The 55,412-nt window shown below is 66.8% G+C and carries 54 protein-coding genes (2 of these 54 cut by a window edge); 27 read left to right on the top strand and 27 right to left on the bottom strand.

Translation table 11 applies throughout. The annotated features are described in order from the left end of the window. Positions 1-654: the 5' portion of an NAD(P)/FAD-dependent oxidoreductase gene (locus NGK62_RS20405; RefSeq protein ID WP_251880037.1), read on the bottom strand. It extends 579 nt beyond the left edge of the window; the window shows 654 of its 1,233 coding nt (coding positions 1-654); its start codon is at positions 652-654; its stop codon lies beyond the left edge, outside the window. 108 nt (positions 655-762) lie between these two features. On the opposite strand from NGK62_RS20405, the gene NGK62_RS20400 reads away from it, so the two are divergent. From NGK62_RS20400 to NGK62_RS20375, 6 genes are all read left to right on the top strand, one after another. Then, on the top strand, positions 763-1,362 hold the full coding sequence (locus NGK62_RS20400; RefSeq protein WP_251880035.1) for a GNAT family N-acetyltransferase: 600 nt from the start codon (positions 763-765) through the stop codon (positions 1,360-1,362). A 69-nt stretch (positions 1,363-1,431) separates the two neighbouring features. Further along, positions 1,432-1,902, top strand: a complete 471-nt coding sequence (locus NGK62_RS20395) for a hypothetical protein (protein WP_059375963.1) — start codon at positions 1,432-1,434, stop codon at positions 1,900-1,902. A 320-nt stretch (positions 1,903-2,222) separates the two neighbouring features. After that, on the top strand, positions 2,223-2,942 hold the full coding sequence (locus NGK62_RS20390) for a response regulator transcription factor (protein WP_251880033.1): 720 nt from the start codon (positions 2,223-2,225) through the stop codon (positions 2,940-2,942). Between the two features lie 4 nt (positions 2,943-2,946). Then, complete coding sequence (locus NGK62_RS20385) at positions 2,947-3,822, top strand: HpcH/HpaI aldolase/citrate lyase family protein (RefSeq protein ID WP_118932450.1); 876 nt, start codon at positions 2,947-2,949, stop codon at positions 3,820-3,822. Between the two features lie 91 nt (positions 3,823-3,913). After that, complete coding sequence (locus NGK62_RS20380) at positions 3,914-4,909, top strand: serine hydrolase (RefSeq protein WP_118932451.1); 996 nt, start codon at positions 3,914-3,916, stop codon at positions 4,907-4,909. A 169-nt stretch (positions 4,910-5,078) separates the two neighbouring features. After that, positions 5,079-6,710 carry an ATP-binding cassette domain-containing protein gene (locus tag NGK62_RS20375; protein WP_059375957.1) on the top strand — a complete coding sequence of 544 codons (1,632 nt, stop codon included), beginning with the start codon at positions 5,079-5,081 and terminating at the stop codon, positions 6,708-6,710. A gap of 31 nt (positions 6,711-6,741) precedes the next feature. On the opposite strand, the gene NGK62_RS20370 is transcribed toward NGK62_RS20375, so the two are convergent. Together NGK62_RS20370 and NGK62_RS20365 are read right to left on the bottom strand one after the other, a co-directional pair. Continuing rightward, complete coding sequence (locus NGK62_RS20370; protein ID WP_251880030.1) at positions 6,742-8,334, bottom strand: sulfatase family protein; 1,593 nt, start codon at positions 8,332-8,334, stop codon at positions 6,742-6,744. Further along, positions 8,331-9,290, bottom strand: coding sequence for a Bug family tripartite tricarboxylate transporter substrate binding protein (locus NGK62_RS20365; RefSeq protein ID WP_251880028.1), 960 nt, complete (start codon positions 9,288-9,290; stop codon positions 8,331-8,333). The genes NGK62_RS20370 and NGK62_RS20365 overlap by 4 nt, the downstream gene beginning before the upstream one ends. A 142-nt stretch (positions 9,291-9,432) precedes the next feature. Between NGK62_RS20365 and NGK62_RS20360 the strand changes: the two genes are divergently transcribed. Next, positions 9,433-10,383 (top strand): LysR substrate-binding domain-containing protein, encoded by a 951-nt coding sequence (locus NGK62_RS20360; RefSeq protein WP_251880025.1) that lies wholly within the window; start codon positions 9,433-9,435, stop codon positions 10,381-10,383. On the opposite strand, the gene NGK62_RS20355 is transcribed toward NGK62_RS20360, so the two are convergent. Next, complete coding sequence (locus NGK62_RS20355) at positions 10,356-11,207, bottom strand: IclR family transcriptional regulator (RefSeq protein ID WP_251880023.1); 852 nt, start codon at positions 11,205-11,207, stop codon at positions 10,356-10,358. The genes NGK62_RS20360 and NGK62_RS20355 overlap by 28 nt on opposite strands. A 125-nt stretch (positions 11,208-11,332) precedes the next feature. On the opposite strand from NGK62_RS20355, the gene NGK62_RS20350 reads away from it, so the two are divergent. The 4 genes from NGK62_RS20350 to NGK62_RS20335 all read left to right on the top strand — a co-directional run bounded on the left by NGK62_RS20350 (position 11,333) and on the right by NGK62_RS20335 (position 17,334). After that, entirely contained in the window at positions 11,333-13,687 is a 2,355-nt protein-coding gene (locus NGK62_RS20350; protein WP_251880021.1) for a cytochrome P450/oxidoreductase, read from the top strand. A gap of 233 nt (positions 13,688-13,920) precedes the next feature. Further along, a complete protein-coding gene (gene asd, locus NGK62_RS20345) occupies positions 13,921-14,784 on the top strand; it encodes an archaetidylserine decarboxylase (RefSeq protein ID WP_059375944.1) in 864 nt (287 codons plus the stop codon). A 102-nt stretch (positions 14,785-14,886) separates the two neighbouring features. Continuing rightward, entirely contained in the window at positions 14,887-16,113 is a 1,227-nt protein-coding gene (locus NGK62_RS20340) for an alpha-hydroxy acid oxidase (RefSeq protein WP_059375943.1), read from the top strand. 60 nt (positions 16,114-16,173) lie between these two features. Then, positions 16,174-17,334 (top strand): metallophosphoesterase, encoded by a 1,161-nt coding sequence (locus NGK62_RS20335; RefSeq protein ID WP_118932456.1) that lies wholly within the window; start codon positions 16,174-16,176, stop codon positions 17,332-17,334. Between the two features lie 10 nt (positions 17,335-17,344). Here NGK62_RS20335 and NGK62_RS20330 read toward each other — a convergent pair whose 3' ends face one another. After that, positions 17,345-17,800, bottom strand: a complete 456-nt coding sequence (locus NGK62_RS20330; RefSeq protein WP_054454198.1) for an Lrp/AsnC family transcriptional regulator — start codon at positions 17,798-17,800, stop codon at positions 17,345-17,347. Positions 17,801-17,891: 91 nt separating this feature from the next. Between NGK62_RS20330 and NGK62_RS20325 the strand changes: the two genes are divergently transcribed. Beyond that, positions 17,892-19,088: an MFS transporter gene (locus NGK62_RS20325; RefSeq protein ID WP_059375938.1), complete on the top strand. Its 1,197-nt coding sequence runs from the start codon at positions 17,892-17,894 to the stop codon at positions 19,086-19,088. A gap of 7 nt (positions 19,089-19,095) precedes the next feature. On the opposite strand, the gene NGK62_RS20320 is transcribed toward NGK62_RS20325, so the two are convergent. After that, the gene (locus NGK62_RS20320; protein WP_251880019.1) at positions 19,096-20,544 is read right to left on the bottom strand and encodes a sensor domain-containing diguanylate cyclase; all 1,449 of its coding nucleotides are present in this window, start codon (positions 20,542-20,544) and stop codon (positions 19,096-19,098) included. Positions 20,545-20,660: 116 nt separating this feature from the next. After that, positions 20,661-21,482, bottom strand: a complete 822-nt coding sequence (locus NGK62_RS20315) for a MetQ/NlpA family ABC transporter substrate-binding protein (protein ID WP_059375936.1) — start codon at positions 21,480-21,482, stop codon at positions 20,661-20,663. Between the two features lie 159 nt (positions 21,483-21,641). Here NGK62_RS20315 and rocD point away from each other — a divergent pair, with 159 nt between their 5' ends. Both rocD and rocF read left to right on the top strand, forming a co-directional pair. Further along, the gene (rocD, locus tag NGK62_RS20310; protein WP_059375934.1) at positions 21,642-22,877 is read left to right on the top strand and encodes an ornithine--oxo-acid transaminase; all 1,236 of its coding nucleotides are present in this window, start codon (positions 21,642-21,644) and stop codon (positions 22,875-22,877) included. Positions 22,878-22,901: 24 nt separating this feature from the next. Continuing rightward, entirely contained in the window at positions 22,902-23,840 is a 939-nt protein-coding gene (gene rocF, locus NGK62_RS20305; protein ID WP_251880017.1) for an arginase, read from the top strand. A gap of 16 nt (positions 23,841-23,856) precedes the next feature. Here the strand turns inward: rocF and NGK62_RS20300 are convergent, their stop codons facing one another. Further along, a complete protein-coding gene (locus NGK62_RS20300) occupies positions 23,857-24,597 on the bottom strand; it encodes an IclR family transcriptional regulator (RefSeq protein WP_251880015.1) in 741 nt (246 codons plus the stop codon). A gap of 231 nt (positions 24,598-24,828) precedes the next feature. Between NGK62_RS20300 and NGK62_RS20295 the strand changes: the two genes are divergently transcribed. Both NGK62_RS20295 and NGK62_RS20290 read left to right on the top strand, forming a co-directional pair. After that, a complete protein-coding gene (locus NGK62_RS20295; protein ID WP_251880014.1) occupies positions 24,829-26,037 on the top strand; it encodes an ABC transporter substrate-binding protein in 1,209 nt (402 codons plus the stop codon). 62 nt (positions 26,038-26,099) lie between these two features. Continuing rightward, on the top strand, positions 26,100-27,158 hold the full coding sequence (locus NGK62_RS20290) for an alcohol dehydrogenase (RefSeq protein ID WP_251880012.1): 1,059 nt from the start codon (positions 26,100-26,102) through the stop codon (positions 27,156-27,158). Position 27,159: 1 nt separating this feature from the next. Here NGK62_RS20290 and NGK62_RS20285 read toward each other — a convergent pair whose 3' ends face one another. Further along, positions 27,160-27,675 (bottom strand): RES family NAD+ phosphorylase, encoded by a 516-nt coding sequence (locus NGK62_RS20285; protein WP_251880009.1) that lies wholly within the window; start codon positions 27,673-27,675, stop codon positions 27,160-27,162. Beyond that, positions 27,672-28,139, bottom strand: coding sequence for a type II RES/Xre toxin-antitoxin system antitoxin (gene parS, locus NGK62_RS20280; protein WP_251880007.1), 468 nt, complete (start codon positions 28,137-28,139; stop codon positions 27,672-27,674). Before parS ends, NGK62_RS20285 begins: the two co-directional genes overlap by 4 nt. A gap of 193 nt (positions 28,140-28,332) precedes the next feature. Here parS and NGK62_RS20275 point away from each other — a divergent pair, with 193 nt between their 5' ends. Both NGK62_RS20275 and NGK62_RS20270 read left to right on the top strand, forming a co-directional pair. After that, complete coding sequence (locus NGK62_RS20275; protein WP_251880005.1) at positions 28,333-28,710, top strand: DUF423 domain-containing protein; 378 nt, start codon at positions 28,333-28,335, stop codon at positions 28,708-28,710. Positions 28,711-28,768: 58 nt separating this feature from the next. Continuing rightward, entirely contained in the window at positions 28,769-29,683 is a 915-nt protein-coding gene (locus tag NGK62_RS20270; protein ID WP_118932462.1) for a DMT family transporter, read from the top strand. 7 nt (positions 29,684-29,690) lie between these two features. On the opposite strand, the gene NGK62_RS20265 is transcribed toward NGK62_RS20270, so the two are convergent. Both NGK62_RS20265 and NGK62_RS20260 read right to left on the bottom strand, forming a co-directional pair. Continuing rightward, the gene (locus NGK62_RS20265; protein ID WP_059376186.1) at positions 29,691-30,329 is read right to left on the bottom strand and encodes a glutathione S-transferase family protein; all 639 of its coding nucleotides are present in this window, start codon (positions 30,327-30,329) and stop codon (positions 29,691-29,693) included. 5 nt (positions 30,330-30,334) lie between these two features. Continuing rightward, on the bottom strand, positions 30,335-31,489 hold the full coding sequence (locus NGK62_RS20260; protein WP_251880003.1) for a PQQ-dependent sugar dehydrogenase: 1,155 nt from the start codon (positions 31,487-31,489) through the stop codon (positions 30,335-30,337). Between the two features lie 80 nt (positions 31,490-31,569). On the opposite strand from NGK62_RS20260, the gene NGK62_RS20255 reads away from it, so the two are divergent. Continuing rightward, positions 31,570-32,181: a glutathione S-transferase family protein gene (locus NGK62_RS20255; protein WP_118932464.1), complete on the top strand. Its 612-nt coding sequence runs from the start codon at positions 31,570-31,572 to the stop codon at positions 32,179-32,181. A gap of 36 nt (positions 32,182-32,217) precedes the next feature. Here the strand turns inward: NGK62_RS20255 and NGK62_RS20250 are convergent, their stop codons facing one another. Then, positions 32,218-33,183 carry a LysR family transcriptional regulator gene (locus NGK62_RS20250; protein WP_118932465.1) on the bottom strand — a complete coding sequence of 322 codons (966 nt, stop codon included), beginning with the start codon at positions 33,181-33,183 and terminating at the stop codon, positions 32,218-32,220. 133 nt (positions 33,184-33,316) lie between these two features. Between NGK62_RS20250 and NGK62_RS20245 the strand changes: the two genes are divergently transcribed. The 3 genes from NGK62_RS20245 to cuyB are packed head-to-tail and all read left to right on the top strand — an operon-like array spanning position 33,317 to position 36,499. Continuing rightward, positions 33,317-34,294 (top strand): Bug family tripartite tricarboxylate transporter substrate binding protein, encoded by a 978-nt coding sequence (locus NGK62_RS20245; RefSeq protein ID WP_059375902.1) that lies wholly within the window; start codon positions 33,317-33,319, stop codon positions 34,292-34,294. 2 nt (positions 34,295-34,296) lie between these two features. After that, a complete protein-coding gene (locus NGK62_RS20240) occupies positions 34,297-35,763 on the top strand; it encodes an N-acyl-D-amino-acid deacylase family protein (RefSeq protein ID WP_251880001.1) in 1,467 nt (488 codons plus the stop codon). Between the two features lies 1 nt (position 35,764). Beyond that, on the top strand, positions 35,765-36,499 hold the full coding sequence (cuyB, locus tag NGK62_RS20235; protein WP_118932467.1) for a cysteate racemase: 735 nt from the start codon (positions 35,765-35,767) through the stop codon (positions 36,497-36,499). Positions 36,500-36,585: 86 nt separating this feature from the next. Here cuyB and NGK62_RS20230 read toward each other — a convergent pair whose 3' ends face one another. The 7 genes from NGK62_RS20230 to proC all read right to left on the bottom strand — a co-directional run bounded on the left by NGK62_RS20230 (position 36,586) and on the right by proC (position 43,348). After that, positions 36,586-37,287, bottom strand: coding sequence for an ABC transporter ATP-binding protein (locus tag NGK62_RS20230; protein WP_013393945.1), 702 nt, complete (start codon positions 37,285-37,287; stop codon positions 36,586-36,588). Beyond that, a complete protein-coding gene (gene livG / locus NGK62_RS20225) occupies positions 37,287-38,054 on the bottom strand; it encodes a high-affinity branched-chain amino acid ABC transporter ATP-binding protein LivG (protein WP_013393946.1) in 768 nt (255 codons plus the stop codon). Before livG ends, NGK62_RS20230 begins: the two co-directional genes overlap by 1 nt. Next, on the bottom strand, positions 38,051-39,286 hold the full coding sequence (locus tag NGK62_RS20220) for a high-affinity branched-chain amino acid ABC transporter permease LivM (protein ID WP_059375894.1): 1,236 nt from the start codon (positions 39,284-39,286) through the stop codon (positions 38,051-38,053). The genes livG and NGK62_RS20220 overlap by 4 nt, the downstream gene beginning before the upstream one ends. Further along, complete coding sequence (gene livH, locus NGK62_RS20215; protein ID WP_054454161.1) at positions 39,286-40,212, bottom strand: high-affinity branched-chain amino acid ABC transporter permease LivH; 927 nt, start codon at positions 40,210-40,212, stop codon at positions 39,286-39,288. The genes NGK62_RS20220 and livH overlap by 1 nt, the downstream gene beginning before the upstream one ends. Before the next feature lie 189 nt (positions 40,213-40,401). Beyond that, the gene (locus tag NGK62_RS20210) at positions 40,402-41,517 is read right to left on the bottom strand and encodes a high-affinity branched-chain amino acid ABC transporter substrate-binding protein (protein ID WP_059375890.1); all 1,116 of its coding nucleotides are present in this window, start codon (positions 41,515-41,517) and stop codon (positions 40,402-40,404) included. 431 nt (positions 41,518-41,948) lie between these two features. After that, positions 41,949-42,518 (bottom strand): queuosine precursor transporter, encoded by a 570-nt coding sequence (locus NGK62_RS20205; protein WP_059375887.1) that lies wholly within the window; start codon positions 42,516-42,518, stop codon positions 41,949-41,951. Further along, entirely contained in the window at positions 42,515-43,348 is an 834-nt protein-coding gene (gene proC, locus NGK62_RS20200; RefSeq protein ID WP_251879999.1) for a pyrroline-5-carboxylate reductase, read from the bottom strand. Before proC ends, NGK62_RS20205 begins: the two co-directional genes overlap by 4 nt. A gap of 193 nt (positions 43,349-43,541) precedes the next feature. On the opposite strand from proC, the gene ugpB reads away from it, so the two are divergent. From ugpB to NGK62_RS20180, 4 genes are all read left to right on the top strand, one after another. Next, the gene (ugpB, locus tag NGK62_RS20195; protein ID WP_059375879.1) at positions 43,542-44,855 is read left to right on the top strand and encodes a sn-glycerol-3-phosphate ABC transporter substrate-binding protein UgpB; all 1,314 of its coding nucleotides are present in this window, start codon (positions 43,542-43,544) and stop codon (positions 44,853-44,855) included. 197 nt (positions 44,856-45,052) lie between these two features. Beyond that, positions 45,053-45,934, top strand: a complete 882-nt coding sequence (ugpA, locus tag NGK62_RS20190) for a sn-glycerol-3-phosphate ABC transporter permease UgpA (RefSeq protein ID WP_059375876.1) — start codon at positions 45,053-45,055, stop codon at positions 45,932-45,934. Between the two features lie 21 nt (positions 45,935-45,955). Continuing rightward, positions 45,956-46,807, top strand: a complete 852-nt coding sequence (gene ugpE / locus NGK62_RS20185; RefSeq protein ID WP_013393954.1) for a sn-glycerol-3-phosphate ABC transporter permease UgpE — start codon at positions 45,956-45,958, stop codon at positions 46,805-46,807. Between the two features lie 128 nt (positions 46,808-46,935). Continuing rightward, positions 46,936-48,024, top strand: coding sequence for a sn-glycerol-3-phosphate import ATP-binding protein UgpC (locus NGK62_RS20180; protein WP_059375873.1), 1,089 nt, complete (start codon positions 46,936-46,938; stop codon positions 48,022-48,024). An 83-nt stretch (positions 48,025-48,107) separates the two neighbouring features. On the opposite strand, the gene NGK62_RS20175 is transcribed toward NGK62_RS20180, so the two are convergent. The 5 genes from NGK62_RS20175 to NGK62_RS20155 all read right to left on the bottom strand — a co-directional run bounded on the left by NGK62_RS20175 (position 48,108) and on the right by NGK62_RS20155 (position 53,621). Beyond that, the gene (locus NGK62_RS20175) at positions 48,108-48,995 is read right to left on the bottom strand and encodes a MipA/OmpV family protein (RefSeq protein WP_251879997.1); all 888 of its coding nucleotides are present in this window, start codon (positions 48,993-48,995) and stop codon (positions 48,108-48,110) included. Positions 48,996-49,056: 61 nt separating this feature from the next. Then, entirely contained in the window at positions 49,057-50,151 is a 1,095-nt protein-coding gene (locus NGK62_RS20170; protein ID WP_059375865.1) for a serine hydrolase domain-containing protein, read from the bottom strand. 148 nt (positions 50,152-50,299) lie between these two features. Next, positions 50,300-51,592 (bottom strand): ATP-binding protein, encoded by a 1,293-nt coding sequence (locus tag NGK62_RS20165; protein ID WP_059375862.1) that lies wholly within the window; start codon positions 51,590-51,592, stop codon positions 50,300-50,302. Further along, positions 51,585-52,286, bottom strand: a complete 702-nt coding sequence (locus NGK62_RS20160; RefSeq protein ID WP_082400978.1) for a response regulator — start codon at positions 52,284-52,286, stop codon at positions 51,585-51,587. Before NGK62_RS20160 ends, NGK62_RS20165 begins: the two co-directional genes overlap by 8 nt. Positions 52,287-52,493: 207 nt before the next feature. After that, positions 52,494-53,621, bottom strand: a complete 1,128-nt coding sequence (locus tag NGK62_RS20155) for a branched-chain amino acid ABC transporter substrate-binding protein (RefSeq protein ID WP_059375861.1) — start codon at positions 53,619-53,621, stop codon at positions 52,494-52,496. Positions 53,622-53,936: 315 nt separating this feature from the next. On the opposite strand from NGK62_RS20155, the gene NGK62_RS20150 reads away from it, so the two are divergent. Beyond that, a complete protein-coding gene (locus tag NGK62_RS20150) occupies positions 53,937-54,542 on the top strand; it encodes an RBBP9/YdeN family alpha/beta hydrolase (protein ID WP_059376180.1) in 606 nt (201 codons plus the stop codon). A gap of 67 nt (positions 54,543-54,609) precedes the next feature. Here NGK62_RS20150 and NGK62_RS20145 read toward each other — a convergent pair whose 3' ends face one another. Together NGK62_RS20145 and NGK62_RS20140 are read right to left on the bottom strand one after the other, a co-directional pair. Beyond that, positions 54,610-55,110, bottom strand: coding sequence for a Dps family protein (locus tag NGK62_RS20145; RefSeq protein WP_059375859.1), 501 nt, complete (start codon positions 55,108-55,110; stop codon positions 54,610-54,612). Between the two features lie 149 nt (positions 55,111-55,259). Then, on the bottom strand, positions 55,260-55,412 hold the end of the coding sequence (locus NGK62_RS20140) for a LysR substrate-binding domain-containing protein (RefSeq protein ID WP_054454135.1). The gene runs 798 nt beyond the window's last position; the window shows 153 of its 951 coding nt (coding positions 799-951); its start codon lies off the right edge, out of view; its stop codon occupies positions 55,260-55,262.

The raw sequence follows: 55,412 nt of genomic DNA, 5'->3' as shown, positions 1-55,412 counted from the left end.
GCGCGCGAGCACGCCGCCGCGCCGTTCGAACAAGGCCGCGTAACCGCGCGTGACGGCGCCCGGGTCCGAAACGTTGACCGGATCCAGCCAATGCACCGCACCGGCCATGCGCGACAGCGAAGGTTCCAGCGCCGCCAGCGCCTGGCGGTCCAATACGCGGTAGTTCAGCCCGTACGGCGCGAGCGCCTGGGCCTCGGCCGCGGCCCTGGCCAGGCCGCCCTCGCTGCGCACGCCGTCGATCCAGCCGCTGCGCCGGAACAGGCGCGAGATGCCGGCCTCGTCCTTGAGCGCGTCGTGCTCCGCGACGCAGCGCTCGATCAGCGGCAGCATGGCCTGGGTCGCGCGCGCCAGCCGCGACGGCGCCGAATGCCACCAGTAGCGCAGCAGCCATGGCGCGATGCGCGGCAGAAAGCGCGGGTGGTAGCTGACGTCCGGCGTATTGTTCCTGGCGTAGCGCCACAGGCTGCGCCAGTCGCGCGGGAAGGCATAGGGAATCACGCTGGCCCGTTCGATCAGGCCCGCGTTGCCGTAGCTGGTTTCCTCGCCAGGGCCGCGCCGGTCCAGCAGCACCACTGAACGGCCGCGCGCCGCCAGATGCAGGGCGGTGCTCACCCCGACGATGCCCGCACCCAGGACCAAGGCGTCTGTTTTCATGCGGCGCATTCTGCGCTTGCGTGCGGTATTCGGCAAGGGCGTGCGCGCGTAGAATCGCCTGCTGCACGCCCTGCCCTCCGCGCCCACGCTCCGATCAAGGAATACGTCATGACCAGCCCCCGCCTGCAACCCGTCACGCTCGCTGGCGAGGTCGTGCGCCTTGAACCGCTCACCGCCAGCCATGCCGAGCCGCTCGCGCAGGTGGGCCTGCACCCCGAGCTGTGGCGCCTGCAACCCGAACCCGTGCAGACGCTGGACGATATGCAGCGCTATGTCGACCGCGCGCTGGCCGGCCAGCGCGATGGCAACTGCCTGCCATTTGTCATCGTGCGGCAGGACAACGGCCAGGTCATCGGCGCAACGCGCTATATGGACATCGCGCTGGCGCACAAGCGCCTGGAGATCGGCGGCACCTGGCTCACGCCCGCAAGCCAGCGTTCCGGCGCCAATACCGAGGCCAAGTTCTTGCTGTTGCAGCACGCCTTTGAAACAATTGGTATCATGCGCATCGTATTCAAGACTGAACTGAGCAATATGCAATCGCGCCAGGCCATCCTGCGGATCGGCGGCGTGGAGGAAGGCGTGTTCCGCAAGCACCTGATCGCGCAATCGGGGCGCGCGCGCGACATGGTCTACTTCGCGATCCTCGACGAGGACTGGCCAGCCGTCAAAGCGCGCTTGCTGATGCGCATGCGCCGCGCCGGATAGCGCGCATCGCCCGCTCTTTTCGCAGCTTGTCCGGGCCGCCAGGCCTGCCCCGCACTATTGAAGCCAGTTATGCAACAGACCTACGCCGCGCCAGCGCGTCACACGATATACATCTACACCGAGGAACAGCGCGGCAACCAGCTGGTCGAGTCGCTGGTGATCGGCATGCTGTCCGACATATCGGGGTCCGACAAGCTCGTGGTGGTGCAGGATCCGCACAGCGGCTTGAAGTTCGTCTACCGCATCGATCACGACAGCAGCAATCTGGACGCCGCGGCAATCACCGAACAGGATGCGGCCGTTTTCAATGGCAAGACCTCGGTCCAGATCAACTCCATGACCTATCGCCTTGGCACCGCCGAGAACGCGATGAAATTGCTGCGCGGCAAAAATGAGTGGATACAGGACAAGGGCGCGGTGCTGTCCGTGCTGCTGCAGAACGCCGCTGCCCGCAAGACCCGCTTCGCCCCGCCGCGCATCGAGCGCGACCGCATGCGCAAGGTGCCGCCGGGCGTTGCCGTCGAACACCTGTCTACATAAAAAGCACAGTATCCACAGGGCCGGCCTTATCCACAATTTCTGTGGATAAAAAAGCCTCGAACCCCTGGCTGATGGCCGTTCGGCCGATGCGCAACGGGCTGCTCATTTTTTGACCAGCTGAAAATTGGCCGGCGCCCGGCTGCCATCCTTGATTCTTGACGCGGCGCCGCAGGGGCGATGATGATATTCTCCGCAAGCGCGCGATACGAAAAATATCGCGCCAGCGGACTCCCCCTATACAAGAAGACCCACATACAAGGAGCGGACAGCGTGTTTGCATTCGAAGCTCCCTGCGCGCAACCGCTGACGCCGGAATCGCCGTGACCATCATCATCGTCGACGACCACGGAGACTGGCGCGACACCATCGCTGAATACATCGAGGATCTGGGCCTGGACCGCAGCATCCTCACCGCCGGCTCGCTCGCGGAGCTGGACCAACTGTTGCTCACCGTGACGCCAGGCATCCTCGTGCTGGACGCCATGCTGCCCGACGGGGACGCGCTGACCCGTGTCTCGCACCTGCGGACATCCTTCCCGTCGATGGGCATCATCATGCTCACCGGCCGCCTCTTGAGTGAAGACAAGGTCTCGGGCCTGAGCCTGGGCGCCGACCACTACCTGACCAAACCCGTCAACCTGGCCGAGCTTGGCGCCACGCTGGTGTCGCTGTCGCGCCGCCTGCGGGTGGTGCCGGCGGGCGACGCCGACGCTCCGGAATCCGATGCCTGGCGCTTCGATCCGTCCCGGCGCACGCTGCTGTCGCCGCAGCAGGTCAGCGTGGACATCACCGATACCGAAAGCCGGCTGATCGGCGCGCTGATCCAGGCCGCGCCGCTGCCCCTGTCGCGCGGCCGCCTGATCGAGGCGCTGGGCGCCAGCGTGGAGGCCTACGATACCCACCGGCTGGACGCCCACATGCACCGCCTGCGGCGCAAGCTGCGCGCGCAGGCCGGAGGCGACATGGGCATACGCACGGTGTACGGCGTGGGCTATGTCTGCACCACGCCTGTGCAGATCGTCGGCAACGCCAAGAACTGAAACCATGACTCCTGCCATCCGACCCCGCCGTTCCGTACTCTATATGCCTGGCGCCAACGCGCGCGCGCTGGACAAGGCGCGCAGCCTGGACGCTGATGTCCTGATCCTCGACCTGGAGGATGCCGTCGCGCCCGATGCCAAGGCGCAAGCCCGCGAGCAAGTCGCCGCGGCCCTGCGCGCTGGCGGCTATGGCCGCCGCGAATGCGTGGTGCGCATCAACGCGCTGGACACGGCATGGGGCCTGGACGACGTCAGGGCCATTGCCCAGGCGGGCGCGGACGCGGTGCTGCTGCCCAAGGTGCAGTCCGCCGCCGAGCTCGACGCGCTCGCGCGAGCGCTGGACGCGGCGGGCGCGCCAGCCAGCCTGCCCTTGTGGGCCATGGCCGAAACACCCTTGGGATTTTTGCGGCTGGACGCCATCGCTTCCGGCCATCCGCGGCTGGCGGCCATCGTCGTCGGCACCTCGGACCTGGTGAAGGATCTGCACGCGCGGCATACGCCGTCTCGCGAAGAAACCCTGCTGGCACGCTCGATGGCGGTGATGGCGGCGCGGGCCCACGGCCTGGCGGCGCTGGACGGCGTGCACCTGGACCTGCATGACGACACCGGCCTGGCGGCGGCTTGCAGGCAGGGACGCGACCAGGGCTTCGATGGCAAGACGCTCATCCATCCCAAGCAGATCGCGGCGGCCAACGCCGCCTTTGCGCCCTCGGCAGAAGAACTCGCCGCCGCGCGCAAGCGCCTGGACGCCTGGCGCGCCGCGCAGGCCGCGGGCCTGGGCGTGGCCGTGGTCGACGGCGCGCTGGTGGAAAACCTGCATGCGCGCGAAGCGGAGCGCGTGCTGGCGCTGGCCGAGGCCATCGCAGACGCGCACCAGTGACAACGGCGCCAACCGCAGTAATATCGGCTTTCAAATGCATATTGCCGGTAACGCCCTGCCGGGCGCGTGGCCGGCGTATCGGGGAGCGCTCGTGACGCTGATCTTGCGGCAAATGTCGATCTCATTCTGCGTGGCGGCTTTGTGGGCCGCCACGGCGGCGGGCTTGCCGGCGCCGGCGCGCGCCCAGGCTGCCAATTTCCATCCCTGCAATTCCCAGCCTTCCCTGCCGATGTGCCTGCATGGCTACGGCAAGCGCATCGCCGTGCAGCGCTGGGGCGCGCAGCCCGACCCGCTGGACCCGGACGCGGCCGCCAACGCCTCGCTGGTCACGCGCGACCCGGCCAAGGAAATCGGCAAGCTCAAGTCCAGCACGATCCTGGTGCAGGACATGGACACGTCCGAAGTCCTGTTCGCGCGCAACGAGGACGCCGTGCGGCCCATCGCTTCCATCACCAAGCTCATGGCGGCGCTGACGCTGGTCAAGGCCGGCCTGCCGATGGACGACATCATCACCATCGACGCCAGCGACACCCGCTCCACCAGCGAGTTGCCCTCGCGCCTGACGGCCGGCACCAAACTGAGCCGCGCCGATCTGCTGCGCCTGGCGTTGATCCCTTCCGAAAACAGCGCCGCGCAGGCGCTGGGACGCACCTATACCGGCGGCACCGCGGCTTTCGTCGCGGCGATGAACGCCGAGGCCCGCGCGCTGGGCATGACCGATTCCAGCTTCGCCGAACCTAGCGGCCTGTCCAACGAAAACCAGTCTTCGGCCAGGGATCTGGTCAAGTTGCTCGCGGCGATTTCCGCCCAGCCGCTGTTGCGGCAATACACCGGCGAGACCAGCTACCAGGCCGCCGGCCAGACCTTCCGCAACACCAACATCCTGGTGGGCCGTCCGCAATGGGACATCCTTGTGTCCAAGACCGGCACCACCCGCGAAGCCGGCGATTGCCTGGTGATGGCGGTCAAGGTCGGCAAGCGCAACCTGGCCATGGTGCTGCTCAACGCGCAGGGCATCAACGGCTCGCGCTTCGGCGACGCGGTGCGCCTGCGCCGGGTGCTGGACAGCCGGTACGCCTCGCGCTGACAGGCGGCACCGCGCGCCTGGGTCGCCAAGCCCGGTACAATACCCGCCTTTGACGCGGAACGAACGCCCGTTCCGTCCGCCTGCCGCGCTGCCCGAGCGCCCTGCTTCCCCACCTTCTTCTCTGCGCCTGGCCGGCGGGAATCCTGCCGCGTCCCCTGTTGCACCACCCATGATCCGCTTCCAACAAGTTTCACTCATGCGCGGCGTCAAGCCCTTGCTAGACAAGGTCGACCTGCTGCTCAACCCCGGCGACAAGATCGGCCTGATCGGCGCCAATGGCGCCGGCAAGTCCAGCCTGTTCGGTCTCTTGCGCGGCACGCTGCACGCGGACCAGGGCGACCTGGACTATCCGGCCAGCTGGCGCATGGCCTATGTGGCGCAGGAAACGCCCGCGCTGGACCGGCCCGCCATCGAGTACGCCATCGACGGCGACGTCACGCTGCGCAAGCTGGAGGCGGAACTGGCGCAGCTGGAAGCCGAGCCCGAAAGCACCGAGAACGGCCTGCGCATGGCCGACATCTACGCCGCGCTGGCCGACGCCGACGCCTACACCGTGCATTCGCGCGCCGAACAGCTGCTGACCGGCCTGGGCTTCACGCAGGCCCAGATGCACCTGCCGCTGACGAGCTTTTCGGGCGGCTGGCGCATGCGCCTGAACCTGGCGCAGGCGCTGATGTGCCCGTCCGACCTGCTGCTGCTGGACGAGCCCACCAACCACCTGGACCTGGACGCCATCATCTGGCTGGAAGACTGGCTCAAGCGCTACCCAGGCACGCTCATCGTCATCTCGCACGACCGCGACTTCCTGGACGGCGTGGTCAACGTCATCGTCCATATCGACGAACGCAAGCTCAAGCGCTATTCGGGCAACTACTCGTCCTTCGAGCGCCAGCGCGCCGCGCAGCTGGAGCTGGCGCAAGGCATGCTGGAAAAGCAGATGCGCCAACGCTCGCACCTGCAATCCTTCATCGACCGCTTCAAGGCCCAGGCCAGCAAGGCGCGCCAGGCGCAGAGCCGCATCAAGGCGCTGGCCCGCATGGAAGAAGTCGCGCCGCTGCGCGCGGCGGCCGAGTTCTCGTTCGAGTTCCGCGAGCCCTTGCGTGCGCCCAACCCGCTCTTGACCATGGACGCGGTCAGCGCCGGCTATCGCATCGCGGACGAGGAAACGGAAGTCGAGTCCGACAAGATCATCGTGTCGGGCATCAATTTTTCGCTGCAGGCGGGCCAGCGCATCGGCCTGTTGGGCATCAACGGCGCGGGCAAGTCCACCTTCATCAAGACCATCGCGGGTGAACTCGCAACGCTGGCCGGCGAAGCGCAGTTCAACAAGGGGCTGTCCATCGGCTACTTCGCCCAGCACCAGGTGGAGATGCTGCGCCATGACGAATCGCCGCTTTGGCACATGACGAAGATCGCGCCCACCGTGCGCGAGCAGGAGCTGCGCAACTTCCTGGGCAGCTTCAATTTCAACGGCAACATGGCCACCAGCTCCATCGCACCGTTCTCCGGTGGTGAAAAGGCGCGCCTGGCGCTGGCCCTGATCGTCTGGCAGCGTCCCAACCTGCTGCTGCTGGACGAGCCCACCAACCACCTGGACCTGGAAACCCGCGAAGCGCTGACCACCGCGCTGGCGCAGTTCGAAGGCACGCTGATGCTGGTGTCGCACGACCGTCATCTGCTGCGCGCCACCACCGATGAATTCATCATCGTGGCCGACGGCGAGGTCAGCCCCTTCGACGGCGACCTGGACGACTACAAGGACTGGCTCTACAAGACCAAGCTGGCCGCCAAGGCCGCTTGAAGCCAGGCGCGGGCGGCCTGCCCGCGCCACGTCAGGCCAGCGCGCTGGGATAGGGGCTGGTGTCGATGTGTTCCAGCATGCCGTAGGCCAGCCGCTCCAGCAGCCGCGCACGGTCGGCGGCGTGCGCCGGATCGTCCCACAGGTTGCGCAGCTCGTGCGGGTCCTGGCTCAGATCGTAGAGCTCCCCCCAGCGCGCGCCATCGTAGACCGTAGCGCGAAAGCCGTCGGCCAGCAGCGTGCGGCAGCGGATGCGGCTGTTGAAGCCGAGTATCACGCGCTGCCCTTCTTCCTCGATCATCAGCGCATCGCGCACGCCGGCCTCGCGTCCGCCGATGAGGCCGGCCATGTCGCGCCCCTGAATGCCGTTGTAGGGCTGCACGCCGGCGCGCGCCAGCACCGTGGGCGCGACGTCGATGGTGCTGAGCAAGGCATCGCTGGCCGCGCCCGCCGTCCGCGCCGCAGCCGGGTCTCGCCAGATGAAAGGCACGCGGGTCAGGCCGCGGTAGTGGATCGGCCCCTTCAGCATCAGCTGATGGTCGCCCAGGTAGTCGCCATGGTCGCTGGTGAAGATCACCACGGTGTTGTCGGCCAGCCCCTGCGCATCGAGTTCGGCCAGTACCCGGCCGATCTGGTTGTCGATGTTGGCGATCGACCCATAGTTCAGCGCCAGCGCTTCGCGCGCCTCGCGCTCGTTGCACGAAAAGATCGCGGGCGTATGCTTGACCGCCGTGCCGGCGTCGCGCTGCGCGCGCAGCCAGGCCACGTGCGGCGGCGGCGTGCCCTGGCCGTGGAACGACGCGGGCAGCTCCATGTCCTCGGGCTTGTGCAGATCCCAGAACCGCCCTGGCGGCGTGAAGGGATGGTGCGGATCCGGAAACGAGCATTGCAGGAAGAACGGCTGCCCGGATGCCGCATAGCCGCGCAGCGCTTCGATGCTGCGGTCGGCGATGTAGGCCGTGGGATAGAGTTCTTCGGGCACGCGCGTGCGCCAAGCCTGGCGGATGCGCGTCAGCTCGTATTCCGGCGCGGGGATGGCATGCGCGGGGCCGATCAGAGCCTCGATCTCCGGATGCGCGCGGCGCAGCCAGCGCCGGTAGTGGCCATGCACGTCGTCGCTGTGATCGTCGACCAGGTCCACGCGCTCGAAACCATAATAGGGATAGCTCAGCTCGTGGTCGGCGCGTTCCAGCCACAGCTTGCGCTGCTCCTGGTCGTAGCGGCCGGCGTCCGGTTCGACCGCCTCGCGCGGCAATCTGTCTTCAGCGCGCACCGGCCAGGAAGGCGGAATGTCGGTCATGTTCTGCAAGTGGACCTTGCCGACCAGCGCGGTGCCGTAGCCGGCCTCGCGCATGGCTTCGACGAAGGTGCGGCTGCGCAGCGACAGCGCGATGCCGTTGTGGCGCGCGCCGTGCGCGGACGGATAGCGGCCGGTCATCAGGCTGGCGCGGTTCGGCATGCAGATGGGCGTGGCCACGTGCATGTTGTCGGCGCGCCATCCGGACGCGGCCAGGCGGTCCAGGTTGGGCGTGCGGACCACGCGGTTGCCATAGGCCCCCAGATGGTCGGCGCGGTGCTGGTCGGTAATGAACAGCAGGAAGTTGACGGGCTTCGCAGCGGACGTCATTGCTTCGCTCCCGACATCTCCACGGCCGAGCGCCAGGCCGGCATGTCGCGCTTGATCATGTCGCCGAAGGCCTGCGGCGTCATGTAGATCGGCACCATGCCCAGGGGCTGCAAGGCCTGCGCGAACGCGCTGTCGGTCAGCACCGCCTCCAAATCCGAGTTCAGCTTCTTCACCACCGCGGGCGGCGTGCCGGCGGGCGCGAACAGGCCGATCCAGGAACGCACGGCGACGCCTGCGGCCACGTCCGAGAACAGCGGCACATCGGGCAGCGCCGCGTACTTTTCAGTATTGGCCACGCCCAGCACCTTGACCTTGCCGGACGCGAGGAACGGAATGGCGGGCGCGATGCCGCCTATCATCAGCGGCACGTGGCCCGCGACCAGGTCGGCCATCGCGGGCGCGGCGCCCTTGTATGGCGCATGCACCACGTCCAGGCCGGCAGCGTGCTTCAACTGTTCCATCGCCAGTTGGTGCACCGTGCCCAGGCCGGGCGAGCCATAGGTGTACTTGCCGGGATTGGCCTTGATCAGTTTGACGGCATCGGCCAGCGTCGATGCCGGAAACTCGGCATTGGCCAGCAACACCACCACGTTGTCCGCCACCAGGCCGACCGGCGCGAAATCGCGCACCGGGTCGTACGGCAGACTGGAATACAGCGCACTGTTGATGCCGTGCGTATTGGTGGTGCCCATCAGCAGCGTGTAGCCGTCGGGCGCGGCGCGCGCCACCATGGACGCGGCAATGTTGCCGCCCGCGCCCGGCTTGTTCTCCACCACCAGCGTGTAGCCGCGAGGCTCCAGGCGCTGCGCCAGTTGGCGCGCCAGCACGTCCACCGCGCCGCCAGGCGAGAACGGCACCACGATCTGCACGGGCCGCGCCGGGTAGGCATCCGCCGCCGCCGCACCCGCAATGCCACAGGCCCAGCTCGCGGCCAGGGCCATCCAGAACTTCTTCATGAATCGTCTCCATCCCGGCGTCCTTCCCGGCCCAGCCTGGGGAACGCCTGTCTCTCGTAGAGCGGCAAGTATGCCTAGCGCCCGGTGCCGGCGTGAAATGAAATAAACTGAACGATTCATAACCATTTGAATATGAATCGCCATGTCAGAGCGCACCGGCGCCCATCTCAAGCGGCGTCATGCCGAACTATTGGTCGCGCTCGACGACGAACGCCACCTGGGGCGCGCGGCCGAGCGCCTGCACATGTCCCAGCCCGCCGCGTCCAAGGCGCTGGCGCAGCTGGAGGAACAGGTGGGCTACGCGCTATTCGAGCGCGGAACCCAGGGTACCCTGCCGACAAATGCCGGAATGGTTATGATCCGCCACGCCCGGCACAGCCTGGGCGCGGCCCAGCGCGTGGCGGCCGAACTGCGGGCCGCCGAAGAACGCGGCGCCAGCCTGCTGCGCCTGGGCACCCTGCCCTCGGCCGCGCCCCGGCTCGCGCCGCAGTTGATCGCGCATCTGCTGGGCCTGGCGCCGCGGCTGGAAGTCAAACTGGTGGAAGGCGCGCTTGGCGAACTCATGGACAAGCTGGCGCGCGACGAGCTGGACATCGTGCTGGGCCGCCTGGGCAGCCGCCTGCTGCCCGCGGACTGCGAGGTGATCCGCCTGCACGAAGAACCTATCCTGGTGGTGGCGCGCCCCGGCCATCCGCTGGCCGCAAGCCAGGCACTGGAGGCCGTCGAACTGGCGCGCTGGCCCTGGGTGCTGCCGCTGGAAGCCACCATGATGCGCGAGCGCCTGGACGAGGCTTTCGTGCATGCCGGAGCGCGCCCGCCAGATTCCAGCATCCAATCCAATTCGCTGCTGGCCACCCTCGCCCTGCTGGCCCAGGACGACCGCCTGGCGGCCCTGCCCCAGGCGATTGCGCGCTACTGCGAACGCCAAGGCAGCGTGGCCGTGCTGCCGCTGCGGCTGGACGCCAACTTCGGCGCCATCGGCGCCGTGGTCAACCGCAACACGGCCGGCATGCCGGTGGTGCAGGCGGCAATGGCGTGGCTGCGCGGCTTGCCGGCAGGCGCGAATCAGGCCGCGCCGGGCCCGGGCGCCTGATAACCCAGCAGCACGCTAGCCGCTTCGGCTTCGCGCCGTACCGCCTGCGCGATCGGGCCGTCCGCCGAGGCGTCGAATCCGCCCGTCGCGCCCAGCGCGGTCAGCGCGGCGCAAGGCCGGCCGTTGTGGTCCAGCAGCGGCGCCGACACCGCGCTGATGCCCTTCAAATTAGTGTCGCGCACCGTGGCGCAGCCCTCGGCCAGCACCTGGCGGCGCAGGCGGCCGATCGGGTCGGCGGCGTCCAGCAGCGCCCGCATGTCGGCAGGCGCGCGCGTCAATTCGGCCTCGGCAAGCGCCCGCACCCGCGCATCGTCCTGCATGGCGAGGAACACCCGTCCGGTGGCGGACCAGAGCATGGACAGCACCGAACCCATGCGCACGTTGACCGTCACCGGCAGGCCCGGTTCCTCGAAGCGCACGATGGTCGGCCCCTTGTTGCCCATGACCGCGATGAAGCAGGTCACTTCCAGGCCTTCGCGCAGGCGCACCAGGCTGGGCTCGGCCAGGCGGATGGGATCGGCCTGGCGCAGCGCGGCCAGGCCCAGCAGCATCGCTTCCAGTCCCAGGCAGTACTGTTGAGTGGCGGCATCCTGCGCCACCAGCCCTGCTTCCATCAGGCTGACCAGGTAGCGGTGCACCTTGGCGGGGCTTTCGTCCACGTGCGCCGCCAGCAGCGTCAGGCTGGCGCGGCCGCCCAGCCGGCCCAACCCCTTCAGCACCGCCATGCCGGTTTCGGCGGCCTGCACGCGCTGGCGCCGTTCACGCGGACGGGGCGCGTCGGTAGGCTGAACGGGAACGGAGGAAGGTTCGGGAGTCTGGGTCATGGGCGCGGGGTCATGGCGCGATAAGGGATCTGCCTAGCGGCTGCGGATGCAGCCCGGAGATTACCCCAATTGAATAATTACGCAATGCGTATATGATTTACGCAATTGTAATCCGGAGCGACGACATGGGCCACCCAACCACCCCTGCAACCACCGCGCCCGCCAATACCGGCGGCTGTCCGATAGACCACGCCGCGCTGGCGCGCGCCCAGGCCTGTCCGGTCAGCCCTCGCGCCGCGGAATTCGACCCTTTTGGCGACGGCTATCAGCAGGATCCGCCCGAGTACGTGCGCTGGGCGCGCGAACAGGAACCCGTGTTCTACAGCCCCAAGCTGGGCTATTGGGTGGTAACCCGCTACGACGACATCAAGGCCGTGTTCCGCGACAACCACACCTACAGCCCCTCGATCGCGCTGGAAAAGATCACGCCAACCGGCCCCGAGGCCAACGCCGTGCTGGCCAGCTACGGCTACGCGATGAACCGCACCCTGGTCAACGAGGACGAGCCGGCCCACATGCCGCGCCGCCGCGTGCTGATGGACCCGTTCACGCCGGACGAGCTCAAGCACCACGAACCCATGGTGCGGCGCCTGACGCGCGAATACGTGGACCGCTTCATCAACGACGGCCGCGCCGACCTGGTCGACCAGATGCTGTGGGAAGTGCCCTTGACGGTTGCCCTGCACTTCCTGGGCGTACCCGAGGAAGACATGGATCTGCTGCGCAAGTACTCCATCGCGCACACCGTCAACACCTGGGGCCGGCCCAAGCCGGAAGAACAGGTGGAAGTGGCGCATGCGGTGGGGAACTTCTGGCAGCTGGCGGGCAAGATCCTGGACAAGATGCGCCAGGATCCCGACGCCCCGGGCTGGATGCAGTACGGCATCCGCAAGCAGAAGGACCACCCCGAGGTCGTCACCGACTCCTACCTGCACTCGATGATGATGGCGGGCATCGTCGCGGCGCATGAGACCACCGCCAACGCCTCGGCCAACGCCATCAAGCTGCTGCTGCAGCACCCCGACGCCTGGCGCGAACTATGCGAGGACCCCGGCCTGCTGCCCAACGCGGTCGAGGAATGCCTGCGCCACAACGGCTCGGTCGCGGCCTGGCGTCGCCTGGCCACGCGCGACACCGAGATCGCCGGCGTGGCGATTCCCGCGGGCGCCAAACTCCTGATCGTGTCGTCGTCGGCCAACCACGACGAGCGCCATTTCGCCGACGCCGACTTCTTCGACATCCGCCGCGACAACGCCAGCGACCAGCTGACCTTCGGCTATGGCGCGCACCAATGCATGGGCAAGAACCTGGCGCGCATGGAGATGCAGATCTTCCTGGAAGAGCTGACGCGCCGCCTGCCGCACATGCGCCTGGCCGAACAGCAGTTCACCTACGTGCCGAACACCTCGTTCCGCGGCCCGGAGCATCTGTGGGTGGAATGGAATCCGGCCGACAACCCCGAGCGCCGCGACGCCGCCCTGCTGGATCAGGTGCAGCCGGTTCGCATCGGCGAGCCTTCCACCCACGCCATCAGCCGCAAGCTGGTCGTGACCGAGGTCACGGCCGCGGCCGACGGCATCGCGCGCATCCGGCTCGAATCGCCCGATGGCAAGCCGCTGCCGCGCTGGACGCCCGGCTCGCACATCGACCTCGAATGCGGCGACACCGGCCTGTCGCGCCAATATTCGCTCTGCGGCGATCCGGCCGCCGCGCATGCGCTGGAGATCGCCGTGCTCAAGGAAACCGCGGGCCGCGGCGGATCCGCCTGGATCCACCAGCACCTGCGCGCGGGCAGCATCGTCCGCGCACGCGGCCCGCGCAACCATTTCCGCATGGACGAAAGCGCCAAACGCCTGATCCTCATCGCCGGTGGCATAGGCATCACGCCCATCAGCGCCATGGCGCGCCGCGCGCGCGAACTGGGCCAGGATTACGAACTGCACTACAGCGGCCGCTCGCGCGCCAGCATGGCCATGCTGGACGAACTGCAGCAACTGCACGGCGCGCGCCTGCATCTGCACGTCAGCGACGAAGGCAGCCGCAACGACTTCGGCGCCCTGCTGTCCCGCCCCGAGGCCGGCGTCCATATCTACGCCTGCGGTCCGGAGCGCATGCTGGATGCCCTGCAGGCCGCCTGCGCCGCCTGGCCCGAGGACAGTCTGCGCGTGGAGCACTTCCATTCCACGCTCGCCACGCTGGACCCGTCCAAGGAACATGCCTTCGAGGCCGAGTTGAAGGACTCCGGCATCGTCGTGCAGGTGCCTGCCGACCAGACCCTGCTGAGCGCGCTGCGCGGCGCCAATATCGACGTGCAGAGCGACTGCGAGGAAGGACTCTGCGGCTCCTGCGAGGTGCGCGTGCTGGGCGGCGCGGTCGATCACCGCGACGTGGTGCTGACCCGCGCCGAGCGCGAGGCCGGCAACCGCATGATGGCCTGTTGCTCCCGCGCCCAGGGCAAGCGCATCGTGCTGGAGCTGTAGGGGCTGGCGTGCCTGCAATGCCGCGCGCTTGCGCCTGGCGTCGCATGCACGCATTCATATGCCTGAAGTGCGCCTGAAAGCGGTAGAATTCACCCCTCTGCTCATCACCACGTCGTCCCGCTGCAACGCGGGACGACGTTTTTTGACGCGGCCAGTCCCGGGCTTGAAGGCGGGCCCACTGCGGGCCGGCCCATGCCGCGGCCGGCCGCGGGGTAATTTCTCAGCGCTCCTAGATGCCGATCAAAGACCAACTATTCCTCGCCAGCCAGTATCTCGCCCCTCACCATCTGGTGTCGCGGCTCTTCGGGTACGCATCCGACTGCCGGGAACCCGCGGTCAAGAACTGGATGATCTCGCGCTTCGTCCGCCGCTATGGCGTGGACATGCGCGAAGCGCTGCAGGAAGACCCGCTGGCCTACGATTGCTTCAACGACTTCTTCACGCGGGCATTGAAGGAAGACGCGCGGCCGCTGGACGACGAGCCGGGCTCGGTGGTGTGTCCCGCCGACGGCGCCATCAGCCAGATGGGCGCGATCGAACATGGCCGGATCTTCCAGGCCAAGGGCCACAGCTACGGCCTGGCCGACCTGCTGGGCGGCGACACCGAGCGCGCAGCCCCGTTCCAGGGCGGCGAATTCGCCACCATCTATCTGTCGCCCAAGGATTACCACCGCGTGCACATGCCGGTCGCAGGCACCCTGCGCGAAATGGTCCACGTGCCCGGCCGCCTGTTCTCAGTCAATCCGCTGACCGCCCGCAACGTGCCGCGCCTGTTCGCGCGCAACGAGCGCGTGGTGTGCATCTTCGACACCGAGCACGGCCCGATGGCGGTGGTGCTGGTGGGCGCGATGATCGTCGCCTCCATCGAGACGGTGTGGGCCGGCCTGGTCACGCCGCACAAGCGGCGTGTCAAAGCCACCCGCTACGATGACGCGGCGCGCGCCCCGATCCATCTGGCCAAAGGCGCGGAAATGGGCCGCTTCAAGCTGGGCTCCACCGCCATCGTGCTGTTCGGCCCCAACCAGATCCGCTGGGCGGATACGCCCTCCGTGCTGGGTCCGGTGCGCATGGGCGAGCTGATGGCGCTGCCCGCGTAGTTTCCGGGAAGCTCTTCGCTTAAATCGAAATTGGATGTCTGGTTTTATTCGCTTTATGCGATGAATCGGCGTTGCTAGATTACGGGCTTTTGCCGGCCCGCCATGACATCCCTGCTCTCGACCACTGCCAGTCCCCGCGCCGCCTCGGCCGACCGCCCCTTGCCGCGCGCGCTGGCGCGCATGCTGTCGCTGGACGACTTCGAGGCGGCCGCGAAACGCCGCCTGCCGCGGCCGATCTTCGGCTATGTCGCGGGCGCGGCCGAAGACAACCAGTCCCTGCGCGGCAACCGCAACGCCTTTGCGCAGTACGCGTTTTCCCCGCGCGTGCTGGTGGACGTGTCGCGCCGCACGCAGCAAACCGAGCTCTTTGGCCGCCGCTATGCCTCGCCCTTCGGCATTGCCCCGATGGGCATCAGCGCGCTGTCGGCCTACCGCGGCGACATCGTGCTGGCGCGTGCCGCGCGTGAGCAAGGCATACCCGCCATCCTCAGCGGCACCTCGCTGATTCCGCTGGAAGACGTCATCCGCGCAGCGCCCGGAACCTGGTTCCAGGCCTATCTGCCGGGGGATCCGCAGCGCATCGACGCGCTGGTCGAACGCGCCCGCCACGCCGGCTACGAAACGCTGGTGCTGACGGTGGACATCCCCGTGTCGGCAAACCGCGAAAACAACGTGCGCACCGGCTTCTCCACGCCGCTCAAGCCCAGCCTGCGCCTGGCCTGGGACGGCCTGACGCGGCCGCGCTGGCTGGCCGGCACGTTCATGCGCACGCTGCTGGCCCATGGCATGCCGCATTTCGAAAACTCCTTCGCGACGCGCGGCGCGCCGATCGTGTCGTCGTCGGTGCTGCGCGACTTCAGCGCGCGCGACCACCTCAGCTGGGAACATGTGGCGCGCATCCGCCGCCAGTGGCCGGGCACGCTCATCATCAAGGGCATCCTGCACCCGCAGGACGCGGCGCTGGCGCGGCAGCATGGCGCCGACGGCATCATCGTGTCGAACCATGGCGGCCGGCAACTGGACGGCGCGGTCTCGCCGCTGCGCGCCCTGCCCGGCGTGGTCGCCGCCGCCGGCAACATGACCGTGATGATGGATAGCGGCGTGCGCCGCGGCAGCGACGTGCTCAAGGCGCTGGCGCTGGGCGCAAGCTTCGTCTTCGTCGGACGGCCCTTCAACTACGCGGCGGCGGTCGGCGGCGAAGCCGGCGTGGCGCATGCAATCGGCCTGCTGCGCGCCGAGGTCGACCGCAACATGGCGATGCTGGGCATCAACCATGTGCGGGAGATGGGGCCGGATTTGCTCGTGCGGGAGAATCCGCACGCGGCATAGAATGACGGTTCCCTTGCCACGCGCGCCGCGGCTTTCCGCCCGGCGCGCCCCAGAGTCGCCGTGTCCCTACGCCAATCCTCATTCTTCCTGCGCTTCCTGACCCTGGGCGCCCTGGCTCACGTCTACGTGGGCGCCCGCCTGATCCCCGACGCCCAACTGGGCGGAGCGGGTTCCGCCGCCGCCATCCTTGCCTTGCTGCTGTCCTGCATCCTGATTCCGCTGGGGATGCTGGGGCGTTCTTCCGTGCACCCGCCCTGGGGCGACCGCATCGCCTGGGTCGGGCTGTTCGCGATGGGCCTGTTCTCGTCCCTGTTCGTGCTGACGGTGCTGCGCGACGCGCTGCTGCTGGCGGCGGGGCTGGCGGATCTGCTCATCGGCGCCGGTCTGCCTTGGACCGCGCTGCGCCGGGCCAGCGCCTGGACCGTGCCCCTACTGGCTCTCGCCGCGACCTTGGTCGGCCTGTACAACGCCCGCAAGCGGGCGCGCGTGGTCGATGTGGACGTGCCCATCGCCGGGCTCGCGCCCGACCTGGACGGTTTCACCATCGTGCAGATCAGCGACATCCACGTCGGCCCGACCATCAAGAAACGCTACGTGCAGGCCATCGTCGACGCCGTCAATGAACAGCTGCCGGACATGATTGCGATCACTGGCGATGTGGTCGACGGCAGCGTCGAGCAGCTTTCCGCCCAGGCCAGCCCGCTGGGTCAGCTGCGCGCCACCCACGGGGTTTATCTGGTGACCGGCAACCATGAATACTATTCGGGCGCCACGCCCTGGATCGCCGAGTTCCGCCGCATGGGGCTGCGCGTGCTGATGAATGAACACGTGGTCATCCATCCCGCCGGCCTGCCCGTGGTGGTGGCGGGCATCACCGACTACAGCGCCGGCTCGTTCGATCCGCAGCAGCGCAGCAGCCCCAAGGCGGCGCTGGCGGGCGCGCCCGCCGATGCCATGCCCCGGATACTGCTGGCGCACCAGCCGCGCAGCGCGGCGGCGGCCGAGCCGCTGGGCTATACCCTGCAATTGTCCGGCCATACGCATGGCGGACAATTCTTCCCCTGGGGTTTCTTCGTGCGGTTCCAGCAGCCCTATACGGCCGGCCTGCATCGCCTGGGCAAGATGTGGATCTACATCAGCCGCGGCACGGGCTATTGGGGACCGCCCAAGCGCCTGGGCGCGCCCTCCGAGATCACGCGCCTGCGGCTGCGCGCGGCTTGAGCGGCGCGGCTCAGCCGTTGTCCGGCAAGGGCCCGCGCTCCAGATAGCTGGTCAAGGCGATGTCGCTGGTGGTGTTGGTGATGCCGTCGATCTGATGGATGCGGGCCAGCAGCGCCTCCAGTGCCTGCGTGTCGCGCACGCGCACTTTCAGCAGCATGGCGCTCTTGCCAGTGATGGTGTGGATCTCTTCCACCTCGGTCAGCTCGGCCAGCCCCAGCACCTGCTGCGTAATGGTCCAGTTGTTGGTGTCCACGTGCACGAAGGCCAGCAGCGGCCGGCCGATGCGCGCGCCATCCAGCTTGGCGGCGATGCCTTTTATCAGGCCGTCGCGCTTCAGACGCTTGACCCTTTCATGCACGGCCGGGGCGGAGAGGTTCAGCATTTTGCCCAGTTCGGCGTAGCTGGGAGAGGCATCGTCGGCCAGCAGCGTTAATAGCTTTCGGTCGCGGTCGTCAAGATCAGGCATTGGAATTGGGTTCTGCCGAACGGCATTCGAACTTTTATGGAATAAGGAAATATAAGCGTTAACCCTTATTTTATTCCAATAAAATTTCGCGATGCAGAACCGTAGCACCCGCAGCGCCCGCCCCGCCTCGTCCGTCCCCGCCCTGATGTTCGCCGTCAGCGTCGTAGGCTCCAACGGTCTGGCGCTCAGCCCCATCCTGAGCGACGTGGCGCGCTCTTTTTCCACTTCCCCGCTGACCATCAGCACCGCCATTTCCGCGTATGGCGCGGCCACCGCCGCCAGCGCCTTCTTTTTGGCCGCCCGCATCGACCGCATCGGCGTGCGCCGCTCGCTGCTGGGCGCGATGGCGGTGCTGATCGCCGCGCTGATCTTGTCCGCCTGCGCGCCGCACTGGATCGTGCTGACGCTGGCGCAAGCCCTGGCAGGCGCCGCGGCGGGCGTCATCCTGCCCGCGGCCTATGGATCGGCCGCGCTGATCGCGCCGCCCGGCCAGGAGGCGCGCACCCTGGGCCGCGTCATCGCGGGTTGGTCCGTGTCGCTGGTGGCGGGCGTGCCGCTGTCCGCGCTCATCTCCGACGCCGTAGGTTGGCGCGCTACCTACGCCACGCTGGCGCTCTGCGCCGCCATCGCCGTGCTCGGGCTGCGCCAGCTGCCGGAGCGCCGCGCCGAAAATCCCGCGCCGCTGCGCCTGTCGCGCCTGCTGGCGCCGTTGTCCTATCGCGACGTGCCCGCTTTGCTGCTGGGCTGCCTGGCGTTCTCGTCGGCCTTCTATGGCGTGTATGCCTTCCTGGCCGACCATGTGCGCGGCTTGCTGGGGCTATCCGCGGGACAGGTAGGCTTCATCGCTTTCGCCTACGGCGCAGGGTTCCTGCTGGCCGGGGTAGCTGGCGCGCCGCTGATCGAGCGGCTGGGGCCGCGCCGCGCCCTGCCGATGGCGTTGGGCGTGATCGCGCTGGTGTATCTGGGGCTGCTGCCGGCCGCACATGCGTTGAGCGCGGTGCTTGCCATCGCCACCCTCTGGGGCGCGGCCTCGCAACTGAGCCTGAACCTGCTGGTGCTGCTGCTGTCGCGCGCCCGGCCCGAAGAGCGCGGCGCGGTGCTGGGGCTGAATACCTGCACCACCTACCTGGGCGCAAGCGTCGGCACCGCGATCGCCGGCACCATCTACACCCACGCGGGGTTCGAAGCGCTGGGCTTGGCCGCGGCCTGCGCCCTGGCCGCCGCGGCGCTAGGCCTGCATTGGCGCCTGAACGGCCGGCGCGCGGCGGGCGGCCAGGCGGCTGCCTGAGCGCCCCTTAGCTCCGGTACTCCACCGCGCAATCCCTACCCGACCGCTTGGCCTGATATAGCGCGAAATCCGCACGGCGCAGCACGTCCGACGCGGTGGCGTCGCCAGGTAGAAAGCCCGCGATGCCGCCGCTGACCGACAGCGTCACCACCGCCCCGTCGATATCCGCCGGATGCTGCCGCAGGCTGGCGCGCAGGCGCTCGCAGATCGCGCGCGCCACCGCCGCGTCGGCGTCCGCCAGCAGCACCAGGAATTCCTCGCCGCCCAGCCTTCCTGCCGAATCGCCCTCGCGCAGACAGGCGCGCAGTTGATCGCAGAAGTGCCTCAGCGCCACGTCACCCCCCAAGTGCCCATAGCGGTCGTTGACCTGCTTGAAGTAATCCAGGTCCAGCATCAGCGCGGTGGTCGGCCCGCCCGCGCCACGGCGGCCGTCGGCCAGGCGTTCTTCCATGCGCTTGAGGATTTCGGCGCGGTTCCAGCAGCCGGTCAGGCTGTCCACCCGGGCCATGCGCTCCAGCGCGGCTTCCGCGCGCCGGCTTTCAGTGATGTCCATGCCCAGGTTCACGACCTTGCCGTCGGGCAACTTGACGTTGGACCAAAGCACCGACAGTTGCTCGCCGTCGCGTGTGCGCGGCTGCCATTCGCGGAACGAGCGTTCGGGCCGCGCGACGACGCTGTCCATCGCGCGATCCCGTACCGCCGGATCGGGGTAAAACAGCGCAAACGGGTTCGAGCTCAGCTTGATCTCGGCTTCGGACCAGCCGAAGCGCCGCACACAGGCGTCGTTCCACAGCGTGCAGCGGCCGTCCTGGTCGAAGGCGTTGATCAGCACCGGCGCCGACCGGAACAGCGCGCCGAACTGCGCAATGACTTCGTTTTGGCGCGCCAGCTCGCTTTCGCGCGCGGCCGCGCCCAGCACGGCGTGCTGCGCGAAGCTGGCCAGTATGGCTTGCGCGTTGGCGTGGGCTGACGCATCGGCCAGCTCGCGCCTGAAGAGAAAGGCGATGTGGCCGCAGGCGACTCCATTCCCGTCGAAGAGCGTACGCGCCACGCAGGCCCGCACGCCGGCCTCCAGCAGCCAGGGATGGTCTTGCCGCAAGTCTCGCAGACACGCCTGCGAGGTCTGATCCGCCAGCCGCGCATGCAAGGCGTCGCCCGCGCCCGCGGGATCGGCCGCCAGGCCCGCGCCGCAACTGACGCTGGCGATCAGCTCCGTCCCGTCGCCGGCATCGTGCAGCCGCACCCAGGCGTAGTCCACGCCCATGTCCGCGACCGCGCGGTTGACCAGCGTATCGAAAAAACCGGCCTGCGGCCCCGCCGCGAGGATCGCGCTGGCCGCAGCCAGGATGCGGCCGTCATCGACGGGCAGGACCTGGGCATGGGCGGCATCGTCGGGCGATGGAATACGCATGGCTTGGGGCTCGAAAGTAGAGGGCGCGCCCTGCGGAGCAGCCATGGCGGCGCCTGATCTCCGGGCGGGAGGAAAATTGGGGCCAGTATACGAGCTATCTCTGAGCCGAACTGCCAAGAATCGTCAACGCCCGCCCCCCCCCCTCGGCTCGCCGCGCCGCGCTACCAGGGAAAGTCGATCAGGTCGCCATAAAGGCTGCGCAGCTTGGCCTTCACTTCGGCCGAGTTCTGGTAGATCGAAATGAACTTCAGCAGGCGCGGATCCTGCGCGCCGGCCGGCGTGGCCACCCAGCGGATGGCATAGCGCCGCACATTGGCCGGATCGGTGTTGTCAAAGGCCAGGCCGTCCTTCTCGTTCAAGCCGGCCTGCTTGGCGAAGGTGGTGTAGGTGACGGACGCGGTCACGTCGTCGAAGGTGCGCGCGGACTGGGAGCCTTCGATCGGCACGAACTTCAGCTTCTTGGGGTTCGACACCACGTCCTCCAGCGCGGCCTGGTGCGCCACGCCGGGCTTGAGCTTGATCAGGCCGATGGATTCCAGCAGCAACAGCGCCCGGCCGGTGTTGACCGGGTCGTTGGGAACCGCAATGGTCGCGCCCTCGGGCATCGCGTCGCCCTTCTTCAGCTTCTTGGAAAACAGGCCGATGGTGGTGGAATAGCCGTAGGCGATGGGCTTAAGGTCAGCGCCGCGGCGCTGGTTGAAGAGTTCCAGGAAGGGTTCATGCTGGAAGAAGTTCGCGTCCACCGAACCGTCGGCGACCGCGATGTTGGGCAACACCCAGTCGTTGAATTCCACCAGCTTGACCTCCAGGCCTTCCTTTTGGGCCTGGGCGATGGCGATCTCGGTGGCGGCATTGGCCACGCTGGGGATCACGCCGATGCGCAGCGGCTTGTCCTGCGCCATGGCGGCGGAGGCGCAGGCCAGCGCCAACCCGGCCGTGGCCGCGCAGCGGGTGAATTTCAGTAGCAGTTTGTGCAACAACATGAGGACCATCCAGGTAGGAAAACAGGGCATCGCCCCGCGCAGCCGCTATTGTGCAGCAGCCCGCGGCATCGCCCGGCAATGGCCTTTGTCACGCAATGGCAATGCCGCGGACCGGATTGCGGCGCTAAGATGGCTGCAATACCTCCTCGGGAGACGCTCATGAGCGCGGTATTGAACACCCAGCCGGGCGCGCAGTCCGCCGCCAGCCACCGCGACCGCGTGGAAGACCAGCTCGGCGCGCACAACTACCATCCGCTTGACGTGGTCATCGCGCGCGGCAGCGGCGTCTGGCTCTACGACGTGGACGGCCGCAAGTACCTGGATTGCCTGTCGGCCTACTCCGCCGTCAACCAGGGGCATTGCCATCCCGCCATCCTGGCCGCCATGGCCGAGCAGGCGCAAAAGCTCACGCTGACCTCGCGCGCCTTCCGCCACGACCAGATGGCGCCGTTCTACGAAGACCTGGCGCGCCTGACCGGAGCGCACAAGATCCTGCCCATGAACAGCGGCGCGGAAGCCGTGGAAACCGCCATCAAGGCCGTGCGCAAATGGGGCTACGAAGTGCGCGGCGTGCCGGAGAACCAGGCCGAGATCATCGTCTGCGCCAACAACTTCCATGGCCGCACGCTGGGCATCGTGGGCTTCTCTACCGACCCCGACGCCTATGGCCACTATGGGCCGTTCGCGCCGGGATTCAAGATCGTTCCTTTCGGCGACTACGAGGCCTTCGACGCCGCCATCACGCCCAACACCGTGGCATTCCTGGTGGAACCGATACAGGGTGAAGCCGGGGTGGTCCTGCCGCCTGCGGGCTATTTCGCGCGGGTGCGCCAGCGCTGCACCGAGCGCGGCATCACGCTGATCCTGGACGAGATCCAGACCGGCCTGGGCCGCACCGGCAAGCTGCTGGCAGAAGAGCATGAAGGCATCGAAGCGGACGTCACCTTGATCGGCAAGGCGCTGTCGGGCGGTTTCTACCCCGTGTCGGCGGTGCTGTCCAACGCCGACGTGCTGGGCGTGTTCCAGCCCGGCCAGCACGGCAGCACCTTCGGCGGCAACCCGCTGGCCTGCGCCATCGCGCGCGCCGCGCTGCGCGTGCTGATCGAGGAAGGCATGATAGAAAACGCGGCCGCCATGGGTTCCTACTTCCTGGACCGCCTGCGCACCCTGCCGGGTCCCGTGCGCGAAGTGCGCGGACGCGGCCTGATGCTGGCTGTGGAACTGGAGCCCGACGCCGGCGGCGCGCGCCTGTGGTGCGAACGCCTGCAGGCACGCGGGATGCTGGTCAAGGATACGCACGGCCACACGCTGCGCCTGTCGCCGCCGCTGATCGTGACGCGCGAACAGATCGACTGGGCCTGCGACCAATTGAGCGCGGTATTATCCGCCACTTGATGCCCCCCTACCGGAGTCCGCGATTTGCAGAACACCGCCAGCCTGCCCCACCACATCACCCTGATCGGCGCGCCCACCGACATCGGCGCCGGCGCGCGCGGCGCGTCCATGGGGCCTGAAGCCCTGCGCGTGGCGGACCTGGGCCCGGTCATCGAGGCCCAGGGCTTCCAGGTGACCGACCGCGGCAACCTCTACGGCCCCGCCAATCCCTGGCTGCCACCGGTGGACGGCTATCGCCACCTGGACGAAGTTGCCGCCTGGAACCGCGCGGTGCACGACGCCGTCCATGAGGAATTGAGCCAGGGCCGCCTGCCCATCCTGCTGGGCGGCGACCACTGCCTGGGCATAGGCTCGATCAGCGCGGTCGCGCGCCATTGCCGCACGGCTGGCAAGAAGCTGCGCGTGTTGTGGCTGGACGCCCATGCCGACTTCAATACCAACGCGCTCACCCCCACCGGCAACATCCACGGCATGCCGGTGGCCTGCCTGTGCGGCTACGGCCCGGCGCAGATCACGGGCCTGTCCGGCCAGACGCCCGACATCGAGCCGGGCTGGGTGCGGCAGATCGGCATCCGCAGCGTGGACCAGGGCGAAAAGCGCCTGGTGCATGAGGCCGGGCTGGAAGTCTTCGACATGCGCTACCTGGACGAAATGGGCATGCGCGCCACCATGGAAGCTGCCCTGTCCGGGCTGGACGCCGATACCCATCTGCACGTGAGCTTCGACGTGGATTTCCTCGACCCGGAAATCGCCCCCGGCGTGGGCACCACCGTCCCGGGTGGCCCCACCTACCGCGAGGCGCAGCTGTGCATGGAAATGATCGCCGACACCGGCCTGATGCGGTCGCTGGACGTGGTGGAACTGAACCCTGCCTTCGACGTGCGCAACAAGACCGCGGAACTGGCGGTGGACCTCATTGAAAGCCTGTTCGGCAAGTCCACGCTGATGCGCCGCGGTTCCTGAGCCGCCTGCACAGGCCCTAAGCTTCCCGGCCGAGACGGATCGCTTCCGCCGTCTCGGTCAACAAGCGCAGGTTCTCTGCGCGCCTCTCGGCAACGCGCGACGTGGGTCCCGCCATGCACAGCGCGTACCATTCCCCGCCCAGGTCCAGCGCCACCGCCAGCCCGGTCAGGTCGGCCACGCTTTCGCCGGCGTTTTCGGCCCAGCCCCTGGCCGCCGTCCGCTCCACTTCGTCCAGCAGCGCCTGGCGCGTGACCAGCGTGCGATCCGTATAGCGTTCGTACCCGGCGTCCGCCAGGATGCTCTCGCGGTCGGCCGGCCCCAGGCGCGCAAGAATGGCCTTGGCCAAGGCGCTGGTGTGCAAAGGCCGCCGCACCCCGGGCCGGGTCGCGTAGTGCACCGGGTGGGTGGATTCCGCCATGTCCAGGAACAGCACCGCGCCGTCCTGGATCTTGCCCAGCATCACCGTTTCATTGGCCGCATCGCGCAGCGCCGCGAGCTGCGGACGCACCCGCTCCATCCAGGGATCGCCCGATTGGATCGACCCGCACAAGGCATGCAGCTTGGGCGTGGGGTAGTAGCCGGCGCGCCGCCGGACCTCGTACAGATAGCCCCGCGCCACCAGCGTGCGCACCAATGCCAGGCAGCTGGACATGGGCGCGCCCAGGCCCTGCGCCAGCTCGGTCAGCGGCATCGGCCGCCGCTCCTGGGCAAACAGTTCGATCAGTTCCAGCGTTCTTGCGACGAGCTTCACTTCCATGCGTCTACCCCTCGCGCGGCGTCCCTCCAGCCGGCGCGCCCGCGCTTCGACTTGGGAAATCCACTATGTTGACTTTTCATATGTGCGAACCTAAATTCTTGCACAAGAATTTTCTTTCACCAATGTGAAATAATTTTCGGCCACATGGAGAACTGGCGCCCCGCAAGCAGATACACAGCATCCCAACGAGACACCAATAATTCGGCCCTCATCGGGCCGGGAGGCAAGCAGATGCGTATCAAACCCCTGTTGGCGGCGCTGGCCGCCTCGCTGGCCGCCTGCGCGGCCCAAGCCCAAAACGACGTGGTGCGCCTGGGCGTGTCCAACGACCGTTCGGGCATCTATTCCGACCTGGGCGGGCTGGGCTCCGAGATGGCCGTGCGCATGGCGGTCGAGGACTTTGGCGGCAAGGTCGCCGGCAAGACCGTCGAAGTCATAGGCGCCGACAACCAGAACAAGGCGGACGTGGCCTCGGCCCTGGTTCGCCGCTGGTTCGACACGCAAGGCCTGGTGGCCGTGGTGGACGGCGGCGCCAGCTCCGCAGGGTTGGCCGCGCAGGGCGTGGCGCGCGAAAAAGGCGGAACCGCCCTCATCAGCGGCGGCTTCGCCGGGGACTTCAGCGGCAAGCAGTGCAGCAATCTCAGCACCCAATGGGCGCCCGACACCTATGCCCTGGCCAATGCCGTGGTCAAGAGTGTGGTCGAAAGCGGCGGCAAGTCCTGGTACTTCATCACCACCGATTACGTCTTCGGCAAATCGCTGGAAGCCAACGCCTCGCGCTTCGTGGACAAGGCCGGCGGCAAGGTGCTGGGCAGCACCCGGCATCCGCTGGGCGCGCTGGATTTCGCTTCGTTCCTGGTGCAGGCCCAATCGTCCAAGGCTGACGTGGTGGGCCTGGCCAGCGCCGGCGGCGATCTGGTCAACCTGATCAAGCAGGCACAGGAGTTCGGACTGACCAGCGGCAAGCAGCGCATGCTGACCTTCCTGACCTTCATCAACGACGTCCAGGCGATGGGCCTGCCCGTGGCGCAAGGGCTGACCTTCCCCACCGGTTTCTATTGGGACGCGGACGAGGACACCCGGGCCTGGACCCAGCGCTGGCAAAAGAAGATGGGCGTGACGCGCGCGCCGTCCATCGTGCAGGCGCTGAGCTACGTTGCCACGACGCACTATCTGCAAGCCGCCCAGGCCGCCGGCACCTTCGACGGCGCGACCGTCAACCAGAAGATGCGCGAGTTGCCCATCACCACCAAACTGATCAAGAATGCCCGGGTGCGCCCCGAAGACGGCCGCGTCATCATGGATCTGTATCTGGTCGAAGTGAAGAAACCCGCCGAATCCAAGTACCCCGGCGACTTCTACCGCATCCTGTCCACGGTGCCGGGCGAAAAGGTCTTCGTGTCCCTGGCGGACAGTGAATGCCCGACCGTGAAGAAATAGCCTTGCCACGCCGCGCCCGCCTCGCGGGCCGGCCGTAGAAACCACCCAGGAGGAGACATCCCATGAAGTGCTATTGCGTCGTGAACTTCCGCGAGCCCTTGCAGGAAATGAACCAGCCCACGCCCACGCCGCAAGGGTCGCAGGTGCTGCTGAAGGTCCGCGCGGCTGGCGTATGCCACAGCGATATCCACTTGTGGGAAGGCGGGTACGACCTGGGCCAGGGCCGCACGCTGTCGCTGAAGGACCGCGGCGTGTCGCTGCCGCTGACCATGGGCCACGAAACCGTGGGCGCCGTCGTCGCCGCCGGCCCCGACGCCCAGGGACTCTCGGCCGACCGCAACTACCTCGTCTATCCCTGGATCGGCTGCGGCAAGTGCGCACCGTGCCTGGCCGGCATGGAGAACCACTGCTCCGCGCCCGCCTGCCTGGGCGTGCACCGCGCCGGCGGCTATGCCGACCACATCCTGGTGCCGCATCCGCGCTACCTGATCGACATCGGCGACCTCGATCCCGCGCAGATCGCGCCCTATGCCTGCTCGGGGCTCACCACCTATTCCGCGCTGAAGAAGATCGGCCCGGACGTCTACCGTTCGCATCCCGTGGTCATCTTCGGCGCGGGCGGCCTGGGCCTGATGAGCCTGACGCTGATCAAGGCCCTGGGCGGCGCCGGCGCCATCGTCGTCGACATCGACCCGGCCAAGCGCCAGGCCGCGCTGGAAGCCGGCGCGCTCGCCGCCATCGACGGCGCCGCGCCCGATGCCGCGCAGCAGATCATCAAGGCGGCCGGCGGCAAGCCTGTCCAGGCGGCCATCGACCTGGTCGGCGCGCCCGCGACCACCTCGCTCGCCTTCGACTTCCTGACCAAGGGCGGCAAGCTGATCATCGTGGGCCTGTTCGGCGGCGCATCGTCCTGGCCCATCGCGCTGATCCCCATGAAGGCCCTGTCCATCATCGGCAGCTACGTCGGCAACCTGACCGAACTGCAGGAACTGATGGAGCTGGTGCGGGCCGGCAAGGTTCCGCCCATGCCCGTGCATCGCCACGCGCTGGCCGAAGCCGACAGCGTGCTGGCATCGCTGCGGGCCGGCAAGGTCGTGGGCCGCGCGGTGCTGACGGACTGAACTAGACGGGGCGCAGGCGCGGATCGTAGATGAAGCGTTCGCGCCGCACCACCACGATGTGCTCGGCGTCCGGGTGCGCCGGATTGATCAGGAAATTGCAGTCCGGCACACCCCGATAAGGCACGATGGCGCTGGGCAGTTCAAGCAGCGCCGACACGCCGGACTGCACCCAGTTGTCGCCCACGGCCTGCGAGGCTTCGGCGAAAGGCACGGCGTCCCAGAACGGATAATCCTCGTGCAACTGCGTCAGGCTCAGCGCCTGGCGGGCTTCGTGGACGGCGCGCGGCACCGCCAGTTCGATCAGATAGCGGTTGGCCTGCTCGGATGCGCGGGCCGCAAAGTGCACCACCGTTTCCAGCGCCGCCAGCGCCACGCTGGCCGAGGCATAGACCACCGCCGTACCCGGGGTGTTGTAGCGCCCGCCCACGGCCGCGGCGCCCGCCCCGCTCAAATCGTCGGCGCGGTACTTGCCTGCGGTAGTCCCGATACGCCAGATCGAAATGCTGTCGTCCGTCATGCGTAGACGCCCGCCGCGGCGCGCGCCAGCGTGTCCTCGACGATGCGGCTGCTGGCGTCGGATGTCAGCAGGGACAGCGGCTTGACGTTGCCCAGCGCGGGCACCGGCGTGTTCAGCCAGGCGACCGCTTCTTCGTCGCTGCCCAGCACCTGGCGCGCCACCCGCGCCACCCGCGCGACGCGGGCCAGGCGGTCCGATTCGCCCAGCGGCAGCATCAGGCCTTCGCGGCTCCAGCGTGACAGCGACGCCGCCTTGACCTCGGTGATGGCCATGATTTCAGACTTGGGCACCTGCAGGTAGTCGGCGGCGTCGTCGACCATCTGCGCGGGCAGGCCGCGGCGCACGTCGCGCGCCATGTCCACCAGGGGGCTGTCGACCAGGCTGCGGAACAATTGCTTGGCGCGCGCCGCCGCATGGCGCGGCGGACGCTTGGCGGGGTTTTTTTGAAGGGCGGCTACGCTCATGGCCTGGCTCCTGCAAGTCTGGAGGCCGCGGCTGCGGTCCTCCTGGAATTTCCAAATTGAATTCATGATATTCCATTTGGAATTCCCGCCACAAGATCCGTCCCCGACAGCGACACCCCCGGGGTGGAGGCAGGATTTGGGCATATCATAGGCGGCTGTAACACGATAGCTCAGACACTTATAAGGACTGGCGATGACGGACCGGCAGCTGACGATACTCGCGGCGTTGAATCTCATGGTGGCGGTGGGCGCGGGAGCCTTTGGCGCCCATGGCCTCAAGCGCATGCTGACGCCGGAATTGCTGTCCGTCTGGCAGACCGGCGTGCTGTACCACCTGATCCATGCGCTGGGCCTGTTCGTCGTCGCGCTGCTGGGCGCCCGCTACGGTTCGTCCCTGCTGTCCGCGGCTGGCGTGGTGATGTTCGTCGGCATCGTGCTGTTCTGCGGCAGCCTGTATGTGCTGTCCCTGACCGGCACGCATTGGCTGGGCGCCGTCACGCCTTTCGGTGGCGTCGCCTTCCTGGCGTCATGGGCCATGGTCGCGCTGGCGGCCTATCGCGCCCAAGGCTGAACCCTCCCCCCTTCCTTCCCTTTCGGGCGGCCGGAACCGCCGCCCTCCCAGGCTGTAGATGTCCACCTCTTCCGTACTTCCCGCCGCCCAGGCCCAATCCGCCGCAGCAGGCATCGCCTGCGTGGTGGGCGGCATTTTCTTCCTGACCTTGAGCGACGCCAACGCCAAATGGCTCGGCGCCAACTACAACCCGCTGCAGATCCTGTTCCTGCGGGCGCTCATCGCCCTGCCTTTCGTCGCCTCGCTGGCGCTGTGGCTGGGCGGACGCCGGGTCTTACGTACCGCGCACCCCGGCCTGCACCTGACGCGCGGGGCCATCAACGTCGTCTCGGCCTATTGCTTCTATCTGGGCCTGCGCACGCTGCCGCTGGCCGAGGCCACCGCCATCGCGTTCGCCGCGCCGCTGTTCGTGACGGCGCTGTCGGTGCTGGTCCTGAAAGAACGGGTGGACGGCAAGCGCTGGCTGGCCGTGCTGGCCGGTTTTGCCGGCGTGCTGATCGTGGTGCGGCCGGGGGCCGCAACCTTCCAGGCGGCCACCTTGCTGCCGCTGGTTACCGCCTTGCTTTATGGGGTGATGATGATCACGGCGCGCGGCATCAACCGCAACGAAGGCATGCTGACGACCACGCTCTACATCGTGCTGGGCCAGCTGGTCTGTAGCGCGGTCGCCCTGCCCCTGGTATGGGAGCAGCCCGCGATGGAGGATCTGCCGTACTTCGGCGCCGTCGCGTTGTTCAGCACCCTGGGCCTGGCGCTGATCACCCAGGGATTCCGCATCGGTCCCGCCTCGGTGGTTGCGCCTTTCGACTATACCGGGCTGATCTGGGCCACCATCCTGGGCTGGATCTTCTGGCAAGAGACCCCGGACGCCTATGCCTATCTGGGCGCGCTCTTCATCGCCGGCAGCGGCGTCTACATTGCCTTGCGCGAAGCGCGGGCCAAGTCCAGGACCCGCAAGCCGGCCAAGGCCTGACGCCGGGCTACTCCGTGGGCGGCGGAAAATGCCGCTGCAGCACGCGGGCCACGTTCGGTTCCAGCGCCGCCTCGCACGCCACGGCGGTCAGCGCCGGACACTCGGATGCGAACCACGCCGGCCCGGGACGCCAATGCGTCATCACCGTCACGTACAGGTCCAGCGCCGAAAAGCGCCGGCCCAGCATGTGCGGGGCGCCAGCCTGACGTTCCAGTTCCAGCCAGATCTCCGCCCGCCGCGTGTGCACGCGCTGCCTCAGCAGCTCGGCGGCGGGGCCTGCCGTGGTCCATTGCGGCGGATCATCGCCATAGGTGAACGTGGGATAGATCGCCGCCACCAGCCGGATCAGCAAATTCAGGAATCGGGCGCGCTCAGGCTTATCGGGCGCGGGCGCCAGGCCGGCGTGGGGCGCCACGTCGTTCAGATGCAGGATCATGGCCGCGCTCTCGGTCATGACTTCGCCGTCCGGCAGGACCAGCGTGGGCACCTGCCCCAACGGATTCAATTGCAGCAGCCTGTCGCGTTCGGCGCCGGGCTTGAGGTACGGCAGGTCCGTCAAGGTGTGCGGCACGTTGGCCAGCACCAGCGCCATCTCGACGATGGCGGATCCGCAGCCCGCGGATCCGATCAGCTCATACGGTTTCATGGCGTTCACTCCCCCTGTTCGGCCGGCGCCAGGCGCAGCAACTCTCCCGGCGAGGCGTCCGTCAACACGTACACATAACCGTCCGGTCCTTGCCGCACGTCGCGTATCCGCTGCTTGCGATCCGTCAGCAGCCACTCCTGCGCCACCACGCGGTCGCCGTCCAAGGTCAGGCGGATGAGATTCTGATTGGCCAGCGCGCCGATGAACACGGAATTGCGCCAGGCGGGAAAGCGGTCGGCGCTATAGAAAGCCATGCCGCTGATGGCCGGCGACTTCGGCCACCAGTAGAGCGGCGGCTCCATGCCGGGCAGGTCGGCGCCCTTGGCTTCGGGGATGGGCTGGCCCGAATAGTTGATGCCGTGGGTAGCCAGCGGCCAGCCGTAGTTCTTGCCGCGCTGGACCAGATTGATCTCATCTCCGCCGCGCGGCCCGTGTTCGTTCTCCCAGAGCTGGCCGCTCCAGGGATTGAGCGCCATGCCCTGCGGATTGCGATGCCCGTAGGACCAGATCTCGGGCCGCGCGCCGGCCTGGCCAACGAAGGGATTGTCGGGCGGCACCGAGCCGTCGGCCTTCAGCCGCACCACCTTGCCTTGCAGCTTGTCCAGGTCCTGCGCCGTGGGCCGCTGGTTGTTCTCGCCCAGCGAGATGTACAGATAGCCCTTGCCGTCGAACACCAGCCGCGATCCGTAGTGCAGGCCCGACGACAGCTTCGGTTGCTGGCGGAACAGCACGCGGAAATCCTCCAGCGCAGTACCGTCGGCGGACAGCTTGCCGCGGCCCACGGCGGTGCCGCTCTTCGAACCGTCGGCCTCGGCATAGGACAGGTAGACATAGCGGTCCCGCGCGAAGTCCGGCGACAGCGCCACGTCCAGCAGGCCGCCCTGGCCCTGCGCCGCGACCTTGGGCACGCCGGCCAGCGGCTTGGACAATCCGCCCGGGATGCGCAGCAGCCTGAGGTTGCCGGGACGCTCGGTAATGAGCACGCCGCCTTCGGGCAGAAAAGCCATGGCCCAGGGATGATTGAGCCCGCCCACCACGGCCGTGACGCGGGCCGGGACCGATGCGGGTTCGGGCCCCGGCTGCGCGGACGCGGGCAGCGCCACGCACAAGGAGAACGACAGGAACAGCGCGCGCGCGATTGCGGCGGGACGTGACGGCATGGGCATCTCCGGCAACGGGTGGCGTACCATATCGGCCAGGAACGGAGATCCCCGTCCTTGCTCTCAGGAGACCCCATCTGATGAAACTGTACTACATGCCCGGCGCGTGCTCGCTCGCTTCCCACATCGTTCTGGAATGGATCGGCAAACCCTATGAAACGCACAAGCTGAGCCGCGACGAGCTCAAGGGTCCGGAGTTCCTGAAGGTCAACCCGCTGGGCGCCGTGCCCGCCCTGGCGCACGACGGCTGGACCGTCACGCAGAACGCGGCGATCCTCGAATACCTGGCTGAACACGCGCCGGAACTGCAGCTGCTGGGCGACGGCTCGCCGCGCTCGCGCGCCGAAGTGCGCCGCTGGCTCGGCTTTATCAACTCGGACATCCACAAGACCTTCTCGATGATCTTCGGCGCGTCGCGTTTCGTCGGCGACGAAGGCGCGCAGAAGGAGCTGGCCGCCTCGGCTTCCGCGCTGCTGACCAAGCTGTTCGCGCAGCTGGACGGGCAGCTCGCCGGCAAGTCCTACCTGACGGGCGACAAGCCGTCCATCGCCGACGCCTACCTGTACGTGGTGCTGCGCTGGGCGCACGCCAAGGAAGTGAACCTGTCGGGCCTGGACAACCTGGCCGCGTTCTTCAAGCGCATGGAAGCCGACAAGGGCGTCCAGGCCGCGCTCAAGGCCGAAGGCCTGTAAGGCCTCGGCGGGGCTTGCGCCGCCAGCCGCAAGCCCTCAGCTGGAAGCGCCGGGCGCCAGTTCGCGCGGCGCGCCCTCTTCCAGCGTCTTCTTCACTGCCGCCAGAAAGCGCCGCGCCAGCAAGGGCGGCGCGCTCAGATTCGAATGCGTGGCCCAGATATCCACGCTGGCCTGCGGCAATATCGGGCGCAAGACCATGTGCGCGGCCTGATCCGGCGTCACGCACCAGGCGTCCACCAGCGCCGGCCCCAAGCCCTGTTGCACGAAAGAACAGGCGGTCACGGGCGAATGCACCTCCACCGCCGCCGCGCAGGCCGGCCCCTCGCCGAAGAAGGGCTTGAGCGCACGCGCGAGCGGCGTGCCGCGGGGATAGCCGATCCAGGCCGCGGTGGAGAAATCCTCCGGCCGCACCACCTCGCGCGCCGCCAACGGGTGGCCGGCAGGCAGCGCGCAGACGATAGGCACCCGCGCCAGGCGCACGGACCGCAGATTGGGATGATCGGGGGGCTGCATGGAGATGCCTATGTCCGCCTGGCCCGATAGAAAATACGCGGCCAGCTCGTCAAAGGTCACGCTGCGATAGTCGACGCGCGCGTCCGCATTGCGGCCGCGGAAGCGATCCAGCGCCATCGGAATGAGGCGCTGCCCGAAACTGGCGCTGGCGACGATCTTCAGCATTCCCGCGCCCGACTGGCCCAGGCTGGCAGCCAGGTCGTTCACGCGCTGGATGCCGCCGTAGACCTGCTCCACTTCCGCGTATAGCCGCCGCGCCTCGGCCGTCGGCGACAGCCGGCTCTTCACGCGTTCGAACAGCTTGTAGCCCAAGCGGCTCTCGGTCAGCGCCAGCACGCGGCTGACGGCCGGTTGCGAGACATGCAGCATGCGGCCCGCGCCGCTGATCGATCCAGCCATCATGATGGCGCGGAACACCTCGATCTGGCGCAGGTTCAAAGGCCGTCCGGCGGTGGGTCCGACCTCGTCCGCGTAGGCATGCTCATCCATTTCTTCCCCTGGCAAATCAGCACCAAACCGATAACGCCCGATTATAGGTTTTCGACATTTTTCGATGAGGGCGCGCGCGGATGCGGGGTGTAACCTGCCGGCCTCAACACCACAAAATCAAGGGGAATCCACCATGCGCAGCAAACTCTTCCGCGGCCTTTCCGCGCTGGCGCTCGGCGCCGCCATGTCGGCCGGCGCCACCGCCGGCGCCTATCCGGACAAGCCCATCACCTTCGTGGTGCCGTCGGCCGCCGGCGGCTCGCCCGACGTGCTGTCGCGCCTGATCACGACCCAGCTGGCGCGCGACACCGGGGCCACCGTGGTGGTCGAGAACCGCCCCGGCGCCGCCGGCAACATCGGCATCGCCCTGGTCAAGCGCGCCGCGCCCGACGGCTACACCGTCGGCTACGGCAACATCAACACGCTGGCCGTGAACCGTTCCCTGTTCAAGCGCCTGCCCTACGACGTGGACGCGGACCTGACGCCCGTGGCCCATCTGTTCGACCTGTACAACGCGCTGATCGTGCCGGCCGACTCGCCGATCAAGAGCGTGCAGGACCTGATCGACCGCGCCCGCAAGGAACCCGGCCGCCTGTCCTACGGCGCTTCGGGCGTGGGCACCACCGGCCACATGGGCGGCGAACTCTTCAAGAGCATGGCAAAGGTCAACGTCATGTTCATCCCGTACAACGGCGGCCCCGCCGCCATCCAGGACCTGCTGGGCGGCCGCCTGGACTACCTGTTCGTCAACACCTCGGAAGCGACCCCGCTGGTCAAGAGCGGCAAGGTCCGCGCCATCGGCGTAAGCAGCCTGAAGCGCCTGGCCCTGATGCCCGACGTGCCCACGCTGGACGAAGCTGGCCTGAAGGGCTACGAAACCGTGGCCTGGGGCGGCGTGGTGGCACCCAAGGGCACGCCGCCGGAAGTGGTGGCAACCCTGAACGCCGCCATCCAGAAGGCGCTGCAGGCGCCTGAAGTCCGCACGGGCCTGGCCACGCTGGGCGCCGAACCGGCCAGCGGCTCGCCCGCCGACTTCAAGCAGCTGATCGACCGCGAAACCGCCAAATGGCAACGGATCATCGACGGCGCCGGCATCGAGAAACTCGACTGAACATGAGCGCACGCATGCTGCAAGCAGACTTCATCGTGGCGGGCGCCACGCTCGTCGACGGCACCGGCGGACCCGCCCGACAGGGCGACCTGGCGGTGCATGACGGCCGCATCGCGGCGGTGGGCAACTTCGCCCACCCCGCGGGCGTGCCGGTCATCGACGCCGGCGGCCTGGCGCTGGCGCCCGGATTCATCGACTCCCACACCCACGACGACGGCTACCTGCTGGCGCATCCGGACATGCTGCCCAAGGTCTCGCAGGGCATCACCACCGTGGTCACCGGCAATTGCGGCATCAGCCTGGCCCCCTTGGCCGGGACCGCCATCCCGCAGCCGCTGGACCTGCTGGGTCCGGCCGAACTGTTCCGTTTCAGCAGCTTCCGCGCCTGGATGGACGCGCTGCGCGCCACGCCCGCCGCTGTCAACGTGGCCCCGCTGGTCGGCCACACCACGTTGCGCGTGGCGGTGATGGACGACACCTCGCGCGCCGCCGACGCGGACGAACGCGCCGCGATGCGCGCGCTGCTGCAAGAGGCGCTGGACGCGGGCGCCTTCGGCGTATCCACCGGCACCTTCTATCCGCCGGCCAGCGCCGCGCCCACCGACGAGATCATCGACGTCTGCGCGCCGCTGCGCGGCCGTCCCGGCGTCTACGCCACCCATCTGCGCGACGAGGCAGACCACATCGTGCCGGCCATGGAAGAAGCGCTGCTGATCGGCCGCGAACTCGACTGCCGCGTGGTGTTCTCGCACCACAAGCTGGCCGGCGAGCGCAACCACGGCCGCAGCCGCGAAACCCTGGACCTGATCAGCCGCGCCGCCGCCACCCAGGCGGTGTGCCTGGATTGCCATCCCTACCCCGCCACCTCCACCATGCTGCGGCTGGACCGCGCGCGGCTGGCCAGCCGCACCATGATCACCTGGTCCAAGGGCTACTCCGAAGCCACCGGCCGCGACTTCAGCGAAGTCATGGCGGAACTGGGCCTGGACGACGAAGCCGCTGTCGCACGGCTCGCGCCTGCCGGCGCCATCTACTTCCTGATGGACCCGGCCGACGTCGGCCGCATCTTCTCGCACCCGCTGACCATGGTGGGCTCGGACGGCCTGCCCTTCGATCCGCATCCGCACCCCCGCCAATGGGGCACCTTCACCAACGTGCTGCGCGCCATGGTGCGCGAACAGCGCCTGCTGACGCTGGAAACGGCCATCCACAAAATGACCGGCCTCGCCGCGGACCAATACGGCATCGCCGAGCGCGGCCTGTTGCGGGAGGGGTATCATGCTGATCTGGTGCTGTTCGATCCCGCCACGGTGACAGATGTGGCCACTTTTTCAGCTCCCATTCAGGCAAGCCAGGGCATCCAAGCAGTTTGGGTCAATGGCAGGCAGGTCTGGGACGGGGAACGAACCAGCGCCGAACGCCCGGGCCAGGTCTTGACGCCCGGGACGGCATTACCTCGGAGTAAATAACGTGAACAGCTATTCCCAGGGTTGTTACCTGGGTGTATTGGGCGGCATGGGCCCCATGGCGGGCGCCGCCTTTGCCCTGCGCCTGGCGGCATTGACGCCCGCCGCGATCGACCAGCAGCACATCCCCACGCTGCTGCGCAACGACCCCCGCATTCCCGACCGTTCCAGCGCCTACATGGCCGGCGGCGAGAATCCCCTGCCCTACATGCAGGAAGGCGTGCGCTTTTTGCAGAACGCCGGCGCGCAGCTCATCGCCATTCCGTGCAACACGGCCCACCTCTGGTACGACCAGATCGCCGCGTCCACCGACCTGCCCGTGCTGCACATCATCCAGGCCGTCATCGACGACCTGCGCCGCCTGGGCCTGCCCGCCGGCCGCATCGGCCTGATGGGCACCGCGGCCACGCTCAAGCTGGGCCTCTACCAGCGGCATCTGGAAGCGCAAGGCTACGAGTGCATCGTGCCCGACGACGACGAAGTCGAGCGTTACTGCATGGGCTCGATCCGCGCGGTCAAGGCCAACCGCCTGGAGGACGCCTACGCGCCGGCCGCCGAATGCATCGCCCGCCTCAAGGCGCGCGGCGCGGACGCCGTGGTGCTCGGCTGCACCGAACTGCCGCTGGCCGTGCCGCATGCGCTGCGCCCCAGCCTGGGCGTGACGCTGACCGACTCCATCGACGCGCTGGCGCGAGCCGCAATCGCGCACTACCAGGCCGAACAACTGCTGGCGGCCTGAGCCCGCTACTCCTTCCCCGCGCCAAGCAGGCGAAAAAAAAGCGCATCTTCCGATGCGCCCCAATTTCCCTTCGCGGGGAATCGCAATCAGCCGCCCAGATACGCCTTGCGCACCTGATCGTTGACCAGCAGATTGGCGCCGGTGTCCTGCAACACCACGCGCCCGTTTTCCAGCACATAGCCGCGGTCGGCCACGCCCAGCGCCTTGTTGGCGTTCTGTTCGACCAGAAACACCGTCACGCCCTGCTCGCGGATCTCGCGGATGATGTCGAAGATCTGGGCGATCACCAGCGGGGCCAGGCCCAGCGTCGGCTCGTCCAGCAGCAACAGGCGCGGACGCGTCATCAGCGCGCGGCCGATGGCCAGCATCTGCTGCTCGCCGCCCGACATCAGGCCGGCGCGCTGGCTGGCGCGCTCTTTCAAGCGCGGAAACAGTCCGTACACGTGGTCGATGCCCGCCTGGATCTCCTCGCGCTTGGCGAAGAAGCCGCCCATCATCAGGTTCTCGGCCACGGTCAGGTCCTTGAAGACCCGCCGCCCCTCCGGCGAAATGGCGATGCCATTGCGCATGATGTGGTGCGTGTCCTTGTGGGTGATGTCCTCGCCCTCGAACGTGATCGTGCCTTCCTTGGCGCGGGGGTTGCCGCAGACGGTCATCAGCAGCGTCGTCTTGCCCGCGCCGTTGGCGCCGATCAGCGTGACGATCTCGCCCTTGTTGACCTCCACCGACACCCCGTTCAACGCCTGGATGGCGCCGTAGTAGGTATGAATGTTATCCAGCTTAAGCATTACTCTTCCCCCAGGTACGCCTTGATGACGCGCTCGTCGTTGCGCACCTGCTCGGGGGTGCCGGTAGTGATGGGCTTGCCGTGCTCCATGACCAGGATGCGGTCGGAGATGCCCATGATCAGGCTCATGTCGTGCTCGATCAGCAGCACCGCGACGCCGAACTCGCGCCGCAGCTGGTCGATCAGCGACTGCAGATCGCGCTTTTCCTGAGGATTCAGGCCCGCCGCCGGTTCGTCCAGCATCAGCAGACGCGGCTTGGTGATCATGCAGCGCGCGATCTCCAGGCGGCGCTGGTGGCCGTAGGCCAGGTTGCCCGCCTCGCGGTTGGCGAACTCGCGCAAACCCATGAAATCCAGCCATTGCGCGGCGCGCGCCAGCGCGTCGGTCTCGGATTGGCGATAGGACTTGAGCTTGAGCAGGCCCGGCAAGAGCCGCGACTCCACCTGCGTGTGCTGCGCGACCAGCAGGTTCTCCAGCACGGTCAGCTGCTTGAACAGGCGCACGTTCTGGAAGGTGCGCACCAGCCCGTGGCGCGCCACCTTGTGGCTGGGCAAGCCGGTGATGGCCTTGCCGTCCATGGTGATGTCGCCCGCCGTCGGCGCATAGAAGCCGCCCACGCAGTTGAACACGGTGGTCTTGCCTGCCCCATTGGGGCCGATGATGGCGAACACCTCGTCGGATTTGACTTCGAACGCCACGCTGTCCACGGCCAGCAGGCCGCCGAACCGCATGGTGAGTCCGGATACTTTCAGCAATGCCTCGCTCATTTAGCCAACTCCACATGGGGACGCTTCATGGGCAACAACCCCTGCGGACGCCACATCATCATCAATACCATCACCAGGCCGAACATCAGCATCCGGTACTCGGCGAACTCGCGCGCCACTTCCGGCAACACCGTCAGCAGCACCGCGGCCAGGATCACGCCCACCTGCGAGCCCATGCCGCCCAGCACCACGATGGCCAGGATCAGCGCGGATTCGATGAAGGTGAAGGACTCCGGATTCACCATGCCCTGGCGCGCCGCGAAGAACGCGCCGCCGAAACCGGCGAACATGGCGCCCAGCGTGAACGCGGACAGCTTGATCCGCGTGGGATTCAGCCCCAGCGAACGGCAGGCGATCTCGTCCTCGCGCAGCGCTTCCCAGGCCCGGCCGACCGGCATGCGGATCAGCCGCGTCGACACGAACAGCGTGACCAGCGCCAGCAGCAGCGCCATCAGGTACAGGTACACCACCATGTCCTGGTTCTGGAAGTTCCAGCCCATGAATTCATGGAACGTGGTGCCGCCTTCCGTGCTGGCGCGGCGCGTCATTTCCAGGCCGAACACCGTCGGCTTGGGGATGCCCGAGATGCCATCCGGACCGCCGGTCAGCGTGTTCAGGTTGATCAGCAAGAGGCGGATCATTTCACCGAAGCCCAGCGTCACGATGGCGAGGTAGTCGCCGCGCAATCGCAATACCGGAAAGCCCAGGATGAAGCCGAACAGCGCGGCCATGGCGCCCGAGAACGGCAGCGCTTCCCAGAAGCTCCAGCCGCCCCAGTGGTACAACAAGGCGTAGGTATAGGCGCCGACGGCGTAGAAGCCCACGAAGCCCAGATCCAGCAGGCCGGCGAAACCCACGACGATGTTCAGGCCCAGGCCCAGCATCACGTAGATCAGCACCAGCGTGGCGATGTCCACCGAACTACGTCCGGCGAAGAACGGCCACACCACCGCTATCGCCAACAGCAACAACGCGAGCGGCTTGTGGGTCTTGACAGGCGCCGCCGGCAAGGTCGGCAGGCTCGTCTTGAGCTTCTGGAACGGCTTGGCGATCCAGGGGCGCAGCAGCTGGAACACGAACACGATCGCGGCGGCAATCGCCACCAGCGACCAGTTCGATTCCATCGTGGTGCGGGCGCCCTGGCGGATCAACTGCAGGCCGAAGACGGGGGTGACGATGACAGCCGTCAGCACGGCCGCCATCGTGGCGTTTTTCAGATTGTTGTTCGACATCAGACTTTTTCCACCTCAGGTTTGCCCAACAGCCCGGTGGGACGGAACAGCAGGATCAGGATCAGCAGCGAGAACGCCACGATGTCCTTGTACTGTGAGGAGATGTAGGCAGCCGCGAAGGTCTCGGCCAGCCCGAGCAGCACGCCGCCCAGCATGGCGCCGGGGATGCTGCCGATGCCGCCCAGCACTGCCGCGGTAAAGGCCTTGATGCCGGCCAGGAAGCCGATGAAGGGATTGAGCTTGCCGATGGTGATGGCGATCAGCACGCCGCCCACCGCCGCCAGGATCGCGCCCATCACGAAGGTGAACGAGATCACGCGGTTGGTGTCGATGCCCAGCAGGTTCGCCATGTGCATGTCCTGCGAGCAGGCGCGCGAGGCGCGGCCCATGCGGGAATACTTGATGAACAGCGTCAGCCCGATCATCAGCACCACCGTGACCACGATGATCATGATGCGCGAATACGGCACCGTCACGTCGAAGTCGGAGCCCATGTGGAACTGCACGGCGCCCGACACCAGCGATGGCACGGCCATGTCGCGCGCGCCCTGGCCCAGGGCCACCCAGTTCTGCAGGAAGATCGACATGCCGATGGCCGAGATCAGCGCCACCAGGCGGGGACTGCCGCGCACCGGCCGGTAGGCGACGCGCTCGACGCTAAAGCCGTAGATGCCCGTGACCACGATGGCCACGACCAGCATGGCCGCGATGATGAACGGTATCGGCAAGCCGCTATTGGTGCCGATGGCCGTCAAGGTGACCAGGCCGACATAGGCGCCGATCATATAGATTTCGCCGTGAGCGAAGTTGATCATACCGATGATGCCGTAGACCATTGTGTAGCCGATGGCAATCAACGCATAGATCGCGCCCAGAGACAATCCGTTGAAGAATTGCTGGGTAAGTTGGGGTATGAGGTCAGACATTATTTCTCTTGCTCCAAATGGTTCCGGCCCCGGTGGAGAGACCCGGAGCCGGAAACCTGGGCGTATTTTATAAGGGCCTGGCATCTGCGCCCGCCGGCCGCACAGCGCTTTTGGCGCATCGCTACGCGGATTACGGCAGAACGAGGACGACAGGCCCTACACGCCGGCGACGCCGGCGGGATCGCGAGTTTACAGCTGGGTCTTCTTGCCGTCCTTATCCCATTTATAGACGGCGAACTCGAAGTTCTTCAGGTCGCCCTTGGCGTCGTACTCGACCTTGCCGATGCCGGTGTTGAAAGTGGTCTTGTGCATGTAGTCGGCCACCTTGGCGGGGTCTTCGCCCACCGCGTTGATGCTGTCGGCCAGGATCTGCACGGCGGCGTACGCCGGCATCTGGAAGGCGCCGTCCGGATCGCGCTTGGCGTCCTTGAAGGCCTTCACGATGCTCTCGTTGCCGGGCAGCTTGGTGAAGTCGGCCGGCAGCGTGACCAGCAGGCCGTCGATGGCCGGGCCGGCGATCGCCACGAGATCCTGGTTGGCGGTGCCTTCCGGACCCATGAACTGGACCTTCAGGCCTTGTTCACGCGATTGGCGCAGCAACAGACCCAGCTCGGGGTGGTAGCCGCCGAAATAGACGAGGTCCACGCCAGCCGACTTGAGCTTGGTGATGATGGCCGAGTAATCGCTGTCGCCGACGTTGATGCCTTCGAACATGGCGACGTTCACGCCTTCCTTGCCCAGCGAATCGCGGACCTGGGTGGCCACGCCCGAACCGTAGGTCTGCTTGTCATGCAGCACGGCGACCTTCTTGGGCTTCAGGGTCTTGGCGATGTAGTTGGCGGCGTACGGACCTTGCTGGTCGTCGCGGCCGATGGTGCGGAAGAAGTAATGCGGCTTGATCGTGTCGGTGACCAGCGGCGAGGTCGCGCCCGGGGTGATGCCGACGATGCCCTCTTCCTCGTAGACCTTGACGGCAGCCACGGTCACGCCCGAGCACGCATGGGCCACGGCGAACTTGGCGCCGGAGTTGACCACGCGGTTGGCGGCCGGCACGGCCTGCTTGGGTTCGCAGCCGTCATCGATGAGGATGGGTTCGAGCTTCTTGCCCTTGACGCCGCCCTTGGCGTTGATGGTCTCGATCGCGGTCAATGCGCCGGCCTGGATCTGGTCGCCGTATTGCGTATTGGGGCCGGTCATGGGCTGGGGAATGCCGATCTTGATCGTGTCGGCGGCGTGCGCGGCGCCAGCCAAGGCAAGTGCCCCAAGCGCCATGGCTACCGGGGTAAGGCGATTCAGAAACTTCATGCGGAGTTCTCCAGCGAGGTTTTGAGCGGCTCTGTCCGACGCGGTTTATCGGTTGGGTAATCCGTTAATCCTCGTCGCCCGTCGCCGGCTTCTTGGGCAAAAACACGGTGTGGCCGGTATTCTGGAAGCAAGCCGCCATACTGTCACTGCGTGTAATCCCCAATATTTTGGCGCGCACCTTTAATCGTGACGGATAGCCGGGGCAAACCCATGAAATCGTTGGAGAATCCGCAAGAAAATCGTATTTATCATCTGGCGCGCCATCCGGAATTGTGCTTTGGGATATATATAGCCGCCGATTAATACGCTGTTTAAAGACGCATTTAAATACAGTGCTTACGCAGGACTTACGAATAATAATTAACGTGCGTAGTTATTCACTGGATTAAAGCCCGGGGCGGCCTGAAGACCACAGGCGCCCCGCCGCATGCTCAGGCATTGGCCGGCTTGGCCAGATTCCACATCAGCGCCCGGAAAGGCGCCAGCATGCTGATATTGACCGCGAGCTTGATCGCCAGGTCGCCCATCATCCAGGTCATCCAGGGCGCGCCGGTAGCCGCGAAAGCCACGCTGAAGAACACGGCCGTGTCCAGGATGGCGCCAAGCACGCCCGACACCAAGGGCGCGCGCCACCAGCGCTGGTCGCGCAATCGGTCGAACACCTGGATGTCGACCAGTTGCGCGCAGATATAGGCCAGGCCCGAAGCCAGCGCGATGCGCGGCGAGGCCACCCATACCGACACGACCAGGGCGGCGGCAAAACCGAACCAGACCACCCGGCGCGCGGCCGCCGGGCCGAAACGGCGATTCAGCACGTCCGTGACCAGGAAGGCGACCGGATAGGACAGCCCGCCCCAGGTCAGCCAGTCATTCAGCGGCACCTGCACCAGGATGTTCGAACCGACCACCACCACCAGCATGCACAGCACGGCGATGGCGAATTGCGGCCGGCTCATGAGCGCAAAGCGCCGGGAGCCCGCGCTCCCGTCCGCGGCCGTCATTTGCCGAACTCCTCCGCCAGCTCGCGCGAGCGTTGGGCGGCGGCCGCCATGGCGTCTTCGACGATGCCGGCAAACCCGGCCGCGCCGAACGCATTGAGCGCCGCGGCCGTGGTGCCGCCCTTGGACGTGACACGTTCGCGCAGCGTAGCCAGCGGTTCAGAAGACTCGGCGGCAAGGCGCGTCGCCCCAGCCAGCGTGCCCAACGCCAATTGCTTGGCTTGCTCGGCCGTCAGGCCGACCTTCTGGCCGCCGGCCACCAGCGCTTCCAGGAACAGGAACACATACGCCGGGCCGCTGCCCGACAACGCGGTCACGCCATCGAGCGCGGCGTCGTCGGCGACCCACACCACTTCGCCCACGCTGGACAGCAATCGGGCCGCCAGGTCGCGGTCGGCTGCGTCCACCCCATCCAGGGCCGCCAGGCCGGTGATGCCGGCGCCCACCAGGGCCGGCGTGTTCGGCATGCAGCGCACCAGGCGCTTGAACGGCGCGTCGGGCGTGCCTAGCCAGGCGGCCAGCGTATCGGCGCGGATGCCGGCCGCCACGCTTACCACCAAAGTGTCTTCACGCAACCATTGACGCGTGGAAGCCACAACGTCCTTCATGTTCTGTGGCTTGACAGCGAACACCCAGACCCGGCACCGCGCCAGGGCCTCGCCCGGAGCCGTCGCGGTGGTCATGCCGCGAGCCTGCCAGGCGGCATGCGAATCCTGGTTTATGTCAATGACATGTATGTTGCCGGCGGCGCATACTTTGCCGGCCAGGCCGGAGGCCAGCGCAGCGGCCATATTGCCGCCACCGATGAACGCAATCGAAAGTTCGTTTTTCATAGGGGCCGATTGTAAACGGGAGTTCTCGTTGGGAAAAAAAAGAAAAATGTTCGTTCGCGCCTAAAACGCGCAATTTGACAGGCGTTTGGAGTGATGTGAAAGTCACGGTTTTGTCACAAACAATTCATAAGGTGTCGTGTTTTCTGCGCCCGGACAACCCGGTCGCGTCACGCCCAACTGGAGGAACCTCTCTATGCGATCCCACCGTATTGCCTTAACCTTTGCCGCCATCATGACGGCTTTCGCAGGCGCCTCCGCGCATGCCGCCACCGAGATCCAATTCTGGCACTCGATGGAAGGCGCGCTGGGCGACCGCGTGAACGGCCTGGTCGACGAATTCAACAAAAAGAACCCCGACTACCAAGTCAAGGCAGTCTACAAGGGCAACTACGGTGAATCCATGAACGCCGGCATCGCCGCGTTCCGCGCCGGCAACGCCCCGGACATCCTCCAGGTGTTCGAAGTCGGCACCGCCACCATGATGTACGCCAAGGGCGCCATCAAGCCGGTCCAGCAGATGTCGGAAGAAGTCGGCAACCCGATCGATCCGAAGGAATTCATCGGCGCCGTGGCCGGCTACTACTCGTCGGCCGACGGCAAGCTGGTGTCGATGCCCTTCAACAGCTCGACCGTGGTGTTCTACTACAACAAGGACGCCTTCAAGAAGGCCGGCCTGGACGCCGACAAGCCGCCCAAGACCTGGGAAGAGCTGGCTGCCGCCGGCCAGAAGCTGAAGGCCGCCGGCCAGGAATGCGGCTACACCACCTCCTGGCCGTCGTGGGTCCAGCTGGAAACATTCTCGGCCTGGCATAACGTGCCGTACGCCACCAAGGACAACGGTTTCGGCGGCCTGGACGCCCGCATCGCCATCAACACCCCGCTCCACGTGCGCCACCTGGAAAACCTGGCCAAGCTGGGCAAGGAAGGCATCTTCATGTACGGCGGCCGCGGCGACGAGCCGAACTCGCTGTTCATCAGCGGCAAGTGCGCCATGATCACCGGCTCGTCCGGCCTGCGCGCCAACATCGCCAAGAACGCCAAGTTCGAATTCGGCACCTCGACCCTGCCCTACTACGCCGACGTGCAAGGCGCGCCGCAGAACACCATCATCGGCGGCGCTTCGCTGTGGGTCTTCGCCAACAAGAAGCCGGAAACCTACAAGGGCGTGACCGCGTTCTTCAAGTTCCTGGCCAGCCCGGAAATCGCCGCCCGCTGGCACCAGCAGACCGGCTACGTGCCTGTCACCAAGGCCGCTTACGAGCTGACCAAGAAGGACGGCTTCTACGACAAGAACCCGGGCACCGAAGTCGGCGTCAAGCAGCTGAACGTCGAAACCACCGCGCAATCGCGCGGCCTGCGCCTGGGCTTCCTGCCGCAGATCCGTGAAATCGAAGACGCCGAAATCGAACGCATCGTTTCGGGCAAGGTCAGCGCCAAGGACGGCGCCGACAACATCGTCAAGCGCGGCAACGAACTGCTGGAAAAATTCGAGAAGAGTGTAAAGTAACGCCCTTCCGCGACACCGGTCCAGTCCTGTCAATCGGTATTTTCCATGCCATAACAAGGACTTGGGCTGTTTTGCACCAGGCAGTACAAGGCTTAAGGCCCTGGATTTTTAGGGCTTTAAGCCTCTCGTATTTTACGAAGGCGGTTTCAGGCGGCGGTTACTCCAACCGCCGCTTTTCTGTACCTTGGGTTCCCCCTATGGAAAAACGTGTTGTATTCGGGCACAAGACCTTGCCCTATCTGCTGCTCCTGCCGCAGATCATCATTACCGTGGTCTTCTTCTTCCTGCCTGCCGGCCAGGCCATGTGGCAATCGCTGCGGCTGGAAGATGCATTCGGCTTGTCCTCCGAGTTCGTCGGGCTGGACAACTTCATGGAACTGTTCTCGCAACAGGCCTACCTGGATTCCTTCCGCGTCACCGCCGTGTTCTCGATCCTCGTGGCGGTGGTCGGGCTGGGCGTGTCCTTGCTGCTGGCCGTCATGGCAGATCGCGTCATCCGCGGCGCCGGGCTCTACAAGACACTGCTGATCTGGCCCTATGCCGTGGCGCCCGCCGTCGTCGGCGTACTGTGGCTGTTCCTGTTTTCGCCTTCCGTCGGCATCCTGGCCGTGGCCCTGCGCCATGCCGGCGTCGACTGGAATCCGCGCCTGGACGGCAACCAGGCCATGACCCTGGTGCTGATCGCCGCGGTATGGAAGCAGGTGTCGTACAACTTCCTGTTCTTCCTGGCCGGCCTGCAATCGATTCCGCGCTCGCTCATCGAAGCCGCCGCGATCGACGGCGCCAGCCCGTCGCGCCGCTTCTGGAGCATCGTGTTCCCGCTGCTCTCGCCCACCACGTTCTTCCTGCTGGTGGTCAACATCATCTATGCCTTCTTCGACACCTTCGCCGTGGTGGACACCACCACGCAGGGCGGTCCGGGCACGTCGACCTCCATCCTGGTCTACAAGGTGTACAGCGACGGCTTCCGCGGCCTGGACCTCGGTTCGTCCGCGGCGCAGTCGGTGGTGCTGATGTTCATTGTGATTGCCTTGACGGTCGTGCAGTTCCGCTACGTCGACCGCAAAGTGCAGTATTGATTTTGTCCGAGGCTATAAACAATGGTTGAACGCCGTCCCTGGCTGGATATTCTGGCCCACGTCATCCTGCTTTGCGGCGTGGCGATGGTGGCATTTCCGCTCTATGTCACTTTCGTCGCGTCCACCCAGACCGCGCAGGAAGTGGCGTCCGCGCCGATGTCCCTCATCCCCGGCAAGCATTTCGTCGACAACTACATGCAGGCGCTGTTCGGCGGCTCGTCCGGCGGTTCGTCGGGCGCGCCCGTGGGCCGCATGATGTACGTCAGCCTGATCATGGCGCTGGCGATTTCCATCGGCAAGATCGCCATCTCGCTGCTGTCGGCCTTCGCGGTGGTGTACTTCCGCTTCCCCGGCCGCATGTTCTTCTTCTGGATGATCTTCGTCACGCTGATGCTGCCCGTCGAAGTGCGCATCGCGCCCACCTACAAGGTCGTGGCCGACCTCGGCCTGCTCAACAGCTACGCCGGCCTGACCTTGCCGCTGATCGCCTCGGCGACCGCGACCTTCCTGTTCCGCCAGTTCTTCCTGACGGTGCCTGACGAGCTGATCGAGGCCGCGCGCATCGACGGCGCGGGTCCGGTGCGCTTCTTCCGCGATGTGCTGCTGCCCTTGTCCAAGACCAGCATCGCCGCGCTGTTCGTGATCCAGTTCATCTACGGCTGGAACCAATACCTGTGGCCGCTGCTCGTGACCACGCAGGAAGACATGTACCCCGTCGTCATCGGCATCAAGCGGATGATCAGCGGCGGCGACAGCGTGACCGAATGGAACATCACCATGGCCACCGCCATGCTCGCGATGATTCCGCCGGCGCTGGTCGTCATCCTGATGCAGAAATGGTTCGTCAAGGGTCTGGTCGACACTGAAAAATGACCCCCACGCCGCGCCTTCGGCTTGCTGCCCCCCAGGGGGGCGTTTTCATCTTGAGACGGCTCGGCGATGAAAAGGTGCCCCCTGCCCGCCCTCGCCCACCCGAACACGACTCCGAACACGAATAACTCATGGCTACTCTCAGCTTCCGTAACGTCAAGAAAACCTACGCCGGCAATGTGCCGGTCATCCATGGCATCGACATGGACGTCAAGGACGGTGAATTCATCGTCATCGTCGGCCCGTCGGGCTGCGGCAAATCCACGCTGATGCGCATGGTCGCCGGCCTGGAAACCGTCACCAGCGGCGAAATCCTCATTGACGACAAGGTCGTCAACAACCTGGAACCCGCCGAGCGCGACATCGCGATGGTGTTCCAGAACTACGCGCTCTACCCGCACATGACCGTGTTCGAGAACATGGCCTACGGCTTGAAGATCCGCAAGTTCTCCAAGGACGAGATCAAGAAGCGCGTGGATGTGGCCGCGCAGATCCTGGAACTCGGCCACCTGCTGGACCGCCGCCCGCGCGCGTTGTCCGGCGGACAACGCCAGCGCGTGGCCATGGGCCGCGCCATCGTGCGCGAACCCAAGGTGTTCCTGTTCGACGAACCGCTGTCGAACCTGGACGCCAAGCTGCGGGTGGCGATGCGCCTGGAAATCATGAAGCTGCATCGCCGCCTGGGCACCACCAGCCTGTACGTGACCCACGACCAGGTCGAAGCCATGACGCTGGCCCACCGCATGATCGTCATGTACCAGGGCGTGCCTGAACAGATCGGCACGCCGATGGAAGTATTCGAAAAGCCCGCCTCGACCTTCGTCGCCGGCTTCATCGGTTCGCCGCCGATGAACCTGATGGAAGTGAACGTGGCCGGCGACGGCACGGTGCAGACGCTGGACGGCGTCGCGCTGGATATCTCGCCGCTGCAGGTGCCCTCCCAGGTGCGCGGCCGCAAGATCATCATGGGCATGCGTCCCGAGCACATGCTGCTGAACACCCAGGGCGTGCCGGCCGAAGTCGAAATGGTCGAAACGCTGGGCTCCGAACAGCTGGTCCACAGCCGCTGCGGCAAGAACATGCTGGTCGTGCGTTGCACCACGCGCCAGCTGTCCGAGTCCTCGGCCAAGGTCGGCGACCGCGTCAACCTGGGCCCGGACGGCCGCCATCCGCTGCATTGGTTCGAGGCCGACAGCGGCCGCCGCGTGCAAGGCCTGTAAACCATCCCTGGCCGGAAGCCGGCGGCAATGCCCGCCCGCTTCCGCCTGGCCCGCTCCCGTCCGGGAACGGGCTTTTCCCCCGATCAATACGAGTACGTCATCATGGTGCCGATGGAGTACTGCGCACGGTCCCGCACGATGGGACTGTCCGCCGCGTCGCCATACAGGCGCCGCGCTTCCGCCGCCGTGGTCCACGACCAGGACTTGGAGAGCGGCACGGTCCACGTCGCGCCCAGGCCCACGCTTTCCAGGCCGCCCTTGGGCGTGTACTTGCGATAGCCCGAGTTCGCCGACTGCTTGCCGCTGACGCCATACCAGGTGCGCATGTAGTTGCCGTCGCCGAAGGTGCCGGACAAGGCCAGCGCGATCGCTCCGGCGCTGCCTTCGTACACGGTGGTGCTGGCTCCCAGGTTGAACATCGTGTAGGCGCTGCCCACGTCCCGGTCATCGCCCTTCTTGAAGGCATGCGCGATCGTGGCCGACAGGGTCACCGGGCCCAGCGTGGTTTCGGCATCCATGCCGATCTGCGCACGGCTCTTGATGTCGCCCATGCCGCGCAACTTGTCCGAGCCCTGGTAGCCCTTCTTGTGGTCCTTGCGCGCCGCGCTGGGCTGCAGATAGAAGCTGAATGTGCTGTTCAGCGCGTGCGTCTCCCAGCCGAGGCCGCGGTCGGTACCGAGGAAGAAGCCGCCCGGACTGCGCACGCCTGCGCCGAAGATCGGCGTCGCGGAGTACTCGTCGCTGCCGCTGTAGCGCGGCGCGTAGCCTGCGCCCAGCGTGCCGTAGAACAGCCATTCGTCCGCCGGCCCCTCCCCGGTCGCAACCGTCAACCCGCGCGAGCTGGCCCCGCGCTGGCCGTAGACGGAACTGTTCGCAGCGTCATCGGCCAGGGACAGTCCCGGGACTAAAGCCAGCAGACACGCGACGCCGGCGCCGCGTTTAAACAGGGTGGAACGGATTTTTCGCTTCATAACAGCTTCCAAGAAACGAGGTTGAGGGGGGATAAAACCGGGGAGCCGGGAACGGCCCGATCTATTGGGCGATTGCGCCCTGCTTGGCCTGGCGCATCAGCGCCATCGCCATCGTCGACACCGAGGCCACCAACGGCTCGCTCGTGTCGGAATTGCTCATGACCAGCACTGCGAGCTTGTCGCGCGGCGCCAGCACCAGGCGCGAATGGAAGGCTTCGGTGGCGCCGCTATGCAGGCGCAATGGCGTGCCGGCGATATCGTCGCCACAGGGCGCTGCCAGCCAGGACAAGGCCAGACGGCACTCCAGCGCCAAGCCGCCTTCCACCGTTTCCATGTCGAGCACGGCGCGGGCCGAGTCGGCATTGAGTATCCGGCGCCCTTCGTAGACGCCGTCGGCGAACAACATGCTGGAGAAGCGCGCCATCTCCGAGGTGCTGAGCCACAGGCCGTCGGCCGCTTCGTTGGGCTGGGGCGCCTCGGTCCAGGGCGCGCCGCGACGGTAGCCTGAGGCGCGCAATTCGAGCATGCGCGGGTCGGGATGGAACCCGGCGCGCGGCATGTTGAGCGGCTGCAGGATGGTGCGGCGCACGTAGGTGTCGAACGGTTCGCTCGCCACGTGCGCGACCATGTCGCCCAACAGGGCGTAGGCCATGTCCGCGCGTGCGCGTCCCATGGTGTCTTCCAACGATCCAGGGTGCACCGCCAGCAGATTGCGGGCTGTGAAGGGATGCGTGCCCAGCCATTGCATGGCGCCGCGGCGCGGTTGGATGTCCCAATCGGGCAGCGCCTGCGAGGCGGGCTGGTCCAGCGCCAGGCGTCCGTCGTCGGCTGCGCGCAGCACGCCCGCGGCCGTGACGATCTTGGTGATGGTCCCTACGCGATACAGCGTGTCGCTGGTGGCGCTGCGATGGCGCAGCGGGTCCGCGTAGCCGAAGCCCGTGCTCCACACCACGCGCTGGTCGTCGACGATGGCGATCGACAGGCCCGGCACGCCGGAGGCGTCCATGTCATAGGGGATGCGCTGGGCCAGATAACCCACCACCGCCTTGTAGTCGCCCTGGGCGATCGGAGGCGGCGCTTCGGGAGGCACGCCCTGGCAACCGCCCGCGGCGACCAGCAACATACCTACGGCAACCAGGCGGCTGAGGGAAAACATGGCTAGCGGCAAGACCTCTGAAGAGAACTGCCGTCATGCTATCCAGGCGCCTGCCCGCGATCTTTCCCGCTTTGTATGGAGTTTGTGAAGATTGCGGCGGCGGATTGTGAAGTTTGTTTACGTTGTGCCGCGCCGCGGCCGCCAGCCTTCAGGCGGTCTTCCAGGCAATCACGAAACGCGCGCCGCCCAGGGGGCTGTCGCTCGCCTGCACGGTCCCGTTGTGCCAGCGAGCCACCCGGCTCACAATGGCCAGGCCCAGCCCGACTCCGCCCGTCCCGCGGTCGCGGCTTTCGTCCAGGCGGATGAAGGGTTCGAAAATGCGCTCGCGGTCGGCTGGCGGGATGCCGGGGCCGTCGTCGTCCACGATCAGCACGTACTCGCGCGCGCCCGGACTGATCAAGCTGACCTGGACCTGCCGGCCAGCATGCCGGATTGCGTTCTGCAGCAGGTTGAGCAAGGCGCGCGTCATGTAGCGTTGGTGCAGGTGCACCTCGGGCACCTGGCACAGCGCCACTTCGCAGCGCACGCCCGACACGCCGGCCTCGAAGCCGGCATGCTGCACCACCGAATCCAGCCAGCCGCGCGCGTCCTGCGGTTGCAGCGCCACGCCGTCGCCCTTGTGCTCCAGGCGGGCGTACATCAGCAATTCCGAGGCCATGGCGTCCAGCTCGGCCACGTCGCTCTTCATTTCCTCGACCAATCGCCTGCGCGCGGCGGGGTCGTCCTCGCGGTCCATCATGTCCAGTTCGAACGACAGACGCGCGATCGGCGTGCGCAACTCGTGCGACACGGCATTGGTCAGGTCGCGCTGGTTGCCTACCAAGGCGCTGATGCGGTCGGACATCTGATTGAAGGTATCGCCCAGGTTGCGGATGCTGGAATGGCGCGACAGGCGCGCCCGGGCTTGCAGGTCGCCCTGCCCCATGCGCAAGGCGGCGGTCTTCAGCGCTTCCAGGTCGCGCCAGATGGGCAGCGCCCACACCAGCATGAAGGCGCACAGCAACAGGCCCAGGGCGGAATACACCGCGGCCATCAGCCAGGGGGCGATGGATGGTTCCGGTGGCAGCTTGACCTCCAGCCATTGCCTGCCCGGACCGGGAATCGCCGCCACGAAGGTCTGCTGCTTGTCGCGCACGAAGAAGCTGCCGGACTCCACCATGGCGCGTTCGTCCTCGGTGGCGCCATAGCTGTCGGCGTCGACCACCCTGAGGGCCAGGCCGTAGTGCGGCGCCAGCGCGTCGCGCACGTGCGCCTCGCGCTCGGCGGGCAGTACGCGGCCCAGTTCCTGCACCAGGCTGTGGATCTGGCCACGCACCGCTTCGCGCGTGTAGGCATCGCTGACGGGTTCGAAGAAGTAGTTGGCGGACCGGTCCACCACTTCGTTGGAAATGACGAAGCCCACCGCCAGCACCACGAACAGCCGCAGGACAAACTTAAGCATCACCGCCCTCGTGCGCCTTGGGCGAGAACAGATAGCCCTTGCCCCACACGGTCTTGATGCGCGCCGGATCGCGCGGGTCGTCATCCAGCTTGCGCCGCAGCTTGCTGACGCAGACGTCGACGCTGCGGTCCAGGCCGTTGAATTCGATGCCGCGCACCGCGTTGAGCAGGTCGTCGCGGGTCAGCACCTGGCCGGCCTGGCTGGCCAGCGCCCAGAGCATCTCGAACTCCATCGTGGTCAGGTCCACTTCGGAGCCGGCATGGACCACGGCGCGCGTACGACGATCTATCACCAGAGGGCCGAACTCCAGGCGCTCCGGCGGCTCGTCCAGCTGACTATGCCGGCGCAGCAACGCGCGCACCCGCGCCAGCAGCACACGGGGCTCCACGGGCTTGATGACATAGTCGTCCGCGCCGGACTCCAGGCCCAGGATCTGGTCCAGGTCGTCCTCGCGGGCCGTCAGCATCAGGATGGGCGCGGACGAGAACGCGCGCAGATCGCGGCACACCTGCAGGCCATCGCGGCCAGGCAGCATCAGGTCCAGAATGGTGATGGCCGGGTCATGCCTGCGGAATGCCTCCACCGCGTGATCGCCGCGGTAGGCCTGGGCAACATGGAAACCGTGCTGCTCCAGGAACTGCGCAATCAGGCGCGATAGTTTCGGATCGTCTTCGACTAACAAGGCCTTGGTCATGGTGTCCAGACAGAAAAAGTGAGGTCGATGGCGCCGCATTCTACGCAAATGCGGCGGGCGCGCGTTCGACCGGAACGCGCCGCGCCGGTTCCCGGTTCGTCGGAGGAACAAAAAAACCGGGCCGGAAGACTGTCGCTTCCGGCCCGGTTTCCTGCGGAACCACTAGTGGCTCCGCCGGTGTCGCGGGCCGGCGGCCCGCGCATGGACTTACTTGTAGACGGTCTTGGAACCGTCCTTGTGCCAGGTGAACACGTCGAACTGGAAGTTCGTCAGGTCGCCCTGCTTGTTCCAGGACACCTTGCCGATCGGCGTATCGAAGGAGTTGGCGTGCAGGTACTTGGCGACCTTGGTCGGGTCGTCGCTGCCCGCGCCCTTGATGCCGTCCGCGATGACCTGGGTGGCCGTGTAGGCGGTCATCTGGAAGGCGCCGCTGGCGTTGCGCTTCTTGGCTTCGAAGGCCTTGACGATGTCGGCGTTGGCGGCGTTCTGGGTGAAGTCGGCCGGCAGCGTCAACAGCATGCCTTCGACGGCGTCGCCGGCGATGGCGTTGATGTCGGGGTTGCCCGTGCCTTCCGGACCCATCCACTTGGCCTTCACGCCCTGTTCGGCCGCCTGGCGCAGCAGCAGGCCCATTTCAGGGTGGTAGCCGCCGTAGTAGACGAAGTCCACGCCCTGGCTCTTCAGCTTGGTGATGACGGCCGAGTAGTCGCTGTCGCCGGCGTTGATGCCTTCGAACACGGCGACGGCCACGCCGCCTTTCTCCAGGTCGTTCTTGACCGCGGTGGCGATGCCCTGGCCGTAGGACTGCTTGTCATGCAGCACGGCGACCTTCTTGGGCTTGATCTTTTCCAGGATGAACTTGGCGGCGGCAGGACCTTGCTGGTCGTCGCGGCCGATGGTGCGGAAAATGAACTCGTAGTTCTTGCCGTCGGTCAGCGCCGGCGACGTGGCCGACGGCGTGACCATGACCACGCCTTCGTTGTTGTAGATGTCGGCGGCGGCGATGGTGGCGCCCGAGCACACGTGGCCCACGACGAAACCGATCTTGCTGTTGACCACGCGGTTGGCAGCGACCGGGCCTTGCTTGGGTTCGCAGCCGTCGTCGATCACGACCGTTTCCAGCTTCTTGCCGTTGATGCCGCCGGCGGCGTTGATGCGCTCGACCGCGGTATCGACCCCTTCACGGACCATATCGCCATACTGCGTGACCGCGCCGGTGGTGGGGCCGACCACGCCGATCTTGATGGTTTGCGCTTGCGCTCCCGAGGCAAACGCCAGACCGGCTGCGACGCCCAGCGCTGCAATGACCGGGGTCAGACGAAATACTGGCTTCATGTGTGGACTCCTCTAATGATTTGTAATCGTTAGTTTTTGCACCGGGTCGGACGCCGGATCATCTCCAGGCCATGCATGCCTGCTGGACTGCCCTTTGCAGGGGTTTCGGCCCTGGTCACGCCCGGTTGCATTGCGATTGCACGGCAAGCATACACTGAAAAATAGCCCTTCTCAGGCCAGTTTCGGACCACTTTGACACCCGTCCGATTATTGCGCTGCGGCATTGTTCGCGGGCTGCTCTTATGCCCGCTGGCGTATATGCAAAAGACGATTTATTCGTTTGCGTTACTAAGGCCGCCCGGCATCATGGCCGCCATGAGACTCCAACCGATCATCGTTCCCGGATGGAAAAACTCCGGACCGCAACACTGGCAATCGCGCTGGATGGCCCTGCTGCCGCATGCGCGCCGCGTCGAGCAGCGCGACTGGGAACATCCGACTCCCGGCGAATGGATCGCGGCGCTGGCCACCGAGGTGAACGAGGCCCGCAGTCCCGTCCTCCTGGTCGCGCACAGCCTGGGTTGCCTGATCAGCGCCGCCCTGCCGGTGCCGCTGCGCGCCAAGGTCGCTGGCGCCCTGCTGGTGGCGCCCGCCGACGTGGAGCGCGACAATGCTCCCGCCTGCCTGAGAAACTTCGGGCCGGTGCCGCGCCATTCCCTGCCCTTCCAAAGCGTGGTGGTGGCCAGCGACAACGATCCCTATTGCCAGCTGGAACGCGCCCGCGCCTTTGCGCGCGATTGGGGCAGCCGGCTGGTGGTCGTGCCGGGCGCTGGCCACATCAACGCCGAGAGCGGCCTGGACGACTGGCCGCAGGGCCTGAAGCTGCTGGGCGCGCTGCGCCGGCGCGCGGTATGGCGGGTGACGCCGCCGCCCGAGCGGATCGCGCCCATCCCGGCGCGGCCGCTATCGCATCAACCCTGAACTCAGTCTTGCTGCTGAAAAAAAACGGAGCCGCGAGGCTCCGTTTTTCATGCGGCGGCCGTCGCGATCACTGCAGCAGGCTGCGCAGCATCCAGGCGTTCTTTTCGTGCACGTCCAGGCGCTGCGTCAGCAGGTCGGCCGTGGGCTGGTCGTTGGCGGCATCGGCCTTCTCGAAGGCGGCGCGAGCGGTCTTGGCGACCGATTCGTTGGCGGTCACCAGCAGGCGCACCATTTCCAGGGCCTCGGGCACCGAGTCCGGCTCGGAGATCGAGGACAGCTTGCTGAATTCGCGGTAGGTGCCCGGCGCATAGTGACCCAGCGCGCGGATGCGCTCGGCGATGCTGTCCAGTGCGTTCCACTCTTCCGTGTACTGGGTCATGAACATCAGGTGCAGCGTGTTGAACATGGGCCCCGTGACGTTCCAGTGGAAGTTGTGCGTCATCAGGTACAGCGTGTACGAGTCGGCCAGCAGCTTGGACAGTTCGCCGGCGACGGCGGCGCGGTCCTTGTCCGAGATGCCGATGTTGATGCGCGGAACGCTGGAGGTCTTCTTGGGGGACTTGGCCATTGCTAGCTCCTAGGGATGTATGTGCGAAACAAGGATAACACTGCAAATGCGGCGAAATGCCGCAATATCCGCCGCTTTCATCAATCAGTCCCGCGACCTTTTGACGCGGCGCAAACCGCGCGCGCAGCCGCCGGACAGCGGCCCGGAAATCAATCCTGCACCGCCGCCACCTCGTCGGTCAGCATCTTCACGCCGGGCAGCTCGCAGGCATAGACCGCCTGCGCCAGCGCCTCGATGGCGGCCAGCCGCGGGAAGCTGCGACGCCAGGCCAGCACCACGCGGCGCTCCGGCACGTGGCCGTC

This window comes from Achromobacter sp. Marseille-Q4954 (assembly GCF_943737025.1).
GTDB classification, from domain to species: domain Bacteria; phylum Pseudomonadota; class Gammaproteobacteria; order Burkholderiales; family Burkholderiaceae_B; genus Achromobacter; species Achromobacter bronchisepticus_A.
This window is presented reverse-complemented; position numbering and strand designations above follow the sequence as displayed.

What these genes read in the sequence shown, in the direction of transcription:
- NGK62_RS20400 (WP_251880035.1), top strand. Translation starts at nt 763, where the DNA reads ATGACCAGCCCCCGCCTGCAACCCGTCACGCTCGCTGGCGAGGTCGTG.
- NGK62_RS20395 (WP_059375963.1), top strand. Translation starts at nt 1,432, where the DNA reads ATGCAACAGACCTACGCCGCGCCAGCGCGTCACACGATATACATCTAC.
- NGK62_RS20385 (WP_118932450.1), top strand. Translation starts at nt 2,947, where the DNA reads ATGACTCCTGCCATCCGACCCCGCCGTTCCGTACTCTATATGCCTGGC.
- NGK62_RS20375 (WP_059375957.1), top strand. Translation starts at nt 5,079, where the DNA reads ATGATCCGCTTCCAACAAGTTTCACTCATGCGCGGCGTCAAGCCCTTG.
- NGK62_RS20370 (WP_251880030.1), bottom strand. Translation starts at nt 8,334, where the DNA reads ATGACGTCCGCTGCGAAGCCCGTCAACTTCCTGCTGTTCATTACCGAC.
- NGK62_RS20365 (WP_251880028.1), bottom strand. Translation starts at nt 9,290, where the DNA reads ATGAAGAAGTTCTGGATGGCCCTGGCCGCGAGCTGGGCCTGTGGCATT.
- NGK62_RS20360 (WP_251880025.1), top strand. Translation starts at nt 9,433, where the DNA reads ATGTCAGAGCGCACCGGCGCCCATCTCAAGCGGCGTCATGCCGAACTA.
- NGK62_RS20355 (WP_251880023.1), bottom strand. Translation starts at nt 11,207, where the DNA reads ATGACCCAGACTCCCGAACCTTCCTCCGTTCCCGTTCAGCCTACCGAC.
- NGK62_RS20350 (WP_251880021.1), top strand. Translation starts at nt 11,333, where the DNA reads ATGGGCCACCCAACCACCCCTGCAACCACCGCGCCCGCCAATACCGGC.
- asd (WP_059375944.1), top strand. Translation starts at nt 13,921, where the DNA reads ATGCCGATCAAAGACCAACTATTCCTCGCCAGCCAGTATCTCGCCCCT.
- NGK62_RS20340 (WP_059375943.1), top strand. Translation starts at nt 14,887, where the DNA reads ATGACATCCCTGCTCTCGACCACTGCCAGTCCCCGCGCCGCCTCGGCC.
- NGK62_RS20330 (WP_054454198.1), bottom strand. Translation starts at nt 17,800, where the DNA reads ATGCCTGATCTTGACGACCGCGACCGAAAGCTATTAACGCTGCTGGCC.
- NGK62_RS20325 (WP_059375938.1), top strand. Translation starts at nt 17,892, where the DNA reads ATGCAGAACCGTAGCACCCGCAGCGCCCGCCCCGCCTCGTCCGTCCCC.
- NGK62_RS20320 (WP_251880019.1), bottom strand. Translation starts at nt 20,544, where the DNA reads ATGGCTGCTCCGCAGGGCGCGCCCTCTACTTTCGAGCCCCAAGCCATG.
- NGK62_RS20315 (WP_059375936.1), bottom strand. Translation starts at nt 21,482, where the DNA reads ATGTTGTTGCACAAACTGCTACTGAAATTCACCCGCTGCGCGGCCACG.
- rocD (WP_059375934.1), top strand. Translation starts at nt 21,642, where the DNA reads ATGAGCGCGGTATTGAACACCCAGCCGGGCGCGCAGTCCGCCGCCAGC.
- NGK62_RS20300 (WP_251880015.1), bottom strand. Translation starts at nt 24,597, where the DNA reads ATGGAAGTGAAGCTCGTCGCAAGAACGCTGGAACTGATCGAACTGTTT.
- NGK62_RS20295 (WP_251880014.1), top strand. Translation starts at nt 24,829, where the DNA reads ATGCGTATCAAACCCCTGTTGGCGGCGCTGGCCGCCTCGCTGGCCGCC.
- NGK62_RS20290 (WP_251880012.1), top strand. Translation starts at nt 26,100, where the DNA reads ATGAAGTGCTATTGCGTCGTGAACTTCCGCGAGCCCTTGCAGGAAATG.
- NGK62_RS20285 (WP_251880009.1), bottom strand. Translation starts at nt 27,675, where the DNA reads ATGACGGACGACAGCATTTCGATCTGGCGTATCGGGACTACCGCAGGC.
- parS (WP_251880007.1), bottom strand. Translation starts at nt 28,139, where the DNA reads ATGAGCGTAGCCGCCCTTCAAAAAAACCCCGCCAAGCGTCCGCCGCGC.
- NGK62_RS20275 (WP_251880005.1), top strand. Translation starts at nt 28,333, where the DNA reads ATGACGGACCGGCAGCTGACGATACTCGCGGCGTTGAATCTCATGGTG.
- NGK62_RS20270 (WP_118932462.1), top strand. Translation starts at nt 28,769, where the DNA reads ATGTCCACCTCTTCCGTACTTCCCGCCGCCCAGGCCCAATCCGCCGCA.
- NGK62_RS20265 (WP_059376186.1), bottom strand. Translation starts at nt 30,329, where the DNA reads ATGAAACCGTATGAGCTGATCGGATCCGCGGGCTGCGGATCCGCCATC.
- NGK62_RS20260 (WP_251880003.1), bottom strand. Translation starts at nt 31,489, where the DNA reads ATGCCGTCACGTCCCGCCGCAATCGCGCGCGCGCTGTTCCTGTCGTTC.
- NGK62_RS20255 (WP_118932464.1), top strand. Translation starts at nt 31,570, where the DNA reads ATGAAACTGTACTACATGCCCGGCGCGTGCTCGCTCGCTTCCCACATC.
- NGK62_RS20250 (WP_118932465.1), bottom strand. Translation starts at nt 33,183, where the DNA reads ATGGATGAGCATGCCTACGCGGACGAGGTCGGACCCACCGCCGGACGG.
- NGK62_RS20245 (WP_059375902.1), top strand. Translation starts at nt 33,317, where the DNA reads ATGCGCAGCAAACTCTTCCGCGGCCTTTCCGCGCTGGCGCTCGGCGCC.
- NGK62_RS20240 (WP_251880001.1), top strand. Translation starts at nt 34,297, where the DNA reads ATGAGCGCACGCATGCTGCAAGCAGACTTCATCGTGGCGGGCGCCACG.
- NGK62_RS20230 (WP_013393945.1), bottom strand. Translation starts at nt 37,287, where the DNA reads ATGCTTAAGCTGGATAACATTCATACCTACTACGGCGCCATCCAGGCG.
- livG (WP_013393946.1), bottom strand. Translation starts at nt 38,054, where the DNA reads ATGAGCGAGGCATTGCTGAAAGTATCCGGACTCACCATGCGGTTCGGC.
- NGK62_RS20220 (WP_059375894.1), bottom strand. Translation starts at nt 39,286, where the DNA reads ATGTCGAACAACAATCTGAAAAACGCCACGATGGCGGCCGTGCTGACG.
- livH (WP_054454161.1), bottom strand. Translation starts at nt 40,212, where the DNA reads ATGTCTGACCTCATACCCCAACTTACCCAGCAATTCTTCAACGGATTG.
- NGK62_RS20210 (WP_059375890.1), bottom strand. Translation starts at nt 41,517, where the DNA reads ATGAAGTTTCTGAATCGCCTTACCCCGGTAGCCATGGCGCTTGGGGCA.
- NGK62_RS20205 (WP_059375887.1), bottom strand. Translation starts at nt 42,518, where the DNA reads ATGACGGCCGCGGACGGGAGCGCGGGCTCCCGGCGCTTTGCGCTCATG.
- proC (WP_251879999.1), bottom strand. Translation starts at nt 43,348, where the DNA reads ATGAAAAACGAACTTTCGATTGCGTTCATCGGTGGCGGCAATATGGCC.
- ugpB (WP_059375879.1), top strand. Translation starts at nt 43,542, where the DNA reads ATGCGATCCCACCGTATTGCCTTAACCTTTGCCGCCATCATGACGGCT.
- ugpA (WP_059375876.1), top strand. Translation starts at nt 45,053, where the DNA reads ATGGAAAAACGTGTTGTATTCGGGCACAAGACCTTGCCCTATCTGCTG.
- ugpE (WP_013393954.1), top strand. Translation starts at nt 45,956, where the DNA reads ATGGTTGAACGCCGTCCCTGGCTGGATATTCTGGCCCACGTCATCCTG.
- NGK62_RS20180 (WP_059375873.1), top strand. Translation starts at nt 46,936, where the DNA reads ATGGCTACTCTCAGCTTCCGTAACGTCAAGAAAACCTACGCCGGCAAT.
- NGK62_RS20175 (WP_251879997.1), bottom strand. Translation starts at nt 48,995, where the DNA reads ATGAAGCGAAAAATCCGTTCCACCCTGTTTAAACGCGGCGCCGGCGTC.
- NGK62_RS20170 (WP_059375865.1), bottom strand. Translation starts at nt 50,151, where the DNA reads ATGTTTTCCCTCAGCCGCCTGGTTGCCGTAGGTATGTTGCTGGTCGCC.
- NGK62_RS20165 (WP_059375862.1), bottom strand. Translation starts at nt 51,592, where the DNA reads ATGCTTAAGTTTGTCCTGCGGCTGTTCGTGGTGCTGGCGGTGGGCTTC.
- NGK62_RS20160 (WP_082400978.1), bottom strand. Translation starts at nt 52,286, where the DNA reads ATGACCAAGGCCTTGTTAGTCGAAGACGATCCGAAACTATCGCGCCTG.
- NGK62_RS20155 (WP_059375861.1), bottom strand. Translation starts at nt 53,621, where the DNA reads ATGAAGCCAGTATTTCGTCTGACCCCGGTCATTGCAGCGCTGGGCGTC.
- NGK62_RS20150 (WP_059376180.1), top strand. Translation starts at nt 53,937, where the DNA reads ATGAGACTCCAACCGATCATCGTTCCCGGATGGAAAAACTCCGGACCG.
- NGK62_RS20145 (WP_059375859.1), bottom strand. Translation starts at nt 55,110, where the DNA reads ATGGCCAAGTCCCCCAAGAAGACCTCCAGCGTTCCGCGCATCAACATC.